Source organism: uncultured Microbacterium sp. (genome assembly GCF_963521695.1).
In the GTDB taxonomy this organism is placed as follows: Bacteria; Actinomycetota; Actinomycetes; order Actinomycetales; family Microbacteriaceae; genus Microbacterium.
This window is the reverse complement of the sequence record NZ_CAUQWC010000001.1, coordinates 1-46,020: the sequence shown is the minus strand read 5'-3', so window position 1 is coordinate 46,020 and position 46,020 is coordinate 1. Positions and strand designations below refer to the sequence as shown.

Below are 46,020 nucleotides of genomic sequence, written 5' to 3'. Positions count from 1 at the left end.
CGCCAGCGCCTCCCGGCACTAACGATCAGTTGTCACCGATCCGTTCCTCACGCCCGTTGCCATTTGCGTATCGCTCCAGCCATTCGACAAGCTCGTCACCGAACTCGTCCTCGGGACGCTTGAGATACTCGGGGTAGTACGGCTTGAACGTGCTCATGTCCAGATCTTCGATTGCGCGTTAGGGCGAGCCCTCTACAGCCCTCTGTTCGACACAAGTCAGCAGCCCAACTTCGCCCGATTCGCCTTCCTCGACAGTCGTGCCACCGAGTACTACACCAACCTCGACGATGCCCGCGACCTGTGCGTCGCCGTACTTCGCGCGACGGCGGGTCGGGACCCGCTTGATCAGAAGACCACCGAGCTCGTGGGTGAGCTGTCCACCTTGAGTAGCGATTTCCGGCAGCGGTGGGCGAAGCACAACGTGCATCGTCACCTCCGCGGCCGCAAGATCATCAACCATCCCGTCGCCGGCACATTGGACGTCACCTATAACGACTTCGCCCTCCCGGGAGACCCGCACATCTCCATCACCACCTACACGGCCGATCCGGGAACCTCCAGCGCTGACAACCTCATCCTGCTCGCGATATCGGCTGATACTCAAACCTCAGCTGCCGGCGTAACCCCGACCCTTTCGCGTGTGCGACCCGCACGGTGACCGCCCCGAACCACGACGCCGAAGAGCGGGCTTCGTCGCCCGATCTGGTCGCATTGAGCACGCATGTACTCGCCCGCCTCACCGCGACCGCCGTGGCTTGGGGTCTGTGGGTTAGCCCGCGGGTTGAGCGGCTCGTCCAGCGAGCAGACGCTGAGTCTGCCCGCTGGTCAGAGCGGGAACAGGAAGCGGTGACGCCTCGTGCGGATGCACGCGGAGCGCGTCGAGCATGAGCCAGAGGTAGCGGCGGTGCAATTCGCCGACGTCGCTACGGACCGGCGAAGTGCTCGAACGGCGCACGGCCTCGGCGATCCCGGTCAACCCCATCTGGATGAACACCAGGCCAGCCGGGGACCTCACAAGAAGTGTCGACATCGGCCGCCGGACGCAGGAAGGGGCGCAGGGTCGTGGTTAGAAACGCCGCGGAGGGAACGCTGCGGCCACACGGGCACGCAGGTCGGCGAGCGAGGCCTCCGGCCCGAACGTGCCGAGCGCCCGGGCCTGCACGAGCACGTTGCCCAGCGCCGAGACCTCGATGGGCCCGGCGAGCACGGGGAGACCGGCGCGATTGACCGGGAGCGTCGCACCCGAGCACCGCCGCGATGCGCGCGGGCATGTCGCCGGGTGCCGCGAGGGAGGGGTCGTCGGCCTCGGACCACGCCCGTACGGTCTCGCTCAGGAGCCACAGGCCAGCGACGTTTTGGAGGAACCGGATGCCGCGACCATCTCGTCTTCGCGGTCGATACCCGGGTACACGTCTACGAGGGCGCGCATGCGGTCGAGGCGCAGGACGGCAAGGCCCTCCTCGATGAGGCGTGCCCAGATCACCGCCCGAGCCCTTCACCCACAGCAGCTTCACCGGCTCACCGGTGACGGGGTCGTCGCAGAGGGCGCTGCGTAGCCAGTGCTGACGGTGCTGGCAAGCGAGACCCCTATGAGCCCCGCCGGGTCAAGGTCGCTCATCCTGGAAGGCGCCTGAAATCTGCTTCTGAAACGTATCAAAATGCCGTACGCTCACGTATTGGCTGCCCTGCCAGATCTCCAGGTGTGATGAAGCGCGAAAGGAAGGTTCGATGGTGAACCCCAACTCAGTCCAGTCGACGACTGCCAAGAAGAGGCCAGGAAGCATGCAATTCGGCCTACGTTCGATGCAGCTGACTGCTGCCTTAATGGGCTCCGCTTTGATAGCAAGTGCGCTCGTCGCCCCATCAGCGTTCGCCGTCGAAGTCTCGTCGAACACCAATGTCCGGGACCTCAAAGTGAATGGCCGAACCGACCCGGTGGGATTGCCGACCTCGGATCCAACCTTTGGATGGATCACATCTTCACCTCAGCGAGGCGTTACTCAAACTGCCTACCAGGTGATCGTCGGTACCTCACCGAACGGTTCCGACGTGTGGGATTCGGGCAAAGTCAGCGGCGACGACCAGGTAGGAATTGCCTACGGCGGACCTGATCTGCAATCAAATAGACAGTACTTCTGGAGTGTGCGGACCTGGGACGGTGCCGGAGCGGTATCCAGCTACAGCGCGCCTGCGATCTTCGAGACCGGCCTTTCCGGCCCCACTGCATGGTCAGGCGCGTCCTGGATCGCGGACGGCTCGAAGCCAGACTGGCAGTCTTGGCGGGACTACACGGCTACAACAAACTTCACAATCGAGCGCGGGGCGTTCGGCATGTTTGTACGCGCAAGCGATACAAGCAATGGTTACATGTGGCAGCTGATGCTGAGCGGCGATCGAGCGCTACTGCGTCCACACATCACCCGGGGAGGCTCATACTCCCTCCTCGGCGAGGTGGATCTTTCACGCTTCGGCATAACAGCGACGACCCTCAGGTCCGGCACGCACAAGCTCGAGATCACGGCAACTGGCAACCGATTCGTCACAACGCTCGATGGCGTCCAGGTCGATGACCGCACGGATGGAACCTTCCCTGCAGGATTCGTTGGTGTCCGAACCCACCCCATCGACAACACATCAGCGCGAATCGACGACCTGACCGTCACTGCGGCTGATGGTAAGTCACTCCTCAAAACATCTTTCGACGACAACCCCCTGACTGCTGGGGTCGTCGACGCTGGAAAGCTCGTGGTCTCGGGGGCGGTTGAGGCTTTACCGGTCTCCGACTCGAGCAACATGCCGGCTTTCCGTAAGGACCTCACTGTCCGGGACGGACTCGTGAGCGCACGAGTTTATGCTTCAGCGCACGGTGTCTATGAGATGTCCATCAACGGTCAGACCGTCGGCGACCAGAAGCTCGCACCCGGATGGACCGACTATCGCACCCGCATCCAGTCGCAAACATACGACGTCACCAAGCTCCTGAAGCCGGGGGCAAACACCGTCGGAGCGATCGTTTCCGACGGTTGGTGGGCAGGAACCATCGGGCTGGACTGGCGCGAACAATACGGTAAGCGAGCCGACAAGGCGTTGATCGCGAAGATCCGTCTTGACTACGCAGACGGTCGCAGTGAGTGGATCAGCACGGACAACACCTGGACATCGGGTAAGAGCGCCTTCCGCCAAGCGGACCTGCAGGATGGGGAGAACTACGACGCGCGCGCCGAACAGAGCGGGTGGAACAGTCCCGGGTTTGACTCAACCGGCTGGGGCCCCGTGCGTGTAATTGACTCGAGCACGAGCGTTCTGACCCCACAGCCTGACGAACCTGTGCGCGAGACCCAGGTGTTGAGCACCGTCAACCGAACCGAACCGTCGCCCGGCGTTTTTATCTATGACGTAGGCCAGAACATGGTCGGCGTGGCCGCCGTGACCGTCACAGGCCGCGCGGGAGACCGTATTCGCATTCGTCACGGTGAGGAGCTGAACAAAGACGGCTCCCTCTACACCGCGAACCTGCGCAGCGCAGACGCCACCGACTACTACACATTCGCTACCGACGGTGCGATCACCTACGAGCCTCGGTTCACTCAGCACGGCTTCCGCTACATCGAAGTCTCGGGCGCTCGAACTGCCCCCGGCTTGAATGACGTGAAAGGCAAGGTGTGGGAATCTGACCTCCCCGACACCGGAACGTTGTCAACATCCAGCGAGTTGCTCAACAAGCTGGGAAGTAACATCAGCTGGGGACAGCGAGGAAACTTCGTCTCCATCCCGACCGACACACCGGCGCGAGACGAGCGACTCGGTTGGACGGGTGACATCGGACTGTTCGCACCCACAGCGAGCTACCTCAAGGACACTCGTGCCTTCTTGGGCAAATGGATGACCGATGTTCGGGATGCTCAGTATGACGACGGCAACTTGCCGAGTGTCATACCCTTCCCGCCGAACCGCGCGTTCGGTGAGACAGGCATCGCCTGGTCGGACGCCGCGATCACTGTCCCGCACGCAGTGTGGGAGTCCTCGGACGACCAGAGCATCATCCGGGACAACTGGGACACCATGACGGAGTTCTTCTCCTTCGTGAGAGCAAGCGCTGGAGATGACCTTCTCGAGACTGGTCGAGCCACATGGTTCTCACAGGACTGGCTCAATCTGGATGACCCGACTCCCATTCCCGTTCTGGGTACGGCTTACTATGCCGAGGACGCCGAGATGATGTCGGAAATGGCAGCGGCCATCGGGAAGACCGATGAGGCAAGGGAGTGGGCAGCACTGTCGGACCGCATCGAGCAGGAGTTCGTTAAAGCCTATGTGTCCGCAGACGGCACCGTTCAAGGCGGAGCGCAGACTGGATACGCTCTTGCGCTTGGGTTCGACCTGATCCAGGACCCCTCCTTGAAGGCGAAAGTCGGGCAGAAGTTCATCGAGAAACTCGAACGCACCGATTTCCATCTCACCACGGGCTTCGTTGGCACACCGCAGTTGCTCCCCGCGCTGACCGCGATCGGTCGAGACGACCTCGCTTACCGGATGATCAACACCACGACGTACCCATCCTGGGGCTACGAGGTTGCCACGGGTGCAACGACCATGTGGGAACGATGGAACTCGATCCTCCCCAACGGCGATTTCGGTGACGTGTCGATGAACTCCTTCAACCACTACGCCTATGGCGCCGTGGGCAACTGGATGTACCAGCAGATCGGCGGCCTGCAAGCGGTTGAGGCTGGTTACAAGAAATCTCGTGTTGCGCCCTCCATCGGCGGCGGTCTCACAAGTGGGAAGGGGTCGCTCGACACCTCCTACGGCAAGCTCGCTTCGGATTGGAGCGTTGCACAAGACGGCTCTCTGCGTCTCATGGCCACAATCCCCGCCAACACCTCATCGACGATTGTCATCCCTGCCAGTAGCGAGCAGCTAGTGCGCGAAAGCGGCGTTGACGTTGCGAACGCGCCTGGGGTCAAATCTGTCTCCTTCGCCAACGGTCGGCTTTCGGTCGAGGTTGGCTCCGGAACGTACGATTTCACCGTTCAGACGCCCGCTTCCACTGTCAAGGTCGACGCCACTGCCTCTACTCGCAAGATCGGCGGAAAGGCATATGTGACTGTCACCGCGGTCAACCGTTCAGCGATGCCGGCGCAGATCGACATTGTCACGGCGTACGGGAAGAAAACCTTCACCGACGTCCGGCCGAACCAGACGGTTAGTGCGGCCATCAATTCCGCGAAGACGACGATTCCTGCAGGGAAGGCCACGGTAACGGCTACGGCAACCATCGACGGGAAGAAGACCACGTCGACCGTCGAAGCGCCGTATAAGTCGCAGAACTGAGAGCGATGAGGTGGGAGGCGGCTACGTTGCCCCCCACCTCATTCTCACTATCCCACTCGCGGTCGGAGCCGGGATGTCCACTGAACTTGCCAATCGTTCGACGTCGATATCGAGCGGAGAAACGGAGTACAGAATGAAGTTTTCCAAGGATGCCGTTGCGCGTATCGCCGTGGCTGCCGCGGGCGGTCTGCTGCTGATCGGAACGGCTGGCGCTGCGTCCGCGGCCGAGGTTGGCGACGAGGACGTCGATGTCAACGTCCAGATCGCGCCTGTCGTCGGCCCCGGAAGCCTCAGCCTAACGGTGGCCGGTACGTCCTCCACGCTGGCGGAGGTGGCATCCGGTGACCCCGAGGTCCGTCAGTTCGATGGTGCCCTGCCGACGGTCACCGTCACCGACACCCGCGATGTGGAAGACATCCCGGCGGACCACTTCTGGTACGTCGTGGGTCAGGCGTCGGCCTTCACCGGCCCGAACGGCGCCACCATCTCGCCCGACCACCTCGGATGGACCCCCCGGCTGGTCGACGGCGGCGACGCCGGCCTGGTGACCGAAGGTGAGCCCGTCGGCACCTCCGAGGACACCGGTGAGGACGCGGTCGGCCTCGTCGACCAGGAGCTGCTGTACACGGCGCTGGAGTCGGCGGCCGTGAAGGTCGGCGGGGAGTCGTCGTGGACGGCCGACGCCGCCCTGGTGCTGAAGACCAACGCGGGTGTCAACCCGGGTGCGTACACCTCGAAGCTGACCCTGTCGCTGTTCGAGGACGCATTCTGAGCCGCCCCGCGTGAGCTCAACATTCGTGGGCCGAGTCCTCGACAGGGCTCGGCCCACGGTTTGCTTGAGCGACAAGGACGTCGCGATCAATGACGGCCAGGCATGGTGATGCAGCCGCATGTTTAAGACGCGTCCTTCTTTGATCGCATGGCGATCGCCGTCACGACCCTCATCGCGGCGATGTTGCTGGATATGCCCGCCGCGCACTCCGCCTCGCCCGACGACATCACCTGGTCGGTCACCCCAGCCAACGCGTCGGGCGCCGACAACTGCGGCGTTATTCAGCAGGATCTCGACCCCGGGGCCTCCAAGGGGACTTCCTCGCGGTGCACAATCTCAGCTGCACCGAGGTCACCTTCGCGCGCTCTCGGTGGCCGACGGCTGCTACCCCGACAACGGGCGCTTCAACATACCGTCGTCCGACCGTGAGTCCGTCGACGCGGGTCGGTGGATCGACCACCCCGACGCAGTCACCGTCGCCCCAACGCCATGGCGGTCGTGCCCTTCACCACCGTCCCCGAGGGCGCCGTCCCGGACGACCTTGCGGCGGGCATCGCCGCGTCCGTCTCGCCGACCGACGCCTGCGGCTCCGAGGCCGGGGTGGAGAGCGGGTCGGGTTCCGGGTGATGACGCGTGTGACGGGCGATGTCGCCCCCCTCTTTCGCCGTCACGGAGATCAACACGGGTTACGGCATGTCGTGGAAACCGTTCCGCCCGGGCTCGGCTCGCACCTCCTTCACCGTCGAGAACACCGGCCACGCCAGCCTCGTCATCGGCGGAACGGCGGGTGTCGCCCCGCATTCGGTGGACACCCCGCCGTGGGAGATCCCCGTCCTGCAGCTGCTGGTCCTGCTCGGTCTCGTCCTCCATGGTCGCCCTCTTCTGGAGGCACCGCCGGTACACAGCCGCACTCAACCTTGCACGCGAGGAAGGGCGACTCGCGGCACCCCCGCCGCCGACGCGAGTAGCTCCCCAGTTCAGCTTGCCTGGGTCGAATCCCGCACCACGAGTTGTGGGGTAAACACTGTCTGTTTCGTGGGTGCGTCTCGCATATCCGCCTCATCCAACAGCATCCTCATCGCAGTCTGCCCCAAGAGCTCGCCGGGTTGCCGAATAGATGTCACGGGCACCGCAGCGGCGGCCGCAAAGGGGATGTCATCGAAGCCAACCAGGGCGATGTCTCGTGGCACGGCCACCCGCCCGTCGCTAGTGAAACTCTGCAATAGCCCAAGCGCAAGCAAGTCGTTGGCGGCGAAAATACCATCAGGGCGCTCGCTCGCTCGCCGGCCCATAATCCTGCGACCCGCCTTGGCCCCTTCCGCTACCGTGAGAGATCGGGTCGGAATAACTTCTAGGGTCGCTTGTGTACCGCTGTTGTCCACAGCGCTTCGTGCCCCCGCTAGGCGGTCGTTGACTTGCCGTATGTCAAACCCTCCCCCGACGAACGCAAGTCGTCTACGACCTACCGTCAGCAGGTGGTCAATGGCGAGTTTGCCTCCTGCGACGCCGTCTACGGAGACGGATGAGAACTCGGCGTCACCTGAGTACCGATCAACAAGCACACTGGGTATGCCGCGATTTCGGAGCTTTTGCAAGCGTGCCGTGACATCACTGAACGGGGCAATTAGAAGCCCTCGCACGAGCTGCTGATCGAATAGATCGATGTATGAGGCTTCTCGGGTTGCGTCTTCGTTGCTGTTCGCTTGCAGAAGCGAGAGGCCGTTCCTGCCTGCCTCCACCTCAGCTCCACCGAGGATGTCCGCGAAGAAGGGGTTCCGTCCATCCAGGACGACGAACCCCACTGTTGTGCTACGTCCTGCTCGCAATTGGCGAGCGGCACCGTTGCGTACGTACCCAAGCTGTTCTATGGCTTCATTTACGCGACGGGCGGATCGCGGCGACACTGCCGTCGGTTTATTCAACACGTTCGAGACGGTTCCAACCGAGACGCCGGCCAGGACAGCGACGTCACGGATGCTGATAGACACAGACTCCCCCCGTCTCGCCGCGATCAGGCTCTTAGCAATGACGCGACTTGACCGCGCCGTCCCCATCAGCCTACACTGAGAAAACTGAAACGATTCAGATTGCCGGGTGACCGGTTTGAACCTCGACGGGGAGGCTCCCATGGCCGGCACTACGCCTGGAAGATCCGGTGCGCCCGAGCACGCTCTCGAACTGCATCGCGTGATGAAATCATTTGGGCCCGTGGTCGCTCTACGTTCGGGGAGCCTCGTGCTCGACGGTGGTTCGATCCACGCACTGATTGGCGAGAACGGTGCTGGCAAGTCCACCCTCGTCAAGATCATCGCTGGCCTCTACCGCCGCGACGACGGCGAGTTCCTGCTCGACGGAGAGAGCGTCGACTTCGTCAGCACGGCGCAGTCCAAGGCCGCCGGCATCGCCGTCATTTATCAGGAGCCGACGCTCTTTCCCGATCTGTCGGTGACCGAGAACATCTTCATGGGCCGACAGCCCACCGGACCCCTGGGGCGCATCGACCGTGCCGCCATGCGCGAGGAGGCCACGCGGATCTTCGAGCGCCTCGGCGTCGCCCTCGACCCTGATCGAGTGACCGAGGGACTGTCGATCGCCGACCAGCAGATCATCGAGATCGCTAAAGCCATCTCACTTGACGCGGGTGTGCTCATCATGGACGAGCCCACTGCGGCGCTCAGCGGCGTCGAGGTCGAACGTCTGTTCGCCGTGGCCCGGAGTCTGCGCGACGAGGGTCGCGCGCTACTGTTCATCTCGCATCGATTCGACGAGGTCTTTGCTCTCTGCGACACCGTCACCGTCATGCGCGACGGGGCGTACGTGCACACCACGCCCCTGGCGGACACGAGCGTCGACGACCTCGTGCGCCAGATGGTCGGCCGCGACGTCACCGAGCTGTTCCCTAAGCTCCCTTCCACGCCCGGCGAGGTCGTCCTGGAGGTCGAGGGACTCACCCGCAAGGGCGTCTTCCGCGACGTGTCGTTCTCGTTGCGCGCGGGAGAGATCGTGGGCCTCGCCGGTCTCGTCGGCGCCGGCCGCAGTGAGGTCGCGCGCGCCGTCTTCGGTGTCGACCCGTACGAGTCGGGCACCGTTCGCCTGAGCGGCGCCGCGCTCCCGAAAGGCGACGTGCGCCGGGCCACGGCGCGCGGTCTCGCCCTCGTCCCCGAGGATCGGCGCAAGCAGGGGCTGGTGCTCGACGAGGGGGTGTCGCGCAACATCACCCTCGCCATCCGCACGAAGCTCTCCCGCTGGGGCCTGTTGCGCTCGTCCGATGAGAACCGGGCCGCGCGCGAATGGGCAAGCCGACTCGAGGTAAAGACCGCGGCACTGGATGCCACCGCGGGCACCCTCAGCGGCGGCAACCAGCAGAAAGTCGTCATCGGCAAATGGCTCGCCACCCAGCCGAAGGTACTCATCGTCGACGAGCCCACCCGCGGCATCGACGTGGGCACGAAGTCGGAGGTGCACCGCCTACTCTCCGAACTCGCGCAGCAGGGACTCGCGATCCTCATGATCTCCAGCGAGCTGCCGGAAGTGCTCGGCATGGCCGACCGCGTGCTCGTCATGCGGGAGGGGCGGCTGACGGGCGAGTTTGCCCGAGCGGATGCTACCCCCGAGGCCGTCATGTATGCGGCGACCGCCGAGGCGGGGGCATCGCTGTGAGCGTCATGCGTCATCCGCACACCCCGATCACCACTGAAACGGAGGGCCTCCGATGAGTACCGCCACCCCCGTCCGCCCGGGCACCAGCCCCGCGGCCAAGTTCGTCTCGCACGTCGCCGCGGCGCGCGAGAGCGGCATCGTGCTCGCCCTGGCGCTCGTCATCGTAGTCGCGACCATCAACAACCCCACGTTCCTGTTCTCCTCCGACGGGTTCCGCGACCTCCTGCTCACCCCGTCACTGCTGCTGCTCGTCGCCGTGGGTCAGGCAATCGTCATCATCACCCGCAACGTCGACCTTTCGGTGGGCTCGGTCGTCGGTCTCACGGCCTATCTGACCGGTCGTCTCTTCATCGACGTGCCCGGCCTGCCCCTCATCGTCGTGTTCATCGCGGGCATCGTCGTCGGCGGCGTCCTCGGTTTTATCAACGGCGCCCTCGTCGCCTACGCCAAGGTGCCCGCGCTGGTCATCACGCTCGGCACCATGTACATCTACCGCGGCATCAACGTCGCGTGGGCCGGGAGCAACCGCGTCAACGCCTCCGACCTGCCGGCGGACTTTCGCGGCCTCGGCACGGGCCAGGTCCTCGGCATCCCGTTGCTGACGATCCTCGCCGTCGTGGTGCTCATCGCCGCCGCCTGGTACCTCCGCAACCTCCGCAGCGGCCGCGAGCTCTACGCGATCGGCTCCGACCCGGCCGCAGCGCACCTTTACGGCCTGAAGGTCAATCGCCGCATCATCGGTGCGTTCGTAACCAGCGGCGCCCTCGCGGGCCTCGCCGGTGTGCTCTACGCCGCCCGGTACGGCACCGTCGCCTCCAACGCCGGCTTCGGCTGGGAACTACAGGCCATCGGCGCCGCCGTAATCGGCGGTGTGGCGATCTCGGGTGGCGTCGGCACGGTGTGGGGTGCCGCCATAGGCGCGTACCTGCTGCTGACCATCAACCGCGCCCTGCCGATCCTCGGCATCGACGACTTCTGGCAGCGGGCCGTCGTCGGCGCGCTCATCCTCGGCGCCATCGTGCTCGATCGCGTCCTGGCCGTCCGGCAGTCCCGCAAGCTCACCGCAGAGAGGGAGACGGGTCGATGACTTCCACCACCGTCGACGAACGCGCCCGCACCTACCGGGCCCACGCCCGCCCGTTCTGGCGCCGCGCCGTGCTAACGCGCGAGGCGGCCATCATCGGCATCCTGCTGCTCGTGATCGTCGTGTCGCTGGCGAGCGTCCGCAACTTCGACAGCCCGCTGACCGTCACGTACCTCTTGCGCGACATCGCGCCGATCCTGCTGATCGCGCTGCCGATGACACTCATCATCATCACCGAGGAGATCGACCTCTCGGTCGCGAGCATCGTCGGCCTGTCCAGCGTCACCGTGGGCGTGCTGACGCAGTCGGGCTGGCCGTTCGAGCTCGCCGCCGCGGCCGCGATCGTCGTCGGCGTCGCCGCGGGGGCGGTCAACGGCTTCCTCGTCACCGTGGTGGGGTTGCCGTCGCTGGCCGTCACCATCGGCACCCTCGCCCTGTTCCGCGGTATCGCGGTGGGCCTGCTCGGCACGGAGGCGGTGACGGAGTTCCCCGAGACGTGGACCGACCTGGCCAAGGCCAACATCCCCGGAACCCCACTGCCGCTGATCATGATCCCGTTCGCGATCCTGGCGATCGTCTTCGCGGTCCTGCTGCACCTCACCCCGTTCGGGCGCTCGCTGTACGCGATCGGCCTTAACAAAGAAGCGGCGCAGTTCTCGGGCATCGACGTCGGCCGTACAAAGTTCATCCTCTTCGTCATGAGCGGCGCGGTGTCGGGCTTCGCCGGCGTCTACTTCACGCTCCTCTACAGCAACGCCCGCGGCGAGAACGCCATGGGCATGGAGCTGCAGATCATCGCCGCAGTCCTGCTCGGCGGCGTGTCGATCTTCGGCGGACGTGGCGCTCTGCACGGCGTGATCGCCGGCGTGCTGCTCATCGGGACCCTCGGCAGCGCCCTGCGGCTCGCCGGCGTCACCAGCGACATCATCAACGTCATCACCGGGCTGCTCCTCGTGCTCTCGGTGGTATCTGCCAGCCTCATCGCCTGGGTGCAGTCCCGACGGGCCGCCGCCACCGGCAAGAGGAAGAGCGCGCGCTCCGCGGCCGACCTGGCGATCGTCTGACCTGCACCGACTCACCCGCACCACGAAAGGAAACAACGATGTTCGCATTCACCCGCAAGACCCGCATCGGCACAGCCGCCGCCGCAGTGGCCCTCGCCGTCACCCTCGTCGCCACCGGATGCTCCGGCGGCAGCGGAGGAGGAGACGCCGCCGGCGGCGGCGATGGCGGCAACCTCGCCATCACGTTCCTGCCCAAGAACCTCGGCAACCCGTACTTCGAGACCTCGAACACGGGCGGCGAAGAGGCAATCACGGAGTTCGGCGGCACGTTCGAGCAGGTCGGCCCGAGCGAGGCGACCCCGACCTCGCAGGTCCAGTACATCCAGACCGCTGCGCAGCAAGGTGTGGGCGGCCTGGTCATCTCGGCCAATGACCCCACGGCCATTTGCGACGCGCTCGACGAGGCGCGCAGCGCCGGCGTCAAGGTTGTGACCTTCGACTCCGACACCGACGCGCAGTGCCGCGACCTCTTCATCAACCAGGCGACCGCCGAGGGCATTGCGAAGGCGCAGGTCGACCTGATCGCCGAGCAGATCGGCGACGCCGGGCAGGTGGCGATCCTGTCCGCTGCGGCCAACGCCACGAACCAGAACACCTGGATCGACCTGATGAAGGAAGACCTCGCTGCCAACCACCCGAACATCGAGCTCGTCGACGTCGTCTACGGCGACGACGACGACCAGACGTCGTTCGACCGCACCGCGGCGTTGCTGCAGACTTACCCGAACCTCAAAGGCATCGTGTCGCCGACCACGGTTGGCATCGCCGCCGCCGGTCGCTACTTGTCGACCTCGGAGTTCAAGAGCAAGGTTGCGCTCACCGGTCTCGGCACGCCGAACCAGTTGCGCGAGTACGTCCAGGACGGCACCATCACCGCGTTCGCGCTGTGGAACCCGGCCGACCTTGGTTACCTGAGCGCGTACGCGACGAAGGCCCTCATCGACGGCACCATCACCGGTGCTGAGGGCGACTCGTTCGAGGCGGGAAAACTCGGTGAGTTCACGGTCGGCGCCGACGCGACCGTGTTGCTGGGCGACCCGTTCGTGTTCGACGCGTCGAACATCGCCGAGTTCGATTTCTGATCGGCCCGACCATTGACCGACCCCGGCTGCTTTCGCGGTGGCCGGGGTTTGGTCGGCCCAGCGTCAGGGGCTCGAGTCGCGGACGACGAGCTCCGGTCGGAACCGTACGTGTCGCTCCGTCGCGGGCAGCTCTCCGGCGAGCTGGCTCAGGAGCAGGTCGACCGCCGTGGAACCGAGGGCCTCTGCCGGTTGACGGACCGAGGTGAGGGGCACCACGGTGGCCGAGGCGAAGTCGATGTCGTCGTACCCGACCAGGGCGATGTCCTCGGGGACGCGCACGTCGCCGAGCATGGTCAGTGCCTGCAGGATGCCCACGGCGAGCAGATCGTTGGCGGCGAAGACGGCGCGGGGCCGCCGTGCTCCCCCTCGCAGGCGTTCCCCCGCGGCCCGGCCCGCGAGTACCGTCATCGCGTCGGTCTCGATCACGTCGAGCTCCGCATCGGCGACCTCGGCGACGGCGCGACGCGCGCCGGCGAGACGGTCGGCGACCTGGCGCGTGGTCAGCGGACCCCCGACGAAGCAGATGCGGCGATGGCCCGCGTCCAGCAAATGCGACACCGCGAGGTGTCCGCCCTCGACGTCGTCGACCGATACCGTGCAGACCTCGTCGCGCGCAGTCTGCTCGTCGACGAGCACGAGGGGGATACCGGCAGAGACCAGACGCTCCGCCACGTCGCTGTCAGCCTCGGCCGGGGTGAGCAGGACTCCGGCGACCCGCTGCTCGCGAAACTGGTCAAGGTAGAGGCGCTCGTGGTCGACGTCGGCGCCGCTGGAGCCCAGGAGCACGACGAACCCGTCGGCTGCGGCCCTCGCCTCGGCTCCGCGTGCCACGGCGGCGAAGAACGGGTTTCCCACGTCGAGGACGATCAGAGCAATCGTTCGGCTACGACCGGCGCGCAGCTGCCGTGCGGCGTCATTGCGCACGTATCCGAGGGTGTCTATCGATGCGCGCACGCGTGCGGCTGCCGATTCGGAGACCGTGGCGCGTCCGTTCAGGACGTTCGACACGGTGCCGACGGAGACACCGGCATGCGTTGCGACGTCGCTGATCTTGACCGCCATGATCTGCCGACCATATCGCAGTGTCCGCTCCGCGTGTGCTATCGTACTATGAAACGATTCATTCTCGAGGAAGAGAACCCCGCGATGACCGCACCGACCACGCGCGTCTGCTTCGAGCTGCGCATCCGGCCCGAGCTGATCGACGAGTATGTCGCCCGGCACATGCCCGTCCGCGCCGACATGCTCGCCGAGATCGCCGCCGCCGGTCGCCGCAACTACTCGCTGTTCCTGGGAGAGGGGGGTCGTCTGGTCGGTTACTACGAGACCGACGACGACGCAGCCGCGCAGGCCTACCTCGCCGCCTCGCCCATCGCGGCCGCGTGGGAGGCCGAGATGGCGCCCTTCTTCCTCGACCTCGGGGGGCGACCCGATCAGGCCGCCACCGCCCTCACCGAGATCTTCCACCTCGCCGACCAGCTCGCGAACGCGGGGTCGTCGGCATCCCCCCGCTCCGGTGCCGCATCCGCGGCATCCCCCGTTTCGGAGGCCGGCTCCGCGGCATCCGTCCCGACCGAAGGCGCCCGCTCATGACCACTCTCCGCCCCGAGATCCTCGCGACCCTGGAGGGGCAGGCCATCGAGCTGCCCTCGTGGGCCTTCGGCAACTCCGGCACGCGCTTCCGCGTGTTCCCCACCGCCGGCACTCCGCGCGACCCGTTCGAGAAGATCGCGGACGCCGCCGAGGTGAACCGTCTAACCGCTCTGGCGCCGAGCGTCGCGCTGCACATCCCGTGGGACCTCGTCGACGACTTCGGCGCCTTGCGCCGCCACGCCGAAGACCTCGGCGTCAGCCTCGGCACGGTGAACTCGAACACCTTCCAGGACGAGGATTACAAGTTCGGCGCCCTCACGCACCACGATGAGCGCATCCGCCGCAAGGCCATCGACCACCACCTCGCGTGCATCGACGTGATGGATGCCACGGGCTCCCGCGACCTGAAGATCTGGCTCGCCGAGGGGTCGAACTACCCCGGACAGAACGACATGCGCGGCCGACAGGATCGCCTTCAGGACTCACTGCAGCAAATCTACGCGCGGCTCGGAGACGACCAGCGCCTGGTTCTGGAGTACAAGTTCTTCGAGCCGTCGTTCTACCACACCGACGTTCCGGACTGGGGGACCTCGTACGCCCAGGTGGCCGCCCTCGGCGACAAGGCGATGGTGTGCCTCGACACCGGTCACCACGCGCCCGGCACGAACATCGAGTTCATCGTCATGCAGTTGCTGCGCCTCGGAAAGCTCGGCTCGTTCGACTTCAACTCCCGCTTCTACGCCGACGACGACCTCATCGTCGGCTCGGCCGACCCGTTCCAGCTGTTCCGCATCCTCACGGAGGTCGTGCGCGGCGGCGGCCTGAACAACCCCGACGTGGCCTTCATGCTCGACCAGTGCCACAACATCGAGGACAAGATCCCCGGGCAGATCCGCTCGGTGCTCAACGTGCAGGAGATGACGGCTCGCGCCCTACTCGTCGACCGTGACGCGCTCGATGCGGCGCAGCGGGCGAACGACGTGCTGGGGGCCAACGCCGTGCTCATGGACGCGTTCTACACCGACGTGCGCCCGGCCCTCGCCGAGTGGCGCGCCTCGCGCGGACTTCCCGCCGACCCGATGGCCGCGTTCGCGGCATCCGGATACCTGCCCCGCATCGCCGACGAGCGCGTCGGCGGCACGCAGGCCGGCTGGGGCGCCTGAGCGCGTTCCTCGAAAAGGAGACATCATGACGAACGACACCGCCGCAGCCCTCGTCGCGCGCAGCAACCGCCTCGGCTCCGACCCCAAGGTCACCAACTACGCCGGCGGCAACACCTCCGCCAAGGGCACCGACATCGACCCCGTCACCGGTGAGCCGGTCGAGCTGCTGTGGGTCAAGGGGTCCGGCGGCGACCTCGGCACGCTGACCGAGAAGGGGCTCGCAGTGCTGCGGCTCGACCGCATGCGCGCGCTCGTCGACGTCTATCCGGGCATCGACCGGGAGGACGAGATGGTCGCCGCCTTCGACTACTGCCTGCACGGAAAGGGGGGCGCCGCTCCGTCGATCGACACCGCGATGCACGGACTCGTGGATGCCGCGCACGTCGATCACCTGCACCCGGACGCGGGCATCGCGATCGCGACCGCGGCCGACGGTGAGGCTCTGACGGCCAACATCTTCGGCAACAAGGTCGTGTGGGTGCCGTGGCGGCGACCCGGGTTCCAGCTGGGCCTGGACATCGCGGCGATCAAGGCGGCGAACCCGCAGGCGATCGGCACGATCCTCGGCGGTCACGGGATCACGGCGTGGGGGGACACGTCGGAGGAGGCCGAGCGCAACAGCCGGTGGATCATCGATACGGCCCAGGGGTACATCGACGAGCACGGTGCGGCCGAGCCGTTCGGGGGTGTGCGCGACGGGTTCGCGGCGCTGCCCGCCGACGAGCGTCGGGTGAAGGCCGCGGCCCTCGCCCCGACGATCCGTGGTCTCGCCTCGACCGACAAGCCGATGGTCGGTCACTTCAGCGACTCCGACGTGGTGCTCGAGTACCTGGCATCCGTGAAGGCCCCCGCCCTGGCCGAGCTCGGTACGAGCTGCCCCGATCACTTCCTGCGCACCAAGGTGAAGCCGCTGCTGCTCGATCTGCCCGCCGACGCCTCTGTGGAGGAGTCGATCGCGCGCCTGCACGAGCGGCACGCTGCCTATCGTGCCGACTACCAGGCGTATTACGACGCGCACGCCGACGCCGACAGTCCCGCCATCCGCGGCGCCGACCCGCTCATCGTGCTCGTGCCGGGCGTCGGCATGTTCTCGTACGGTGCGAACAAGCAGACCGCGCGGGTGGCGGGGGAGTTCTACGTGAACGCCATCAACGTCATGCGGGGCGCCGAGGCCCTCTCGACCTACGCCCCGATCTCGGATGCCGAGAAGTTCCGCATCGAGTACTGGGCGCTCGAAGAGGCCAAGCTCCAGCGGATGCCGAAACCCCAGACCCACCAGGGTCGCATCGCGTTCGTGACCGGTGCCGCCTCCGGCATCGGCAAGGCCATCGCCACCCGTCTCGCCGCCGAGGGGGCGTGCGTCGTCGTGGCCGACCTCGACCTCGAGAAGGCGCAGGCTGTGGCCGCCGAGCTCGGCTCGACCGACGTCGCGATCGGTGTGGCCGCGAACGTCGCGGAAGCCGCGGGCGTGCAGGCCGCGATCGATGCGACCGTGCTCGCCTTCGGCGGCATCGACCTCGTGGTCAACAACGCCGGCCTCTCGCTGTCGAAGCCGCTGCTGGAGACCACCGAGAAGGACTGGGACCTGCAGCACGACGTGATGGCCAAGGGCTCGTTCCTCGTCTCGAAGGCCGCGGCGAAGGCGCTGATCGCGCAGAAGATGGGGGGAGACGTCATCTACATCTCGTCGAAGAACTCCGTGTTCGCGGGCCCCAACAACATCGCCTACTCCGCCACCAAGGCCGACCAGGCCCACCAGGTGCGGCTTCTGGCGGTCGAGCTCGGCGAGTACGGCGTGCGGGTCAACGGCATCAACCCCGACGGCGTCGTGCGCGGCTCGGGGATCTTCGCCGCGGGCTGGGGCGCGAACCGCGCCGCCACCTACGGCGTCGACGAGAAGGACCTCGGGCAGTTCTACGCCGACCGCACGATCCTGAAGCGCGAGGTCGTGCCCGAGAACGTCGCCGACGCTGTGTACGTGCTCACCGGTCCCGAGCTCTCGCGCACGACGGGCTTGCACATCCCCGTCGACTCGGGCGTCGCCGCGGCGTTCCTGCGATGAGCGCGCCCGTCCCCGACAGGACGGAGCCCGGCGCCGTCCGGGTCGTCGCCGCCGTCGACCTCGGCGCCACGAGCGGGCGCGTGATGATCGGCCGCGTCGGCGACGGGGTGCTCGAGCTCGAACAGGTCGCCCGGTTCCCCAACGGCCCGGTCGAGCGCGAAGACGGGTGGCACTGGGACATCGACCAGCTCTGGGTCCAAGTGCGCGCGGGCCTGGCCGAGGCGCTCCGCCGGGAGCCGTCGATCGAGAGCGTCGGCATCGACGCGTGGGCCGTCGACTACGGCCTCCTCGGCGAAGACGGCGATCTGCTCGCCGAGCCGTTCCACTACCGCGACGAGCGCACCGCGCGCGGGGTGGATGCCGTGCACGCAGTGGTGCCGTTCGAGGAGCTATACCACCGCAACGGCCTGCAGTTCCTCCCGTTCAACACGGTGTACCAGTACGCGGTCGACGCGCAGCTCGCCGAGACGCAGACGAGCCTGCTCATCCCCGACCTGCTCGCCGAGCGGCTCACCGGCCGCCGCGTCGCCGAGCGAACGAACGCTTCGACGACGGGTCTGCTCGACGTGCGCACGGGGGAGTGGGACGCCGAGCTCTCCGGAAAGCTGTGCATACCGCTATCCGTGCTGCCCCCGCTCGTCGACCCCGGCGAAACCGTGGGCCTCGCCGCTGAGTTCGCCTCGCTGCCGGTCGTGGCCGTCGGCTCGCACGACACCGCCTCGGCCGTGGTCGCGGTGCCGATGTCGTCGCCCAACGCGGCCTACATCTCGTGCGGCACATGGGGTCTGGTGGGCCTCGAGCTTGAGGCGCCCATCGTCACGGATGCTGCGCGCGCGGCTAACTTCACCAACGAGGGCGGCGTCGACGGGCGCATCCGCTTCCTGCACAACGTCACCGGTCTGTGGCTGCTGAGCGAGACCGTGCGGGCGTGGTCGGAGGCCGACGGCGTGCCCGTCGACCTCGGTTGGCTGCTCGCCGCGGCGGGTTCTGTCCCCGCGCCCGGGCGGCTGTTCCATGCCGACGACCCCTCACTCGCCGTCCCCGGCGACATGCCCGCGCGCATCGCGACCCTGCTCGGGTCTGATGCCCCCGGTCGATCGAGCCGCCCGATGTTCACGAGGATCATCGTCGAGAGCATCGCCCAGGCATTCGCGACGACCCTGCGAGTGGCCGCGACTCTCGCAGATCGCGAGATCGACGTCGTGCACCTCGTGGGCGGTGGGGCACTGAACGCCTTGCTGTGCCAGGCGACCGCCGACCGATCGGGGCTTCCGGTGCTTGCCGGGCCCGTCGAGGCGACGGCTCTAGGCAACGTGCTCGTGCAGGCGCGGGCGCTCGGCGTCCTCGGCGACGACGCGTCCCTCGCTCACTTGCGCGCCCGTGTGGCCGCAGCCTTTCCACCGCGGCGCTTCGAACCGCGCTCCTAAAACCCTTCCCGCTCTGCGAGCGGGCTACGAGTGGTCTGACCACACGAAAGAGAGCATCTCCATGGTTCAGCGTCAGCTCCCCAAAGTCGGCGAGCTCCTCGAGCTCATGCAGTTCAAGAAGCCCGAGCTCGACGCGCGCAAGCGCCGCCTCGATGCCGCCCTGACCATCGCCGACCTGCGCACGATCGCCAAGCGCCGCACCCCCAAGGCGGCGTTCGACTACACCGACGGTGCGGCCGAGGGAGAGCTGTCGCTCGACCGCGCCCGCCGCGCCTTCGAGGACGTCGAATTCCACCCCGACATCCTGCGCCCGGCGGCCGACGTCGACACCACGTGCGAGATCCTCGGGGGTCCCTCGGCGTTGCCGTTCGGGATCGCGCCCACCGGTTTCACGCGTCTGATGCAGACCGAGGGCGAGACGGCCGGGGCGTCCGCGGCGGCGGCGGCCGGCATCCCGTTCACGCTGTCGACCCTCGGCACCACCTCCATCGAGGGCGTCAAGGCAGCTAACCCGGTGGGGCGCAACTGGTTCCAGCTGTACGTCATGAAGGACCGCAGCATCTCGTACGGCCTGGTCGAGCGCGCGGCCGAGGCCGGGTTCGACACGCTGCAGTTCACCGTCGACACCCCCATCGCCGGAGCCCGCCTGCGCGACAAGCGCAATGGCTTCTCGATCCCGCCGCAGCTCACCGTCGGCACGATCGTCAACGCCATCCCGCGCCCGTGGTGGTGGATCGACTTCCTCACCACCCCCAAGCTCGAGTTCGCCTCGCTGAGCACCACCGGCGGCACCGTCGGCGAACTGCTGAACGCGGCGATGGACCCCACCATCGGCTACGACGACCTCGACGTCATCCGCGGCATGTGGCCGGGCAAGCTCGTCGTGAAGGGCGTGCAGAACGTCGCCGACGCGGCGCGTCTGGTCGACCTCGGTGTCGACGGCATCGTGCTGTCCAACCACGGCGGTCGCCAACTCGACCGCGCGCCGATCCCCTTCCACCTGCTGCCGAAGGTCGTGCGCGAGGTCGGGAAGGACGCCACGGTCATGGTCGACACCGGCATCATGAACGGCGCCGACATCGTGGCATCCATCGCCCTGGGCGCGAAGTTCACGCTCATCGGCCGGGCGTACCTGTACGGCCTGATGGCCGGCGGGCGTCAGGGCGTCGACCGCACGATCGCGATCCTGCGCGGCGAGATCGAACGCACGATGACGCTGCTGGGCGTGTCGTCGCTGGCCGAACTCGAGCCGCGGCACGTCACCCAGCTCACGCGCCTGGTGCCGGTGGATGCGCAGGCGGTCGACGCGCGGGTGTAGACCCTCGCTTCTCCGTAGGGCCCGAATGCCTTCTTATGCGCATCCCAATAACGCCGCTGGGTCAGCTTACTGACGTAGGCAGTTTTGCTGCCTTAGTACTGCCGAGTCGAGGGCAGTACGTAGTGTCCAGGCTCGCGAAACCAGTCCACGCGTCGTGGATTCTCAGATCAAGGCACACGCAGCCGTTGATCTTGTTTGCGGCCGTTCGGAGCCATCGACTGAGATCGCCCGAGCAAGAGGGCCTTGGCCCGCCACTTCGCAAACGGTGCCGGCTGCCGGCTGGACGGTGTTCCGGCGGGTTTTGGACCACATCTCGCCGCAACAGACGACCGGCGTCACAAGCGACAGCCAGTCACATACCCAAGCACGACGATTGCCAGCTCTGCGTCCGCTGGTAAAGGAGAGGCCGTGAATCACGAACGGATTGCCACGCACGCATAGTCACTTACCGGAGGATGGCGGGAGATACCTCGTCAGCCTCTCGCCATCGAGAACGCCTCCAGCCTTCGCGACCAGGGCTACATAATGGTCAGAGCCAGACGAGGATTTTTCGACGTGCGCGAGGTCCCATTGGCTCACGAAGAATGCTCCTCCCGGCGTCCATACCGAGGCTGAAGCACTAGCGAACAGAAGCATCGTCTCCCCTGGAGCTACCCGTACGGCGGTTGCCACGCACGGACGCAGTTCGACTCAGTACATGAAGACCATATCCGAGACGTGACGACAGAGTGTTTTGTCCGACGCTTCACCGCACAGAAGTTGCCGGGGCTACAGGAATCATTCGAAGACCACGCTCTCAACGCAGGACTCGGACCGCTCGACGACGAATGGCGGTACGCTGCGACGAACACGGCCGATGTCTCAAATAGTCGTGTCAGACGGTAAGGACTCTGTCGGCCCTCGGTGTCGTCTGGCTCCGACGGCCTGCGTCATGTCGTCACGGGGTCGCTGTGCACCCTGCACGTTGACGAAGCGGTCTCGGACGAAGAGCATTCGGGACGGCGACGAGATGGACTGAGCATCCCCCAGCGAGGGGGTGGACTACCTTTGTCGACCTCAATAACGAGGTATTTGAGGTGGCTGCGAATCTCGCGAACACAGCGCTTGGTGATTTTTCGAGCAACGCCGATGTGGTGGGGCTTGTTCAGAGGTAGGGTCTGCTGCACGGGTAGGTGACATCTAATCTGGCTTGCCCCGAGGGGTAGGCCTGGAAGGATGCCATCGTGCCCTAGCCCTATCTGAAGGAGTACCGTGATGACGTGGTGCGCGTCGCGGAGAACCTTGAGCCCGGTGTGACGATTGAGCGGATCGCAGCCGACTTCGGTGTTCACCCGATGACCCTCACGAAGTGGCTCGCCCGATCGCGTGCCGAAAAGACCGCCTCCGAGACGGGCTCGCCGTCGCCCAGCGACCGCGACGCCGAGCTTCGCGAGTTGCGCCAGCGCAACCGGCTGCTCGAGCAGGACGTCGAGGTGCTGCGCCGGGCGACGGCGTATCTGTCGCAGGCGCATCTGCCGGGAAAAGGCTCTACCCGCTCGTGAAAGAGTTGGCCTGTGACGGGATCCCTGTCACGGTGGCGTGCCGGGTCCTCAAGCTCCCGCCAGCCGTACTAACGGTGGCTGAACCAGCCCATCACGCGAGCGGAGTTGGTGGAGGCGTACCGCGCGAACGCGCTCTTCGACGCGCACCGCGACGATCCCGAGTTCGGGCACCGGATCCTCGCCGATTAGGCCCGCGACGCCGGTCAGGGCATGGCGGATCGGACGGCGTGGCGGATCGGCGGCGGAAAACGGCTGGTGGGCAGCGTTCGGCAAGCGCAAGGCCCGCGGGAAGGGGAAGAAGGACGGCCCTCCCGTCCACGACGACCTCGTCCAGCGGGTGTTCACCGCGGACGCCCCGAACCGACTCTGGCTGACCGACATCACCGAGCACCCCACCGCCGAGGGCAAGCTCCATCTCCGCGCCGTGAGGGACGTGTTCTCGAGCGAGATCGTCGGGCACTCCATCAACTCCCGGATGAAGTCCCGCCTGGTCGTGAACGCGCTCAACAACGCGGCCGCGCTCGGCGGCGACTTCGCCGGTTGCATCGTCCATTCCGACAGGGGCAGCCAGTTCCGTTCCCGGAAGGCCCTGCGCGCTCTCACGCACCACGGCATGGTCGGGTCGATGGGCAGAGTCGGCGCCGCCGGGGACAACACCGCGATGGAAAAATTCTTCTCGCTGCTACAGAAGAACGTCCTCAACCGGCGCTCCGGGACCACTGGCGAAGAGCTCCGCATCGACATCGTCACCTGTAAAGAGCGCACCCCCCATCGTCGACGCCGCCAAGACCGTCTCGGCCGTCTGACCGCTGTCGAGTTCGAGATCATGATGACCAAGACCCTGGCCCTCGCGGCCTGACTACCCACTGTCACCTACCCGTGCAGCAGACCCGAGCAGCATTGGGGGCAGCTGGCGGAGTTGCCTACCTTCGCTCAGCGAGACCTGCATCGATTTTACGCCATGAGCAAAGACCTGAGTGACGACCAAGCCATCGCGCTCCGCATAGGCGCAACCGCGCAGGAGCCAAGCCTGCCTCAGCAAGCAGGTCGCGCCTTCTCCCAACTCGAGAAAGTCATGAGCGCAGCGCTCGCGCGGAAGCAGAACCCTCCTGCTGCTGCGATTCGAACAGGAACGCGAGGTAAGCGCAGAGGGGGAACTATCCGCTACAGGCGCTGGCTCGACCGGAGATCGATTACGAACGCCTCGCAAGGGCACTCCTGGAGCACGCTATGTACGAGATCGAGAAGGAGAAGAATCCGGAGAAAAGCTAACCTCCCGTCCGCGGCCGAAGCTTCACACCCGCCGCCTTCAGGGCGAGCCGAATCGTGTCCTGCTTGAGCGCCATCTTCGCTGCCACCTGGGATAGGGATTTCCCTGATTCGTACAGCAAGGTGGCTTCCGCGACCTGTTCTCGCGTCAGGGACTGCCGACGTCGCACGACATTCGCTTCGCGCAGGATCGCGAGAATCGTGGTCTTAGCAACTCCGAACTCGACAGCGAGGTCCGTGGACATCTCCCCCGCCTCGTACCGTTCAACCACTCGGGCACGGTCGGCGTGGCTCAAGCGTGTCCAGCGACGTTGCGCAGACGCCGCCTCAGCTAGCTGGTTCGGGCTGTGCTCGGTCTCCAACGCGCCTGCCACGGGGCGGCCGACCACCGTTGTCGAATTTTGGGAACAGAGGTGTATAAGGTCGACCGAGAGGGGAGGACAATGGGAATATTCAAACCTACGGTCCTCCCCGATCCAACAGGTAGACGCGGACCGGGCGCCGCATGTGGACTTGCTAGGGGTTGGGAACCGATCCACGCGAGATCGCATAAACCGATCTGGGCGTTTACGACGGTCACCTGATCAGCGGTCACGAGCTATGCACGGTGCCGCATGCAAGAATGCCCGAGCCGGGTTGAATCGACGGACTTTTGATCGTCGGCTGATGAAACAAAAGCTTCCTTCAGAAGGCGTGGAAGGTGTGTCGGGCGCGTCTGAGCAGCTCGCGCAGACGGCGGGAGCCTCTGTCTGATAGGCGCTGGGACATGACGTGCGAAGCGGCCGCATCGGAGCCGCTCCAGCCATTGTTGCCGCCGAAGGAGACAGCCCGGTCGAGGTCCTTCTTCACGTCGCCGAAAAAGCTGCTCCGACTTGCCTGGCCGTCGGTGAGGTTGATCGCGTCCGCCCCTGCCGCCCACTCAGCGAGGCAAGACCGTGCGCTTTCTAAGACAGCGAGCGAGTACCCGTGCTCGAGGATGAGGGCGAAGTCCAGCGCCCGCGCATCGGGCGCGTGTGCGAGCACGGGGCCAGCGTTGAAGCACTTCTTGCCATGCGGTGTTACATGTTCACCTTGGCCCGCGATCTCGCTCAGGCCCCGGACACTGCGCCCGTTTTGGAGCATGTTCGTGACAAGCAGGGGCTCGTCGCCCTCCTCGTCACTTCGCTCCCATAACCATTCCATGGAGAGGTCAGCGGCTTTCTACCACGGTCGCTGCGGGTCATTGTCGGGTACCCATGCGACTGCTTGGAAAAACATGGTGGGGTGGCGTTTCGCTCCACCCAATGCACCAAAAAACGGGACTAATGCAACGTAAGGTCCGCAAGTGCAACAACAACGTGCTGATGCTCCCGCTGCGCTTCCCCAGCCGTAGCATCAGCGCCAGGCACGTAGCGTCGCGAGCCCGTAGGGAGGCTTGAGCTGCGACCGGTGGACATCGCGAAAAGCCATCTCGACATCCTCTACCAGCACAAGATCCTCGCACTCGTGCGCAGCCTGCCGCTGACAACGCTTGTAGCGCTGCACGACTTGAACCTCGTCGGCAGGTACCCCGACGAGCTCGTCCTCCTCGACCAAGGTCGCGCGGTCGCCAGCGGAACACCTGATGAGATCCTGCAAACCCGACCTCATCGCTCTCTCTTACAGCATCAGCGCCCGTCGCGCGGACGATGAAGGCGTGCTGCAACTCACCTTCTTTCCTCTGAAGACGGTTGCTCAGGACTGACTTGTCCCAGCGTTCACAGTGGCGGCCGGAATGTCGAGCAGCGTTGCGAGCCCGGCGATCGTGGTGTCGACGACGAATCGGAAGTAGCGTTCGCGCAGTCGTTCCGCGCCGCTCCCGCCCTCGGCGAAGGGTGTGAGAAGGGATGCCGTGAGCACTTCGACGCCGGGCCGGCCCACTGCCGTCCGGGCGAACTCGTCCATCATCGTCGCGTGATCGCGGGGGCCGTCGTCCTCGTGGACCAGCCGGTCGTCGCCGATCGAGATGGTGAGCATCGCATTGTTGAGGAGAGCCGCATATGCGAATCCGGCGTCGTCTCCGAATCCTGCGCGCCGCAGCAGTGCGGTGCCGGTGTCGATCACATCGAGGGTCGTGCGGAAGGTCGGTCCGTGTAGCAGGAGCCATTTCGCCACACCGGGGTAGGCCGTGACCGGACCGTAGGCAGAGATGAGGAAGGTGCAGAACCACTTGTCCCACGGACTCTCAGGCGGCGGAACGCTCAATCCGTCGACGACGCGCTCGACGACTCCACGCGCGAGCCGGTCGCGGCCTCCGACGTGGTGGTAGATCACGGAGGGTGAGACGTCGAGGCGTCGGGCGAGATCCCGGATCGACCAGCCCCACAGGTGCGAATCGCGCGTCAGCTCGGCGGCGGCGTCGATGACCGCGTCCGCCGTCATACCGACGTGGAACGCGGTCGTCTGGTTGTCCATCATGGCGCCTTTCGAGTTCGACACCCAGTCTCGCCGACGCGCCGAGGTTGACAGCAAGTAAGGCTGCCCTTACTAATGGACGTGCACCCATTTGAACACTGTTCTATGATGATGAGAAGTGTTCTCAACAAGCTGGAATGCGAGCCCCATGACCGACGATTCGCCCACAGATTTCTTTGCGCCCGTGCGCGGCAGCCTCGCTGGCATCGCCGCGCTCAGCGTCATCGGCGCGGCGAGCGGCGTCGTTCCGTTCATCGCGATCGTCGAGCTCGCGCGGATCCTCCTGCCTGCGGCATCCGGCGAGCCGATCGACGAGGCTCGCGCGTGGACAGTCGTCATCGTCGCCGTCGCCGCGCTCGTCGTGGCGGTCGGCTGCGCGTTCCTCTCCGGCCTCGTGAGCCACCTCGCAGATGCCGAGCTGCAGATCTCGCTGCGCAGACGGATTATCCGGCACCTCCAGCAGTTGCCGCTGGGCTGGTTCGGCCGACGCAGTTCGGGCAGTGTCCGCAAGCTCGTCGAGAGCGACGTGACCGCACTCCATCAGTTGGTGGCGCACTCCATCCAGGATGGGCTGACCGCGGTGACTGTTCCGGTCGTCAGCCTGGTGTACCTTTTCGCGACGCAGTGGCAGATGGCATTAGCTGCCCTCCTGTCGCTGCTGGGAGTCGCGGTGTGCTACCCGCTGATGATGCGCGGCGCGGGCGAGAAGTACCAGCAGTACGACGAGGCCACGCAGTCGCTGTCGGGGGCGACGGTCGAGTTCGTCCAGGGGATCGCTGTCGTCAAGCGGTTCGGGCAACTCGGTCGCAGCCACCGTCGATACCGGGATGCGACGAAGCGCTACGTGCACTTCGTCGGCGAGTGGACCCGTGAGACGGCGATCGCGTTCACCGTCATCGAGCTCATCTGCTCCCCGGTGACGGCACTGCTGATCCTGCTCTGCGCCGGCGCGTGGCTCGTGAGCGCCGGACTCGCCGCACCGATCGACATCCTCCCGGGTGTGGTGCTGGGACTCGGACTCACAGCCCCGTTCATGAAGCTGGGGGCGTCGGGACAGTTCCTGCGCAACGCCTCCAAGGCTCGGCGCGCGCTGTCAGCCTTCTTCGCCCTGCCGCCCGTCTCACAGCCCCCCGCTCCACAGACAACCGAGGGAGCAGACGTCGCGTTCGACGACGTGTCGTTCAGCTACGACGGAGAACACCGCGTGCTCCACGACGTCGCCGCCGCGTGCGCGCCGGGCACGGTGACCGCCCTGGTCGGCACCTCGGGCTCGGGCAAGTCGACGTTCGCGAAGCTGGTCCCGCGGTACTACGACGTCGACGCCGGACGCGTCGCGATCGGCGACGTCGACGTGCGCGACCTCCGCTCGCGCGAGCTCTACCGCGATGTCGGGTTCGTCTTCCAAGACGTGCAGGTGCTCCGCGCGAGCCTGCGCGAGAACATCCGGCTCAGCCGTCCCGACGCGACAGATGCCGAGGTCGAGCAGGCGGCGCGCGCGGCGCAGATCCACGATCGGATCCTCCGCTTCGAGCGCGGCTACGACGCGGTCCTCGGCGACGACGCCAATCTTTCGGGCGGCGAAGCGCAGCGTGTGACGATCGCGCGTGCCCTGCTCGCCGACGCCCCCGTGCTTGTGCTCGACGAGGCCACCGCGTTCGCGGATCCGGATTCCGAGGCAGCGATCCAGAAGGCGCTCAGCACGCTGGCCGCCGATCGCACGGTGCTCGTGATCGCGCACCGGCTTCACACGATTACGGGCGCCGATCAGATCCTCGTGCTCGACGCGGGGCGCATCGTCGAGCGAGGCACCCACGCCGAGCTGGTGGCGGCGAACGGCCGATTCGCCCGCATGTGGGCGGAGTACCAGTCCAACCACGCCCGCACCCTGCCGGAAGGAGCGGCGCGATGATCCGCCGCCTGCTGCACTATTCGTCGGCGCGAGCGCGCAGACTCGTCCTGATCGAGCTCGCTTTTGTCGCGGCATCCGCGATCCTCCAGGGAGTCGCGTTCCTGCTGCTCGTTCCGCTGCTGAGCTCGCTGTTCACGGCGAAGACGGATGCCGTCGGCGGGTGGCTGCTCGTCGAGGCCATCGTCGCGGCGCTGTATTTCGCGACGGCGTGGGTCGCGAGCCAGGTCGGCATGGAGGCCAGCACCGCCGTCCTGGAGTCTCTCCTCGAGTGCCTGGGGGATCGTCTCGTCGACCTGCCGATCGCCTGGTTCACCACAGACCGCACAGGTCTCACGACGAGCATCGCGACGCAGGGCGCGATGTTCGTCTCCACCGCCCCGTACGCTGTGCTGCGGCCGATCCTGACCGGTTTCGTCACCCCCGCGACGGTCCTCGTCGGGATGTACTTCTTAGACTGGCGGCTCGCCGCGGCGATGACGGTGATGGTCCCCGTCCTCGCCGTTGGCTATCGCATGGTCCACACCGCGATCGGCCGTGGCGACAAAGTTCACGCCGAGGCCGTGTCGGAAGCGTCGAGCCGTGTCATCGAGTTCGCCCGGGTCCAGCCGACGCTTCGCACCGCGGGAGACGGATCGGTCGCCGACCGGCTCGTTTCGGAGGCGCTCGAGAACCAGCACCACGCCTACCGTCGACTGCTCTTCGGCGGCGGGGCCGGCATCGCCACCTTCGCGGGGCTCGTGCAGCTGTCGATGACAGTCGTCTTGGTCCTCGGGACGTTCCTCGCCATCGGAGGATTGGTCGAGCCGGCGACGCTCATCGCGCTGCTCGTCCTCGGCATCCGCTTCAACGAGCCGATCATGAACGCCGGCGATCTCGGCGGCGGCGTGGCCGTGGCCCGCACCACGCTCGACCAGCTCGACGCGCTGTACACCGTCGAGCCGCTGCCCGAGCCGGCCGCCCCGGCCGTTCCCGAAGACTGGAGCGTAGAGTTCCGCGACGTCACCTTCGGCTACGGCGGCTCGGCGGTGCTCCGCGGACTGAGTTTCACCGCCCCGGCCGGCCGCATGACAGCGATCGTCGGTCCTTCCGGATCGGGTAAGACGACCATCACCAAGCTCATCGCCCGCTTCTACGACCCCGAGGTCGGCTCCGTGTCGATCGGGGGCGTACCCCTTCCAGAACTCGGCACCGCGGTGGTCGAGAACGCCGTGGCCCCGGTGTTCCAGGACGTGTACCTGTTCGACGACACGATCCTAAACAACATCTGGATCGGCAACCCGGACACTTCCCGTGAGGAGGTCGTCGCAGCGGCGAGGCGTGCACGTGTGGACCAGATCGCCGGACGACTTCCCGGCGGCTGGGACGCGCGCGTCGGCGAAGGGGGCTCGAACCTCTCCGGCGGCGAACGACAGCGCGTGTCTATCGCGCGGGCGCTCCTCAAGGATGCACCGATCGTGCTGTTGGACGAAGCGACATCCGCGCTCGACATCGGCAACGAAATCGCTATCGGCGATGCGATCGACCATTCGCGCATGGGGCGAACCATGATCGTCGTCGCGCATCGCCTGCAGACGATCATGACCGCGGACCGCATCATCATGCTCGACGGCGAGGGCGGCATCCGCGAAACCGGCACCCACGCCGAGCTGCTCGCCGCGGACGGTACCTACGCCGACTACTGGCGGGAACGAGTGGATGCCGCTGGCTGGCAGCTCGCCGACACCGACTTCCCCGCGCATCCGGCGCACCCCACACGAAAGGAACCCCAATGACCCAGCCCACCGACGCCAAGGCTGCACCTGCACCTGCACCTGCACCCGCTCAGCGGTCGCTGCGCTTCACCGCCCGCGACATCGTCAACGTCGCAATCTTTGCCGTCATCTACTTCGTCGTCGTGTTCGCCATGGCGATGCTCGGCGTCATCAGCCCCGTAGTGATGATCGCCACGCTTCCCCTCACGCCAATCGTGGCCGGCATCCCGTACATGCTCTTCCTCACCCGTGTGCGTCACGCGGGGATGGCGACCCTCATGGGTGTCGCGCTGGCCGGCCTCGACCTGGTCATCGGTCACCCCTGGCAGTCCGCGCTTCTCATCGTGGTGGTCTCACTCGTGGGCGAGTTCATCATGGCTGCGGGAAACTACCGCAGCACGTGGGCGGCCATCTGGACCTACACGGTGTTCTCCGCCTGGTTCATCGGACCGTGGGTGCCGTTCCTGATCGACCCCGCGGGATACCTCGCGAACTACGGCCTCGAAGCCTACGGCGAGGACTACGCCCGGGTGTTCCGCGAGCTCGTGACGGTGCCGACGATCCTGCTCATGTTCTTCGCGACCGTGGTGTGCGGGTTCCTCGGCGGTCTGCTGGGCACCCGCCTGCTCGCGAAGCACTTCCGCAAGGCCGGCCTGGCATGACCCGAGTCGACGTCGACGGCACTCGCCGCACGGGCATGCACGCCGTCGGCGTCGACATTGCACGTTCGCGCCCGACCCCGGGGCTCGACCCTCGCACGGCCATCCTGCTCCTGGTTGCGACGAGCGTTGCGGTTATGCAGGTGGACGGTGTGAGGTGGATGCCGGCGGCGTTCGTCGTGGGCCTTGCTCTCACCATCTGGGAGCGCGCGTGGCGCCGCGCCCTCACTCTGCTCGTCGCCGTCGGTGTGCTGGCAGCTCTCGGGTTCTGGCTGCCGATCGTGTGGCCGAACGCGGTTACGGCGACCACTGGCGTCGGGGCCTCCTACATGCTCCGCTTCGTTCTCGTCGCGGCCATCGGCGCTCACCTGGTCGCCACCACCACTCCGACACGTCTGAGCGCCTCCCTCCGCGCGTGGCGGGTGCCCCGCCCGATCGCCGTGACAGTCGGCGTCATGGTGCGCTTCTTCCCGGTGGTCGCCAACGAAGCGCGCGCCGTCCTTGACGCCATGCGACTGCGTGGCCTGCTCGGCGCGCGCGGTGTAGCGCGGCATCCGCTGCGATCCGTCGAACGATTCGTCGTTCCGATGATCGCCGCGAGCCTGCGGGCGAGTGAGGACCTGTCGGCGGCGGCGATCCTGCGCGGTCTCGGCTCGCATCGCACGCCGGTGCCGCTCGTGCCGCCTCGCTTCGGGCTCGGCGACCTTCTCGTGATTCTGCTCACCGCCGCCCTCGCCGCCATCATCCTGCTATCGAAGGGCCTCTCATGACCCCTGTCATCCGTGTCGAGGACGTCGAGTGGACCTACCCGCACGCGGAGCGGCCCTCGCTGCGAGGTCTCAACCTGACTGTCGGCGAGGGCGAAGTCGTCGTGCTGTGCGGAGCCTCGGGCTCCGGGAAGTCGACCGCGCTGCGGCTGCTCAACGGACTGGTGCCGCAGTTCCACGACGAAGGAGTGCTGACCGGAACCGTCACGGTTGCGGGTCTCGTGACGACCGCCGTTGAGCTCGACGCGCTCGGCGCCGTCACGGGCACGGTGCTGCAGCACCCGCGCCGGCAGTTTTTCACGGACTCCGCCCGCGACGAAGTAGCGTTCGCGATGGAAAATCTCGGGTACGAGCGTGAGCACACCCGCGAGCGCGTCGCAGACGCTCTGGACGGCCTCGCTGCGTTTGTGCCGCTCGGACAGTCGTTGCAGGCCCTGTCGGGCGGCCAGCAGCAGCAGGTCGCGATCGCATCGGCCGCGGCGCACGAGCCGCGAGTGCTACTCCTCGATGAACCGTCGTCGAACCTGTCGGTCGATGCCATTGCCCGTCTCGCCGCCACGCTCGCCGCGCTCAAGGCCGCCGGCATGACCATCGTCGTCGCCGAGCATCGCCTGCGCTACCTGCAGGACGTGCTCGACCGCGTCGTCGTGATGCGCGACGGCGCGATCGACGTCGTCTGGACCCACGATGAGTTCCGCCAGATCTCCGAGGAGACGCTCGCGGCCGAGGGTCTGCGCGGTGTCGTCAAGCCTGCAACGCTGCCCGAGATCGCCGCGGTCGGTGCGAGTGCTGCATCGCCCGCCGCGTCGGTGCCCGGTGCGGCACTGGTGCTCGAGGGCATCCGCTGCACACTCGGTGGCCGCAGGGTGATCGACTTCGACCGCGCCGCCTTCGCGGCGGGGGAGGTCACGGCTATCCGCGGCGCGAACGGGGCGGGGAAATCGACCCTCGCCCGCATCGTCACCGGCTTGCAGCGCAGCGTGGGGAGCGTGCGCCTCGACGGCGCCGCCCTCTCCCTGCGCGCGCGACAGCGCGCGAGCGCCGTCGTCATGCAGGACGTGCAGCGTCAGCTGTTCACCGAGACGGTCTCGGCGGAGATCGCCCTCGCGGGCGCCGATGTGGTTGCGACCGACGCCGACGCGGTTCTCGCCTCCCTCGATCTCGACCATCTCGCCGAGCGTCACCCGCTGTCACTGTCCGGCGGTCAGCAGCAGCGTCTTGTCGTGGCAGCCGTGCGGGTCGCGGGCCGACGCATCGTTGTGTTCGACGAGCCGTCGTCGGGCGTCGACCGCCGACACCTGCAGTCGATCGCCGAACAGATCCGTCGCGTCGCCGCCGACGGCGCAGTGGTGCTGCTCATCAGCCACGACGAGGATCTGCTCGCCCTCGCCGCGGACCGGCAGCTGTCCCTCGTGACGCCGTACTCAGCGACCGTCTCCCTACCGACGCCCGCATCCGTGAAGGAGTTGACATGACGACGTCATCGACCACCCGGCAGAGTGAGCGCAAGCCGCAGATCCCCCTCGTCCTCGGGGCGGTCTTCCTGGTCTACCTCGGCCAGATGACCCTGAATCCGATCATCGCACCGCTCGCCCGCGAGGTGGGCCTCGCGGCGTGGCAGGTTGGCGTCACGATCAGCACCGCCGCGCTCACCCTCGTGCTCACGAGCCAGTACTGGGGGCGTCGCTCGCAGTCAGCGGGCCGCAAACCTGTGCTCGTGACAGCTTTCGCGATCGCGACCGTGGCCATGATGCTATTCACCGTCGTCGCCTGGCTGGGGATGACCGGCGCACTTGCCGGAGCCGTCCTTTTCTTGCTCTTCCTCGTTCTTCGCGGCGTCGGCTTCGGTGCCGCGATCGCCGCCGTCCCACCCACTGCGCAGGCCTACATCGCCGACGTTACGACCGACGAGGCCACCCGCGTCAAAGGCATGGCGGGCGTCGGCGCCGTGCAGGGGATGGCGATGATCGGCGGGGCGGTCATCGGCGGCGCGCTCGCGGGGCTCGGCCTCTTGGCGCCGCTGATCGTAGTGCCGATCCTGCTCGGGGCAGGTCTCGTGATCATCGCATTCCGCCTGCGCCCGGAGGAACGGCACGAGCTCATCTCCGTGCCCGCCCGCGTCAGCCCACGCGACACCCGGATCTGGCCGTTCCTTGTGGCCGGATTTGGGATGTTCACCGCGCTCGGCTTCATCCAGGTGGTGATCGGATTCCTCGTGCAGGACCGGCTCGGACTCGACTCCGCGATGACCGGGGTGGTGACTGGCGGTGCCCTGCTTGCGGCGGGACTTGGTCTCATCGTCGCGCAGGCGGTCATCGTGCCGCGCAGCGGCTGGTCGCCAGGAACGCTCCTACGCGTCGGGAGCATCGTCGCTCTCCTCGGCTTCGCCGTGCTGATTCCCGACCTGGGGGCCGTTCCTCTGGTCGCGGCGATTCTGCTGATCGGTCTCGGCCTCGGGATTGCCAGCCCGGGCTACACCGCCGGGCCATCACTGCTCCTGCGACGGGAGGAGCAGGGCGCACTGGCGGGGCTCACCGGGGCGACTAACGGCCTGACGTTCGTCATCGCACCGACGGCCGCCACCGTGCTCTATGGCGTGTGGGGTCCGCTCCCTGTCATCGTCGGTGCCGCAATCATGGCGATCGTCGCGGCGTTCGTGATGATCCATCCGCGGTTTCGCCGAGTGAAGAGTTCACCCGCTTGATGCCGGCCCATGCGAAGATTGGCCGACGGTACCCCGCCAGCCCCTGTTCGTCAGCATGCGACCCGCGACGTTGGCTCAGTGCTCGTAGTAGTGCTCGCCGTGGGCGGCGTGCTTGTGCCCGTCGTGCACGTAGTCGACGTGGTCGTCGTGCGGGACGGCCTCGTGACCGCAGTCCGAAGCGTGGGCGTGGTCTGCAACGGTGTGCTCTGCGACGCTCTCATGCTCGTCGTAGTGATCGCCGTGGACCGCGTGGTGGTGGGTTCCGTGCACGTAGTCGATGTGACCGTCGTGCTGAACGGCCTCGTGTCCGCAGTCGGTGCCGTGCTAATACTCGGCGATGGTGTGCTCCGCGTGGATCTCAGTCGTGCTCATCAGTCTCTCCTTGGTCGAGGGCTTTCTCTTCGAGAACATGGGCAATTGCATCGTCGATGACGTGCGTGATGTGGTGGTCGGCGAGCTGGTAAAGAGCCTCGCGGCCCCTACGTGTCACGGTGACGATGCCGGCCTGTCTCAGCGTTCGCAGATGCTGCGAGACAAGGGGCTGGGACATTTCACTGCGCTCGGCGAGGACACCGACCCCGGAGGGCTCGGATGCCAGCAGGCGAAGAAGTAGCAGGCGCGAGGACGACCCAAGGACCTTGAACAGATCCGCCGTGGCATCCAGGCCCACTGGTTGGTGCATGGCTCCATCTCACAGCATGCATAAGCGAATGTCTATACATTTATGTAGCTGAGAAGCTTTCTCTACGCTCGCGCTAGCCTCCGCGCTGATACCCTCAGCCGCGTCGCGGTTGAGGGCGGCGAGCTATGGTTTCGCCCTGCCCGGGCGGGTTGCTCGGGTTCACCCGCGTAGCTTGAGGCTTTTGGCCACGGGGTGGCACTCATCCCCCTCCTGATGGCGGTTCGGCTTCTGCTCCGCCCGGCCTGGCTGGCGCTGTTCACGGCTCAGTAGGCGGCTCCAACGCTCGATGTGATCTATCCGATGCTGTGGGCGTAGTTCGCCGTGGCCGCGGGCGCCGCCCTCGATCTGTCCGTCCTGCTGTGGTTGGACCTCCGCCGGCCCTGCGGGAACGGCTCACGCGAGCGGCTGACTGGACCGTGACAATTGTGATCGCCGTCGTGATCCTGGGCCTCTTTCCAGCTCACGTCGACACGATCCTGACCAATCCCGTTGCGTTCGGTGGCACTTTTGGGTTGTCTTCCTGTTACTTGTCGTCATGTCTGCCGTGGGTGAGGTCGTTGGGCGGGCACTCCGTCTTGATGGGCCCACCCATGCCCTGCTGACGACGACCACGTCGGCCCGCAACGCGCCCCTCATGCTCGCCATCACCACCGTCGCTCTGTCCGAGGGGCTGGTCGTCTCTGCCGCGATTGTGCTCGAAGTGATCATCGAGTTCCCGCGCCTTACGGTATCGACCTGCGTGCTCCGTCACCAAGCCCCGAGGGCCGCGATGTTGCCTCTCGGAACGCTTCCGACTGAAGCCCGCCGTATCTCAGCGCGGCGCGCTCGCCGTATCCGTCTCAGCGGGCGAATCGCGGCATCCTCCAGTGTGAAGACATGGGTGTGGCTCCTGTCGAGATTTGACAGGGCTGTCCCTCTCCATCAAAATGCAAATGATTGTCAAGTGATAATCATTCTCAATAGGATCCGTCGTGACGCGCACGCGCGGCTTTCGACGACTCGGTTTTCGGAGACGGGGGGACAAGCATGACGCACACCGCCGTCGCCGTTGTCCCCTCTCTATTCGTCGCGCAACCCGACGCTCGCTCTCCCCATCTGCACGGCCGCGGATACCTTCTGGTGGGCGGCGCGCCCCGGTGCGGGTGGGGGACCGACGCGGTATCGACCGTGGCATCCGTTCCCCTCTACGGATTCGGATGCCGCGCGGGGTGGGTGCCCATGAGGGCGCAGCACACGGGGTGGCGTCGCGCGCACTTCGTGTATTCCGACCGAATGTTGCGCCCGTCCTGCTGACCGCCACCGCGCCTTGTCCTGGCACGGAGCGGATGCGGGACGGGGTTGTGGTGCTCCGGCCAGCGTCGACCGTCGGCCTCCGCTTCTCACTCTTCGCGACGTTGTCGCACTCCACAAATCTGCAAGGAAGAAGTACATCTCATGAGTTCTGTTCTCACCGATCGCCCGGACACCCGTCGCTCCCGCACCTTCCTGGGTGTGGCCGCAGTCGCGGGCCTGTCCGTTCTGACCCTGGGCATGGGTGCCTCCGCTGCGAACGCGGCCACCTTCACCGCCGGCCACACCGACATCGTGTCGGTCTCGTGCGACTCCGGGGCGCTCACCATCGACACCTACCGCGAGGACGGTGGGCACATCCCGCCCAGCCAGATTGGCACCCACAGCTTCCTCTACGACGACTCCGCTGCCCCCGCAGCGGCAATCACTTACAGCAGTGGCGCGTACCGCGTCTCGAGCAACGAGATTTACGAGGAAGACATCCCCTTCATCGGGTTCCAGTACGCCTCCGCCACCGGTAGCGGCTGCCCGGCTTCCATTTCGGTGGACGTGCTGAAGGCATCAGGCACGAACTCTGGCAACGCCTCGATCACGGGTGAGGCGAACCCGGATGGGACGGCAACCGGCTCCACCAGCAGCGCGAACACCAGCACGAGCCGGGTGACGGTGTGGAAGCCGGGCACGGCCGGCAAGCTCAGCCACGTGCACGGTGAGTGGACGTTCCAGGGCCCGCAGTCCGGGGCGGACTTCACCCTCGGGTTCAACGTCTACAAGGCCGGGTCTACCGCGGTGCAAGGTTCGATCAGCCCCGTGAAGATCCGCGTCCAGCCGTAGAACCGGCCGGGTGGGAGGACTCTGACGGTGTCCTCCCACCCGCTTACCGTTCGAACCGTCGCCGGTGTGACGACTTATGAAAAAGGTGTGTGGTGGGTTCACGTTCTCGGATGATCAGTGGTGCTCTCGTGGCCGTGATCGCGGTGAGTTCCTTCATCGTGCCTGGAGCCGCCCATGCCGCGGAGGGCACGGTCACCGTTGCGGGACGCGTGTTCGACGACGCCAACGCCAACGGCGTCTTCGACGAGGGCGAGCCGGTCTTCCCCGGTGCCGCGTTGCAGATCATGGACGCCACCGAGACTCCTGTTCCCGACCCTTCGGATCCGTCGCAGCCGTGGACGATCACCACCGACGCGGAGGGGAAGTACTCCTGGCAGGTCCCGCCGCTTCCCTTCGCTGAGTACCAGTACGCCGTGGCGATGCTGAGCATGCCGGCGGGCTACCAGGGCAACGGAGGCGCGCTGCTGCCCGACAACAGCTATTGGCTCGGCACGACGAACGACTTGACCACCGTGGGCGCGGTCGATGACGCGGTGGACTTCGCGTTGACGGTCATTCCTCCGGAGCGGGGGGCTGTGGTGTTCGGGGGCGCGGTGTGGGATGACACCGACCGCGACGGCATCCGCGACGCGGGGGAGCCGGGCTTCAGCGGGTTGACCCTCCGGGCGGTCCACAGCGATGGCTACACCGTGGAAGACCCGGGCAATCCTGGACAGTTCCTCGAGGCGGTCACCGAGGACGATGGTTCCTACCGGTTTGACACCTTGCCGTACCTGGATGAGGGAGCCTCATACGCCGCGTACCTGACCAACCCGCCCGGGGGGTACCTCGCCACGTCCGGGCAAGTCGCCGACGAATACGGCGGTTTCACCCGCAACGGCAACGTGCCGTTGACGGAGGAGGGCGCGACGGATCTCAGCCTTGACTTCGGGTTCGCGAAAGTGTCTGGCGTCACTGTGGGTGGGGCGGTCTACGTCGACGCGAACCGAAGCGGCACCCGGGATCCGTTCGAGCAGCCCCTCCCCGACCTCACCCTCTCCCTTCGCACTCCGTCCGAAACGCCCGTCATCGGCGCAGACGGCCGGCAGGTGACCGCAACGACCGACGCGACGGGCGCGTACCGATTCTCCGAACGCGCCCCCCTCGCGGCGGGGGAGAGCTACGTGGTCGTGCTCGACCGCGCCCCCGATGGGTACGAGCCCACCGTCGACCTCGCCCCGCAGGGGGCGGGGCTGCAGCGGCCCAGTACGGAGGATCTGACGACGCCCGGTGCGTCGGACACCGGCATCGATTTTCCCCTCATCCACCCGGACGGAGGCGGCACTGCAGGCGATTGGCTCGTCCTGGGCGATATTCATGCCGACGTGTTGTATCCGGAACTGGATTCGACACCAGGCGGTGGACAGGCGCTGGCGCTTCGTGCACGCGTGGATGGTCTTGACAAGCCCGTGGAGTGGAACGATCTCGTCATCCCGCAACGGGACGTGCTAAAAGAGACGCTGCCCGAGGTGAACACCCCCGACGCGGACTACAGTTTCATCGCCCCGCCAGGGGCGACGGTGTGGCGCAACAGGCAAGGTGGGGGCGCCGGATCATGGATCGGGATGGCGACGCAGTCTCCCTCTCTCGATGGCCTTCCTCCTCGGCATCCGTTCGTCTTCCGCTTAGACGCCGTCATGGGCGCTGACGGTGGCGCAGCCCCCGGTGACGTCGTTCTCTGGCAGGACGGACCGCAGAACGGAGCTCTCGCGCCCCTGCTGAGTACAAAGCAAGGACTCCCCTCCGCGACTGCGTTCGGGCAGGGGATCCATGCGCACTTCAACTGGTCGTTCACCGCTCCGGGTGTGTATTGCATGGCGATGAGCGTCAGCACCGTCCTCCCGAATGGGACCCCGAAAGAGGCGCACGGGTTCCTGACGCATGTGGTGGGTTCGAACGACGACTCGTCCACGGTCGCCCCGTGCGGACGCACGCTGACCTACCCCACCCCGCCCGTGCAGCAGCTCACCCCCTCCACCGATACCACCCCGGCGGTGTGGGACGACGGACGGGCACGCATCGGTGTCGCGCTGCGGGACGGGGACCTGCGTGTGACCCTGGACCGTGATGCGCCGCGCTGGCAACGCCCGGCTCTCTCCCACAAGGTCGACGACGTCATCGTCCTCAGTGCCCCCGAAACCATCGATGGGGGCGTGTACCGTTCGGAGATCGTGACCGGGTGGGACACCCTCGGGATACCCGCTGACGCACTCAAAGGACAGGTGCAATGGACACTCGAGGGTGCCCGCGGCCCCGGCCAGGTGTCCTGGATGAACATCGGCGAGTACGCCAATCAAGGCTTCGACACTGCGACGGGCACGCTCAAGCAACACCTGTCGGCGGGCGTGACAGGCAACACGCGTCGCGCTTCCTTCCTCTTCACCCGTCCGGGGGTGTATTGCCTGGACATGTCGTGGTCGGCGACCACCGCGGCGGGTGCTGTGGTGAAGGATGCGCACACGTTGACGATGGTGGTGGATGGTCCGCTCGATCCGAACGGGTACGACCCGTTGTGGAAGGCGCATGGTAAGGACAGCGCATTCACCGGCCCTGTTTGGCGTGGTGCGGAGCATGGCGCGTTGGATAAGACGTGTGCGCAGGGCGCGACCCCGACGCGTGCGGATGAGGTCCCTGTCCCCGGTGGCGGAACCGACCCGGGGCCGGAGCCCGAGGCGCCTGTGTGGGATGTCCCGAACTGGTCGCGGACGGATTCGGGTGCCGTGATCCTCAACGACGGGCATCTCGATGTGGCATCGACCCTGGACGGTGGGGTGTTCGACACCCAGGTGAAGGACACCACCGTCGAGGGGGTGGCGAACGCGACCCGGTATGGAGCGTCGTGGCATGACCCGGCCGAGGTGGTGATGCAGCTGCTCCCAGGTTCTGAGACGGTGGTCCCCGCGGAGGAGAAATACCGGTTCCTCGGTGCGGCGGGGGCGCCGGTGTGGCTGGTGACCGAGACGCAGCAGGAGGGTCTGGTATGGCCGGGCTGGTCGACGGAATCGATCCCGCTGACCGCGACGACCACGGGGGTGGACTGGCGGTTGGATCGGGTATCGGGTCCGGGGGAGTTCTCCCTGTCGAAGGGCGGGTCATCTCTCGGTAGCGTCGACGTGCTGATGAACACCCGCGACGGCATCACCGCGGCGGACAAGATCACGATCCCAAAGCACTCCCACGTGCACGGCGACTGGGCGTTCTCCGCCGAGGGCACCTACTGCCTCGGGTTCACCCGATCCACGACTCTGCCCGACGGATCCACCCCTACGGACACGTTCACTCTCGCCGTGGCGGTCGGGAAGGTGTCGGTAAAGAAGATCGACCCTGCCACCTGCTTCACCGACAACGGGCAACCCTCTACCCCCGACACGACGGCAGTGCCGGAGTCGCAACTCACCGATGCCACAAGTGGCGGCGTGCAGGTGCTCGGTGACACCCAGGGTTTCCTGGCCGGGCAGCTCGTCACCGTGAAGACCGGTGCCGCACCGCTCGGCTCGTGGGTGTCGGTCTGGGTGCACTCCACCGGTGCCGCACCCGTATGGACCGGATGGGCGCTGGTGAACGCAGCCGGAACCGCCCAGCTGCGCCTCCCCGCAGACCTGCCGGAGGGCTCGCACAAGCTGGTCATCAAGAAAGCCTCCGGCGAACTCGTCGGCTGGGACGTGTTCACCGTGGTTGCGCCGCCAGCCACGACCCCGCCCTCACCGGGAGGTGGCCGGGGCGACGGGGGAGCGGTCCCCGCCGCTGCAACGCAGTGCACTCCGACCAATGTTGCCGTGATCGGTGCGGGACACCTGGACTGGAACGCGCAACTGGTCGGCGGAAAGCTCGAATCCCTCATCGGGGACGATTCCACCGGCACCCGTGTATACCGCGACCCCGCCTCGACGGTGCTGTGGCTCAAGCCCGCATCGAAGCAGACACTGCCGACCGGATACGGTCAGGTGGGACCTGCCGGAACCATTATTTGGCAGAACCCGCAGACCCAGAACCCGGACCTGATCTGGTTGGGGTGGTCCACAGAACTCCTCAACGCCGGGAACGCGTCCTCCAGCGTGAACTGGTCCCTGGACAGCGTGGATGGGCCGGGCACGGTGAAGGTGTACACGGCCAGTTCCTTCGGCGGGGTTCAGCAGGTGTACTTCGATGGGCCCGGGTCGTTCCGCATCCCGCTCGGCGTCCACGCCCACGCGAACTGGGCATTCAGCGCGGAAGGCATCTACCGGCTGCGGTTCACCCAAACCGTGACACTGCCAGGCGGGCAAGCATCGTCGGACACCGAAACCCTCACAATTGCCGTAGGAGACGTCAACCCAACCACCGCGATCAGCACCGGAAACGGGTGCGGTGTGATTTCCAACGCGATCCGCACCGGGACAGCCGAGCTGACCGACGCCGCGAAGGCAGCCCAGCAGGCGCAGGCGGAGGCCGCCAGGGTCGCCGCCGCAACGGTTACGGACGGACGCGACACCACGGACGGCGACTCACCGGCCGCGCTGTCACCGTTCGCGGCACTCGAAGCCGGTAACCCGGTCCCGCTGCTGCTGTCGATCCTCGGAGCTCTTTTGATCGTGGGAGCGGTGGGAACCGGGGTGCTGTGGTGGCGGCGACGGAGGGGCGACCTTCCGTTGTGAGCGACTCATACGAGGGCATGGGCGAGTTCCATGACCTGTTCATGACCGATGTCTGGGGCGGGCTGCGGCCCGCCCTGGCATCGGCTGTCGGCGACCTCGATGGGAGCGCGACCGTCCTCGACGTCGGCGCCGGCGCCGCCCCGGACGCCCTCGACGAGGTGGCAGACCCGGTGGAGGAGGGCGCCCAGATCGGCCGGCACCGCTACCTGGCACGCCACGGGGCCGCACAAAGCGAGTATCTCGTGCTCGACGGCGACCGTACCCTGCGCCAAGAGACGTTCGCCTCGAGCTGGGAGCCGCCCGCACTTGACGAGCTGCGCGACGAGCTCCGTCGGGCCGGATTGGACCTGGCCGACGGCGACGACCGGATTGGCGTCGTGCGGCACGCGGGGGCACGCCCATGAGCCGCCGCCTCCTCGCTGCCACGGCCGCACTCGCCGCGACGGTGCTGACGCTGACCGGCTGCGCGAGCAAGCCGCTGCTCCCCTCCGACAGCGACAGGCTCCAGGTCATCACGACCACGGGGCTGCTGCGCGATCTTGTGCAGAACGTCGGCGGCGACCGGGTGGACGTTGCCTCGATCGTGCCCGACGGCGCGGACCCGCACACCTACGAGCCGACGCTGCGGGATGCCCGCAACGTCGTATACGCGGACGTCGCGTTCTCCAACTACGCGCTGCTGGAGGAGCACAACGTCATCAAGACGCTCGACTCCAACCTGCAGGCCGGCGCGGTGAACGTGTCCCTCGCCGAGGAAGCGGTGAAGTACGCCGCTGAGATCATCCCGCTGGTGGAGAACGTCAACCTCGACACCGTATGGCTCGGACTGCGCGCGCACGGCGACGGTGCCGCCCGCTACGGGGCCACCCGCACTTCGGAGGTGCTGCTCTCCGCAATTGACGTGACCGGGCCGGGCGACGTGTTCGCCTACCTGACGGGCACGTTCGGCGACACGGACGTGTACTTCGACTCCGCCAACGGCTTCGACCCGTCCAACGGCTACCGGGACGACACCATGTCGTTGCCGGCCGACGCGCACACACACCTGTCATGGGCGTTCACCAAGCCGGGCGTCTACACAATCACGCTCGACGCACGCGTGCAGATCGACGACACCTCGCGCCCACAGGAACTCGGGCAGGCGACATTCACCTTCGCCGTCGGCGTCAACCCCGCCGACGCCAGGATACCCGGCGCGGTGGTGCTGAACCAGGGCCATGCGGACCTGACGGCGAACCTCGAAGACGGAGCGCTGGAGGTCCGCTACGACCCGCAGGGCGGCGGCGAGCACACCCAGATCGCCTACGCGCCGGAGCAGGTCGTGATCGACGTGCCGTCCAAGGCGCTGTCCGAGATCCCCGGCGGGTCACAGTTCTCCTTTCTCGGCCGCGCCGGCACGCAGATCTACCAACTGCCGCAGGCGGTGCTCGGCAAGCACGTCCACGGCGAAATCGACCCGCACCTGTGGCAGGACGTGCGCAACGGCATGGCCTACGTCCAGCTCATCCGCGACACCCTGATCGGCGCCGACCCCGCCGGCGCCCGCGAGTACACCGCGAACGCCGCCGCCTACCTTGCCGAGTTGAAGGTCGTTGACGATTACGTGCGCGAACAGATCGCGACGATCCCCGAGGCGAACCGTTACCTCATCACGACGCACGACGCCTTCGGCTACCTCGCGCACGCCTACCACGTCCAGATCGCCGGCTTCGTGACCCCGAACCCGGCGACCGAGCCGTCGCTCGCGGATCGCCGCAAGCTGTCCGAGACGCTACGGACGCTGCGCATCCCCGCGGTGTTCCTCGAACCCAACCACATCGCCCGCGCGAACGTGCTCACCGAGCTCGCTGCCGAGCAGCACGTTCAGGTGTGCCGCATTTACGGCGACGCTTTGGATGACCGGGTGCCGAGCTACGTCGACATGATGCGCTTCAACGCCGACTCCCTCCGCGATTGCCTCAGCGGATGAGCACGCCGGACCCCGCGACCCTCTGACCGAACCGATGAGAAAGCAGCCCTCGATGACGATCCCTACCCGACCCCGCAGGCGAGCCGCCGGCGCCGTGCGCGCCGGGGTCGCCGTCCTCGCGTTGGCGCTGCTGACCGCGCCCACTGCCGCGTTCGCCCAGGACGGTGACGACGATCCGAACCTCGATCAGACCCTCGGCGACCTCGCCGTCGTCCACGGCGATCGGACACTGGATGCCGGGCACGTCGACATGGGGCCGAAGTTCGACGACGGGCAGTGGACGTTCCTCATCCACGATGACGTCGCCAAGGCCGACGCGAACGCGACGAGCGTGTGGCGCTACCCCGAGGAGACCGTCTTCCACGTCCTCGACCAGGCGGAGCTGTCCGTCCCGGACGACCCGGCCTACGTCTTCGTCGGCGCCGACCCCGGCGCGACCGTGTGGGTGGTGCCGCAGACGCAAAACCCCGAGGTCGTCTGGCTGGGCTGGAACACGCAGGACCCCGAGGTCATGCAGACCATCGACCGCGGCGTCACCCTGTCCCTCACCGGCGCGCAGGGGCCCGGCACCGTGACTACCTACCTGCAGTCGGGATCGTTCGGGGAGCCGCAGCTGCTGTGGGACTCCCGCGTTCCCGACGCGCAGCCAATCTGGGTCGACGTCAACACGCACACGCACGCGAACTGGGTCTTCACCGAGCCGGGTGTCTACCTACTCCAGCTGGAGGCGACCGCCGATCTCGTGGACGGCTCGACCGTCTCTAACACGCAGCTCATCCGCTTCGCGGTCGGCACTGACACGTCCCCGGCCGATGCGCTCGCCGCGACCTGGGCCGGTGCGGCCGCGGCGGCCCCCGGCGAAGGCGCGGATGCCGAGGATATGACGCTGGATGGCCGGGCGACCGCCGCGCCGGAGCCAGCCGGCGACCCGCTCGTACCCATCCTGATCGGCGCGATCGGCCTGGTCGCCGTCGCCCTGGTCGTCGGGCTGGTCGTCGTGATCGTGCGGGGTAAACGCGCCAAGCAGCGCGCCCTCGCCTCCCGCGCCGAGGGCGGCGACCGTGATCGGGACCGCGTGTCCGAGGACGCACGATGACGCCGGCGCTGGCGATCGAAAACGTGTCCGTCGAGCTCGGAGGCAGGCTCGTGCTCACCGGCACGGACCTTGCCGTCGACCGCGGCGAGCTCGTGGGCCTGATCGGCCCCAACGGGGCCGGGAAGACCACCCTGCTGCGCACGATCCTCGGCCTCCTCACACCGGCCACCGGCCGAGTGCTCGTGGAGGGCCGCACGTCCAAACCCGGTCGCACCCCGATCGGCTACGTCCCGCAACGTCACGAGTTCGCGTGGGAGTTCCCCATCTCCGTCGCGAACGTCGTCATGACCGGCCTGACCGGAAGGCTCGGCATATTTCGTCGTCCCGGCGTCGCACAATGGGAGGCCGTCGCCGACGCCCTCAAGCGAGTGCGGATGAGCGACCTTGCCGACCGGCCCGTCGGGCAGCTCTCCGGCGGGCAGCGCCAGCGCGTCCTCGTCGCCCGCGCCCTCGCCGCGCAACCCGCCGTGCTGCTGCTGGACGAGCCGTTCACCGGCCTGGATATGCCCACCCAGGAGCTGCTCTCTTCACTGTTCGCCGACCTCGCCCGTGAAGGGCGTGCCGTGCTCATGACAACCCACGACCTGATGTCGGCGCTGGACGGCTGCGACCGGATCGCGCTACTCAACAGCACGATCATCGCCACCGGCACGCCCGCGCAGCTCGCCGCCGACCCCGCGCTGTGGATGGCGACCTTCGGCGTCGGCCCCGACTCCGCCCTGCTGCGCATCCTGAAAGCTGCGTGACCCCCGTGAACCCGATCGACTTCCTCACCGACCTGCTCAACCCCGACCTAGCTTTCCTCCCGAAGGCCCTCGCCGTCGCGGTCATGTCGTCCATCGTCTGCGGCGTCGTCGGCACCTTCGTCGTGCTGCGCGGCATGGCCTTCATCGGCGACGCCGTCGCCCACGCCGTGTTCCCAGGACTTGCCGTCGCGTTCGTCGTCGGCGGGAACCTCGTCATCGGCGGCACGATCGCCGGGGTCCTCACCGCCGTCCTCGTCGCGGTGTTCTCCCAGAACCGCAGGCTGAAGGAGGACTCCATCATCGGTGTGTTCTTCGTCGCCGCGTTCGCCCTCGGCATCGTCGTCATCTCCCAAGCCCCCGGCTACGCCGGAAGCCTTCAGCAGTTCCTGTTCGGCTCCATCACCGGCATCCCGGACTCCGACCTCTACATCGTCGGGGGCGCCGGCGTGCTCGTGCTCGCGGTGATTTTCCTGCTGCACAAGGAGTTCGTCACTATCAGCCTCGATCGGGAGTCCGCCCGTGCGATGGGCGTCAAGGTGTTCTGGCTCGACCTCGTGCTCTACGTACTCGTCACCCTCGCCGTGGTCATCAGCGTGCAGACCATCGGAAACATCCTCGTCCTGGCCCTGCTGATCACCCCGGCCGCGACGGCCAGGCTGCTAACCGACCGGCTCGAGATCATGATGCTGCTCGCCCCGATCATCGGCTGCGTCTCCGCCCTGATCGGCCTCTACATCTCGTGGTCGGGGGACTTCCCGACCGGCGGCACGATCGTCCTCGTCCTGACCGCCGCGTTCCTACTCGCCTGGTTCTTCGCCCCCCGCAACGGGCTCATCGCGAAGACCTGGCACCGCCGACGCCCCGCCGCAGCTGGCCGGTTCGACACCGCCGAGCTCGACGCCGAGACCGCCCCCGAACCTGAGAACACCGGAGCCCTGTCATGACCGACCACACCCCCGACAACCGCCGGCGCGAGACCTTTGACGCTACGATCGCCTCTCCCGTCGCCGAGCCGACAAGCGATGTCGCCCCGCGCTCGTCGTGGGTACGGTGGGCGCTGCCGGCCGCGACGATCGCTCTGGCCGTTCTCGGCGTCGGCGCTCTGGCCGCGGCAGCCCTCACACCCCCGGCCGATGCC

General features: G+C 66.8%; 39 protein-coding genes and 1 pseudogene. 29 read left to right on the top strand and 11 right to left on the bottom strand.

Features of this window, described 5'->3' with window-relative positions; genetic code table 11:
• Positions 1-25: 25 nt before the first annotated feature.
• Entirely contained in the window at positions 26-157 is a 132-nt protein-coding gene (locus RWP81_RS00200) for a hypothetical protein (RefSeq protein ID WP_314451063.1), read from the bottom strand.
• Here RWP81_RS00200 and RWP81_RS00195 point away from each other — a divergent pair.
• Positions 125-658, top strand: coding sequence for a hypothetical protein (locus tag RWP81_RS00195; protein WP_314451068.1), 534 nt, complete (start codon positions 125-127; stop codon positions 656-658). The two genes, RWP81_RS00200 and RWP81_RS00195, sit on opposite strands and share 33 nt — an antisense overlap.
• Before the next feature lie 111 nt (positions 659-769).
• Here RWP81_RS00195 and RWP81_RS00190 read toward each other — a convergent pair whose 3' ends face one another.
• The 3 genes from RWP81_RS00190 to RWP81_RS00180 all read right to left on the bottom strand — a co-directional run bounded on the left by RWP81_RS00190 (position 770) and on the right by RWP81_RS00180 (position 1,483).
• Positions 770-1,015, bottom strand: a complete 246-nt coding sequence (locus tag RWP81_RS00190) for a hypothetical protein (protein WP_314451062.1) — start codon at positions 1,013-1,015, stop codon at positions 770-772.
• Between the two features lie 51 nt (positions 1,016-1,066).
• The gene (locus RWP81_RS16280; RefSeq protein ID WP_399540509.1) at positions 1,067-1,207 is read right to left on the bottom strand and encodes a hypothetical protein; all 141 of its coding nucleotides are present in this window, start codon (positions 1,205-1,207) and stop codon (positions 1,067-1,069) included.
• A gap of 123 nt (positions 1,208-1,330) precedes the next feature.
• Positions 1,331-1,483, bottom strand: a complete 153-nt coding sequence (locus RWP81_RS00180; protein WP_314451070.1) for a hypothetical protein — start codon at positions 1,481-1,483, stop codon at positions 1,331-1,333.
• A 245-nt stretch (positions 1,484-1,728) separates the two neighbouring features.
• On the opposite strand from RWP81_RS00180, the gene RWP81_RS00175 reads away from it, so the two are divergent.
• The 3 genes from RWP81_RS00175 (at position 1,729) to RWP81_RS00165 (ending at position 6,733) form a co-directional block, all read left to right on the top strand.
• Positions 1,729-5,334, top strand: coding sequence for a family 78 glycoside hydrolase catalytic domain (locus RWP81_RS00175; protein ID WP_314451060.1), 3,606 nt, complete (start codon positions 1,729-1,731; stop codon positions 5,332-5,334).
• A gap of 133 nt (positions 5,335-5,467) precedes the next feature.
• On the top strand, positions 5,468-6,106 hold the full coding sequence (locus RWP81_RS00170) for a hypothetical protein (protein WP_314451058.1): 639 nt from the start codon (positions 5,468-5,470) through the stop codon (positions 6,104-6,106).
• Between the two features lie 489 nt (positions 6,107-6,595).
• Entirely contained in the window at positions 6,596-6,733 is a 138-nt protein-coding gene (locus tag RWP81_RS00165) for a hypothetical protein (protein ID WP_314451056.1), read from the top strand.
• 350 nt (positions 6,734-7,083) lie between these two features.
• Here RWP81_RS00165 and RWP81_RS00160 read toward each other — a convergent pair whose 3' ends face one another.
• Entirely contained in the window at positions 7,084-8,094 is a 1,011-nt protein-coding gene (locus RWP81_RS00160; RefSeq protein ID WP_314451055.1) for a LacI family DNA-binding transcriptional regulator, read from the bottom strand.
• 139 nt (positions 8,095-8,233) lie between these two features.
• Here RWP81_RS00160 and RWP81_RS00155 point away from each other — a divergent pair, with 139 nt between their 5' ends.
• Genes RWP81_RS00155 through rhaS form a run of 4 tightly spaced genes read left to right on the top strand, consistent with a single transcriptional unit; the run spans position 8,234 to position 12,996 of the window.
• Positions 8,234-9,766, top strand: coding sequence for a sugar ABC transporter ATP-binding protein (locus RWP81_RS00155; protein ID WP_314451053.1), 1,533 nt, complete (start codon positions 8,234-8,236; stop codon positions 9,764-9,766).
• 52 nt (positions 9,767-9,818) lie between these two features.
• A complete protein-coding gene (locus RWP81_RS00150) occupies positions 9,819-10,853 on the top strand; it encodes an ABC transporter permease (protein ID WP_314451052.1) in 1,035 nt (344 codons plus the stop codon).
• A complete protein-coding gene (locus tag RWP81_RS00145) occupies positions 10,850-11,914 on the top strand; it encodes an ABC transporter permease (RefSeq protein WP_314451049.1) in 1,065 nt (354 codons plus the stop codon). Before RWP81_RS00150 ends, RWP81_RS00145 begins: the two co-directional genes overlap by 4 nt.
• Positions 11,915-11,952: 38 nt before the next feature.
• Entirely contained in the window at positions 11,953-12,996 is a 1,044-nt protein-coding gene (rhaS, locus tag RWP81_RS00140) for a rhamnose ABC transporter substrate-binding protein (RefSeq protein ID WP_314451047.1), read from the top strand.
• Between the two features lie 63 nt (positions 12,997-13,059).
• Here rhaS and RWP81_RS00135 read toward each other — a convergent pair whose 3' ends face one another.
• Positions 13,060-14,058, bottom strand: a complete 999-nt coding sequence (locus RWP81_RS00135) for a LacI family DNA-binding transcriptional regulator (RefSeq protein ID WP_314451045.1) — start codon at positions 14,056-14,058, stop codon at positions 13,060-13,062.
• 48 nt (positions 14,059-14,106) lie between these two features.
• Between RWP81_RS00135 and RWP81_RS00130 the strand changes: the two genes are divergently transcribed.
• From RWP81_RS00130 to RWP81_RS00105, 6 genes and pseudogenes are all read left to right on the top strand, one after another.
• Positions 14,107-14,589, top strand: coding sequence for an L-rhamnose mutarotase (locus RWP81_RS00130; protein ID WP_399540508.1), 483 nt, complete (start codon positions 14,107-14,109; stop codon positions 14,587-14,589).
• Positions 14,586-15,752 (top strand): L-rhamnose isomerase, encoded by a 1,167-nt coding sequence (rhaI, locus tag RWP81_RS00125; RefSeq protein ID WP_314451043.1) that lies wholly within the window; start codon positions 14,586-14,588, stop codon positions 15,750-15,752. Before RWP81_RS00130 ends, rhaI begins: the two co-directional genes overlap by 4 nt.
• A gap of 25 nt (positions 15,753-15,777) precedes the next feature.
• Positions 15,778-17,814 carry a bifunctional aldolase/short-chain dehydrogenase gene (locus RWP81_RS00120; RefSeq protein WP_314451041.1) on the top strand — a complete coding sequence of 679 codons (2,037 nt, stop codon included), beginning with the start codon at positions 15,778-15,780 and terminating at the stop codon, positions 17,812-17,814.
• Positions 17,811-19,241 carry a rhamnulokinase family protein gene (locus RWP81_RS00115; RefSeq protein WP_314451039.1) on the top strand — a complete coding sequence of 477 codons (1,431 nt, stop codon included), beginning with the start codon at positions 17,811-17,813 and terminating at the stop codon, positions 19,239-19,241. Before RWP81_RS00120 ends, RWP81_RS00115 begins: the two co-directional genes overlap by 4 nt.
• 61 nt (positions 19,242-19,302) lie before the next feature.
• The gene (locus RWP81_RS00110) at positions 19,303-20,559 is read left to right on the top strand and encodes an alpha-hydroxy acid oxidase (RefSeq protein ID WP_314451037.1); all 1,257 of its coding nucleotides are present in this window, start codon (positions 19,303-19,305) and stop codon (positions 20,557-20,559) included.
• 1,238 nt (positions 20,560-21,797) lie between these two features.
• Positions 21,798-22,959: pseudogene (locus RWP81_RS00105) on the top strand (IS3 family transposase).
• A gap of 409 nt (positions 22,960-23,368) precedes the next feature.
• Here the strand turns inward: RWP81_RS00105 and RWP81_RS00100 are convergent.
• Positions 23,369-23,614 (bottom strand): hypothetical protein, encoded by a 246-nt coding sequence (locus RWP81_RS00100; RefSeq protein WP_314451034.1) that lies wholly within the window; start codon positions 23,612-23,614, stop codon positions 23,369-23,371.
• 439 nt (positions 23,615-24,053) lie between these two features.
• Complete coding sequence (locus tag RWP81_RS00095) at positions 24,054-24,551, bottom strand: hypothetical protein (RefSeq protein ID WP_314451033.1); 498 nt, start codon at positions 24,549-24,551, stop codon at positions 24,054-24,056.
• Between the two features lie 246 nt (positions 24,552-24,797).
• Between RWP81_RS00095 and RWP81_RS00090 the strand changes: the two genes are divergently transcribed.
• Positions 24,798-25,040, top strand: coding sequence for a hypothetical protein (locus tag RWP81_RS00090; protein ID WP_314451032.1), 243 nt, complete (start codon positions 24,798-24,800; stop codon positions 25,038-25,040).
• Between the two features lie 42 nt (positions 25,041-25,082).
• On the opposite strand, the gene RWP81_RS00085 is transcribed toward RWP81_RS00090, so the two are convergent.
• Positions 25,083-25,802, bottom strand: a complete 720-nt coding sequence (locus RWP81_RS00085) for a helix-turn-helix transcriptional regulator (RefSeq protein WP_314451030.1) — start codon at positions 25,800-25,802, stop codon at positions 25,083-25,085.
• A gap of 148 nt (positions 25,803-25,950) precedes the next feature.
• On the opposite strand from RWP81_RS00085, the gene RWP81_RS00080 reads away from it, so the two are divergent.
• Genes RWP81_RS00080 through RWP81_RS00055 form a run of 6 tightly spaced genes read left to right on the top strand, consistent with a single transcriptional unit; the run spans position 25,951 to position 33,592 of the window.
• Positions 25,951-27,711: an ABC transporter ATP-binding protein gene (locus RWP81_RS00080; protein WP_314451029.1), complete on the top strand. Its 1,761-nt coding sequence runs from the start codon at positions 25,951-25,953 to the stop codon at positions 27,709-27,711.
• Entirely contained in the window at positions 27,708-29,483 is a 1,776-nt protein-coding gene (locus RWP81_RS00075) for an ABC transporter ATP-binding protein (RefSeq protein WP_314451028.1), read from the top strand. Before RWP81_RS00080 ends, RWP81_RS00075 begins: the two co-directional genes overlap by 4 nt.
• Complete coding sequence (locus RWP81_RS00070; RefSeq protein WP_314451026.1) at positions 29,480-30,124, top strand: MptD family putative ECF transporter S component; 645 nt, start codon at positions 29,480-29,482, stop codon at positions 30,122-30,124. The genes RWP81_RS00075 and RWP81_RS00070 overlap by 4 nt, the downstream gene beginning before the upstream one ends.
• Positions 30,121-30,891, top strand: a complete 771-nt coding sequence (locus RWP81_RS00065; protein ID WP_314451025.1) for an energy-coupling factor transporter transmembrane component T — start codon at positions 30,121-30,123, stop codon at positions 30,889-30,891. Before RWP81_RS00070 ends, RWP81_RS00065 begins: the two co-directional genes overlap by 4 nt.
• Entirely contained in the window at positions 30,888-32,363 is a 1,476-nt protein-coding gene (locus RWP81_RS00060; RefSeq protein ID WP_314451024.1) for an ABC transporter ATP-binding protein, read from the top strand. Before RWP81_RS00065 ends, RWP81_RS00060 begins: the two co-directional genes overlap by 4 nt.
• On the top strand, positions 32,360-33,592 hold the full coding sequence (locus tag RWP81_RS00055) for an MFS transporter (protein ID WP_314451023.1): 1,233 nt from the start codon (positions 32,360-32,362) through the stop codon (positions 33,590-33,592). Before RWP81_RS00060 ends, RWP81_RS00055 begins: the two co-directional genes overlap by 4 nt.
• A 75-nt stretch (positions 33,593-33,667) precedes the next feature.
• On the opposite strand, the gene RWP81_RS00050 is transcribed toward RWP81_RS00055, so the two are convergent.
• Both RWP81_RS00050 and RWP81_RS00045 read right to left on the bottom strand, forming a co-directional pair.
• The gene (locus RWP81_RS00050) at positions 33,668-33,862 is read right to left on the bottom strand and encodes a zinc transporter permease (RefSeq protein WP_314451021.1); all 195 of its coding nucleotides are present in this window, start codon (positions 33,860-33,862) and stop codon (positions 33,668-33,670) included.
• A gap of 88 nt (positions 33,863-33,950) precedes the next feature.
• Positions 33,951-34,274, bottom strand: a complete 324-nt coding sequence (locus RWP81_RS00045) for a metalloregulator ArsR/SmtB family transcription factor (RefSeq protein WP_314451019.1) — start codon at positions 34,272-34,274, stop codon at positions 33,951-33,953.
• Positions 34,275-35,708: 1,434 nt separating this feature from the next.
• Here RWP81_RS00045 and RWP81_RS00040 point away from each other — a divergent pair.
• From RWP81_RS00040 to RWP81_RS00005, 8 genes are all read left to right on the top strand, one after another.
• Entirely contained in the window at positions 35,709-36,398 is a 690-nt protein-coding gene (locus RWP81_RS00040) for a hypothetical protein (protein ID WP_314451017.1), read from the top strand.
• Between the two features lie 110 nt (positions 36,399-36,508).
• Positions 36,509-41,071 (top strand): TIGR03773 family transporter-associated surface protein, encoded by a 4,563-nt coding sequence (locus RWP81_RS00035; protein ID WP_314451015.1) that lies wholly within the window; start codon positions 36,509-36,511, stop codon positions 41,069-41,071.
• The gene (locus tag RWP81_RS00030; protein ID WP_314451013.1) at positions 41,068-41,475 is read left to right on the top strand and encodes a hypothetical protein; all 408 of its coding nucleotides are present in this window, start codon (positions 41,068-41,070) and stop codon (positions 41,473-41,475) included. The genes RWP81_RS00035 and RWP81_RS00030 overlap by 4 nt, the downstream gene beginning before the upstream one ends.
• Positions 41,472-43,040, top strand: coding sequence for an anchored repeat ABC transporter, substrate-binding protein (locus RWP81_RS00025; RefSeq protein WP_314451011.1), 1,569 nt, complete (start codon positions 41,472-41,474; stop codon positions 43,038-43,040). Before RWP81_RS00030 ends, RWP81_RS00025 begins: the two co-directional genes overlap by 4 nt.
• Positions 43,041-43,092: 52 nt before the next feature.
• Positions 43,093-44,136 (top strand): choice-of-anchor M domain-containing protein, encoded by a 1,044-nt coding sequence (locus RWP81_RS00020; protein ID WP_314451009.1) that lies wholly within the window; start codon positions 43,093-43,095, stop codon positions 44,134-44,136.
• The gene (locus RWP81_RS00015) at positions 44,133-44,882 is read left to right on the top strand and encodes an anchored repeat-type ABC transporter ATP-binding subunit (protein ID WP_314451007.1); all 750 of its coding nucleotides are present in this window, start codon (positions 44,133-44,135) and stop codon (positions 44,880-44,882) included. The genes RWP81_RS00020 and RWP81_RS00015 overlap by 4 nt, the downstream gene beginning before the upstream one ends.
• Before the next feature lie 5 nt (positions 44,883-44,887).
• Entirely contained in the window at positions 44,888-45,826 is a 939-nt protein-coding gene (locus RWP81_RS00010) for an anchored repeat-type ABC transporter permease subunit (RefSeq protein ID WP_314451065.1), read from the top strand.
• Positions 45,823-46,020 (top strand): hypothetical protein (locus RWP81_RS00005; RefSeq protein WP_314451005.1); only part of this gene is annotated, 198 nt, incomplete at its 3' end. The genes RWP81_RS00010 and RWP81_RS00005, both read left to right, overlap by 4 nt.

Coding starts and splice junctions, on each gene's coding strand:
- RWP81_RS00200 (WP_314451063.1), bottom strand. CDS start 157: ATGAGCACGTTCAAGCCGTACTACCCCGAGTATCTCAAGCGTCCCGAG.
- RWP81_RS00175 (WP_314451060.1), top strand. CDS start 1,729: ATGGTGAACCCCAACTCAGTCCAGTCGACGACTGCCAAGAAGAGGCCA.
- RWP81_RS00170 (WP_314451058.1), top strand. CDS start 5,468: ATGAAGTTTTCCAAGGATGCCGTTGCGCGTATCGCCGTGGCTGCCGCG.
- RWP81_RS00165 (WP_314451056.1), top strand. CDS start 6,596: ATGGCGGTCGTGCCCTTCACCACCGTCCCCGAGGGCGCCGTCCCGGAC.
- RWP81_RS00155 (WP_314451053.1), top strand. CDS start 8,234: ATGGCCGGCACTACGCCTGGAAGATCCGGTGCGCCCGAGCACGCTCTC.
- RWP81_RS00150 (WP_314451052.1), top strand. CDS start 9,819: ATGAGTACCGCCACCCCCGTCCGCCCGGGCACCAGCCCCGCGGCCAAG.
- RWP81_RS00145 (WP_314451049.1), top strand. CDS start 10,850: ATGACTTCCACCACCGTCGACGAACGCGCCCGCACCTACCGGGCCCAC.
- rhaS (WP_314451047.1), top strand. CDS start 11,953: ATGTTCGCATTCACCCGCAAGACCCGCATCGGCACAGCCGCCGCCGCA.
- RWP81_RS00135 (WP_314451045.1), bottom strand. CDS start 14,058: ATGGCGGTCAAGATCAGCGACGTCGCAACGCATGCCGGTGTCTCCGTC.
- RWP81_RS00130 (WP_399540508.1), top strand. CDS start 14,107: ATGAAACGATTCATTCTCGAGGAAGAGAACCCCGCGATGACCGCACCG.
- rhaI (WP_314451043.1), top strand. CDS start 14,586: ATGACCACTCTCCGCCCCGAGATCCTCGCGACCCTGGAGGGGCAGGCC.
- RWP81_RS00120 (WP_314451041.1), top strand. CDS start 15,778: ATGACGAACGACACCGCCGCAGCCCTCGTCGCGCGCAGCAACCGCCTC.
- RWP81_RS00115 (WP_314451039.1), top strand. CDS start 17,811: ATGAGCGCGCCCGTCCCCGACAGGACGGAGCCCGGCGCCGTCCGGGTC.
- RWP81_RS00110 (WP_314451037.1), top strand. CDS start 19,303: ATGGTTCAGCGTCAGCTCCCCAAAGTCGGCGAGCTCCTCGAGCTCATG.
- RWP81_RS00100 (WP_314451034.1), bottom strand. CDS start 23,614: ATGTCCACGGACCTCGCTGTCGAGTTCGGAGTTGCTAAGACCACGATT.
- RWP81_RS00095 (WP_314451033.1), bottom strand. CDS start 24,551: ATGGAATGGTTATGGGAGCGAAGTGACGAGGAGGGCGACGAGCCCCTG.
- RWP81_RS00085 (WP_314451030.1), bottom strand. CDS start 25,802: ATGGACAACCAGACGACCGCGTTCCACGTCGGTATGACGGCGGACGCG.
- RWP81_RS00080 (WP_314451029.1), top strand. CDS start 25,951: ATGACCGACGATTCGCCCACAGATTTCTTTGCGCCCGTGCGCGGCAGC.
- RWP81_RS00075 (WP_314451028.1), top strand. CDS start 27,708: ATGATCCGCCGCCTGCTGCACTATTCGTCGGCGCGAGCGCGCAGACTC.
- RWP81_RS00070 (WP_314451026.1), top strand. CDS start 29,480: ATGACCCAGCCCACCGACGCCAAGGCTGCACCTGCACCTGCACCTGCA.
- RWP81_RS00065 (WP_314451025.1), top strand. CDS start 30,121: ATGACCCGAGTCGACGTCGACGGCACTCGCCGCACGGGCATGCACGCC.
- RWP81_RS00060 (WP_314451024.1), top strand. CDS start 30,888: ATGACCCCTGTCATCCGTGTCGAGGACGTCGAGTGGACCTACCCGCAC.
- RWP81_RS00055 (WP_314451023.1), top strand. CDS start 32,360: ATGACGACGTCATCGACCACCCGGCAGAGTGAGCGCAAGCCGCAGATC.
- RWP81_RS00045 (WP_314451019.1), bottom strand. CDS start 34,274: ATGCACCAACCAGTGGGCCTGGATGCCACGGCGGATCTGTTCAAGGTC.
- RWP81_RS00040 (WP_314451017.1), top strand. CDS start 35,709: ATGAGTTCTGTTCTCACCGATCGCCCGGACACCCGTCGCTCCCGCACC.
- RWP81_RS00035 (WP_314451015.1), top strand. CDS start 36,509: ATGATCAGTGGTGCTCTCGTGGCCGTGATCGCGGTGAGTTCCTTCATC.
- RWP81_RS00025 (WP_314451011.1), top strand. CDS start 41,472: ATGAGCCGCCGCCTCCTCGCTGCCACGGCCGCACTCGCCGCGACGGTG.
- RWP81_RS00020 (WP_314451009.1), top strand. CDS start 43,093: ATGACGATCCCTACCCGACCCCGCAGGCGAGCCGCCGGCGCCGTGCGC.
- RWP81_RS00015 (WP_314451007.1), top strand. CDS start 44,133: ATGACGCCGGCGCTGGCGATCGAAAACGTGTCCGTCGAGCTCGGAGGC.